The 57671-nt window shown below is 52.4% G+C and carries 50 protein-coding genes, 2 tRNA genes and 2 CRISPR repeat arrays (1 of these 54 running past the window's edge); of the genes, 42 read left to right on the top strand and 10 right to left on the bottom strand.

Annotated features, from left to right (window positions below; translation table 11 throughout):
- Nucleotides 1–26: 26 nt before the first annotated feature.
- Genes pmrB through dacB form a run of 3 tightly spaced genes read right to left on the bottom strand, consistent with a single transcriptional unit; the run spans nt 27 to nt 3196 of the window.
- Nucleotides 27–1091, bottom strand: a complete 1065-nt coding sequence (gene pmrB / locus AC2A1E_RS18555) for a two-component system sensor histidine kinase PmrB (protein ID WP_484384975.1) — start codon at nt 1089–1091, stop codon at nt 27–29.
- A complete protein-coding gene (gene pmrA / locus AC2A1E_RS18560; RefSeq protein ID WP_484384976.1) occupies nt 1088–1750 on the bottom strand; it encodes a two-component system response regulator PmrA in 663 nt (220 codons plus the stop codon). Before pmrA ends, pmrB begins: the two co-directional genes overlap by 4 nt.
- Nucleotides 1751–1762: 12 nt before the next feature.
- Nucleotides 1763–3196 (bottom strand): serine-type D-Ala-D-Ala carboxypeptidase, encoded by a 1434-nt coding sequence (gene dacB / locus AC2A1E_RS18565; protein ID WP_459401018.1) that lies wholly within the window; start codon nt 3194–3196, stop codon nt 1763–1765.
- 257 nt (nt 3197–3453) lie between these two features.
- On the opposite strand from dacB, the gene greA reads away from it, so the two are divergent.
- The gene (greA, locus tag AC2A1E_RS18570; protein WP_459401019.1) at nt 3454–3930 is read left to right on the top strand and encodes a transcription elongation factor GreA; all 477 of its coding nucleotides are present in this window, start codon (nt 3454–3456) and stop codon (nt 3928–3930) included.
- A 116-nt stretch (nt 3931–4046) separates the two neighbouring features.
- On the opposite strand, the gene yhbY is transcribed toward greA, so the two are convergent.
- A complete protein-coding gene (gene yhbY / locus AC2A1E_RS18575) occupies nt 4047–4340 on the bottom strand; it encodes a ribosome assembly RNA-binding protein YhbY (RefSeq protein ID WP_411753768.1) in 294 nt (97 codons plus the stop codon).
- 144 nt (nt 4341–4484) lie between these two features.
- On the opposite strand from yhbY, the gene rlmE reads away from it, so the two are divergent.
- The 20 genes from rlmE to yedF all read left to right on the top strand — a co-directional run bounded on the left by rlmE (nt 4485) and on the right by yedF (nt 25309).
- Nucleotides 4485–5114: a 23S rRNA (uridine(2552)-2'-O)-methyltransferase RlmE gene (gene rlmE / locus AC2A1E_RS18580; protein WP_459401021.1), complete on the top strand. Its 630-nt coding sequence runs from the start codon at nt 4485–4487 to the stop codon at nt 5112–5114.
- Nucleotides 5115–5170: 56 nt separating this feature from the next.
- Nucleotides 5171–7108: an ATP-dependent zinc metalloprotease FtsH gene (ftsH, locus tag AC2A1E_RS18585; RefSeq protein WP_484384977.1), complete on the top strand. Its 1938-nt coding sequence runs from the start codon at nt 5171–5173 to the stop codon at nt 7106–7108.
- Nucleotides 7109–7269: 161 nt separating this feature from the next.
- Entirely contained in the window at nt 7270–8103 is an 834-nt protein-coding gene (gene folP, locus AC2A1E_RS18590; protein ID WP_484384978.1) for a dihydropteroate synthase, read from the top strand.
- Between the two features lie 7 nt (nt 8104–8110).
- Nucleotides 8111–9448: a phosphoglucosamine mutase gene (gene glmM / locus AC2A1E_RS18595; protein ID WP_459401024.1), complete on the top strand. Its 1338-nt coding sequence runs from the start codon at nt 8111–8113 to the stop codon at nt 9446–9448.
- Between the two features lie 247 nt (nt 9449–9695).
- Nucleotides 9696–10031, top strand: a complete 336-nt coding sequence (gene secG, locus AC2A1E_RS18600; protein ID WP_484384979.1) for a preprotein translocase subunit SecG — start codon at nt 9696–9698, stop codon at nt 10029–10031.
- A 69-nt stretch (nt 10032–10100) separates the two neighbouring features.
- Nucleotides 10101–10187, top strand: a tRNA-Leu gene (locus AC2A1E_RS18605).
- A 60-nt stretch (nt 10188–10247) separates the two neighbouring features.
- Nucleotides 10248–10324, top strand: a tRNA-Met gene (locus tag AC2A1E_RS18610).
- Nucleotides 10325–10541: 217 nt separating this feature from the next.
- Nucleotides 10542–10994: a ribosome maturation factor RimP gene (gene rimP / locus AC2A1E_RS18615; RefSeq protein WP_459401026.1), complete on the top strand. Its 453-nt coding sequence runs from the start codon at nt 10542–10544 to the stop codon at nt 10992–10994.
- Between the two features lie 21 nt (nt 10995–11015).
- A complete protein-coding gene (nusA, locus tag AC2A1E_RS18620; RefSeq protein WP_484384980.1) occupies nt 11016–12524 on the top strand; it encodes a transcription termination factor NusA in 1509 nt (502 codons plus the stop codon).
- 24 nt (nt 12525–12548) lie between these two features.
- Nucleotides 12549–15236, top strand: coding sequence for a translation initiation factor IF-2 (gene infB, locus AC2A1E_RS18625; protein WP_484384981.1), 2688 nt, complete (start codon nt 12549–12551; stop codon nt 15234–15236).
- Between the two features lie 69 nt (nt 15237–15305).
- On the top strand, nt 15306–15716 hold the full coding sequence (rbfA, locus tag AC2A1E_RS18630; protein ID WP_484384982.1) for a 30S ribosome-binding factor RbfA: 411 nt from the start codon (nt 15306–15308) through the stop codon (nt 15714–15716).
- Nucleotides 15716–16660 (top strand): tRNA pseudouridine(55) synthase TruB, encoded by a 945-nt coding sequence (gene truB, locus AC2A1E_RS18635; RefSeq protein ID WP_484384983.1) that lies wholly within the window; start codon nt 15716–15718, stop codon nt 16658–16660. Before rbfA ends, truB begins: the two co-directional genes overlap by 1 nt.
- A 134-nt stretch (nt 16661–16794) precedes the next feature.
- Nucleotides 16795–17064 carry a 30S ribosomal protein S15 gene (gene rpsO, locus AC2A1E_RS18640; RefSeq protein WP_012004950.1) on the top strand — a complete coding sequence of 90 codons (270 nt, stop codon included), beginning with the start codon at nt 16795–16797 and terminating at the stop codon, nt 17062–17064.
- Between the two features lie 242 nt (nt 17065–17306).
- Nucleotides 17307–19427, top strand: a complete 2121-nt coding sequence (gene pnp, locus AC2A1E_RS18645) for a polyribonucleotide nucleotidyltransferase (protein ID WP_484384984.1) — start codon at nt 17307–17309, stop codon at nt 19425–19427.
- 128 nt (nt 19428–19555) lie between these two features.
- Complete coding sequence (gene nlpI, locus AC2A1E_RS18650) at nt 19556–20440, top strand: lipoprotein NlpI (protein ID WP_473188837.1); 885 nt, start codon at nt 19556–19558, stop codon at nt 20438–20440.
- A gap of 123 nt (nt 20441–20563) precedes the next feature.
- Nucleotides 20564–20638, top strand: a complete 75-nt coding sequence (gene yrbN, locus AC2A1E_RS18655) for a protein YrbN (protein ID WP_223499600.1) — start codon at nt 20564–20566, stop codon at nt 20636–20638.
- Nucleotides 20628–22571 (top strand): DEAD/DEAH family ATP-dependent RNA helicase, encoded by a 1944-nt coding sequence (locus tag AC2A1E_RS18660; RefSeq protein WP_484384985.1) that lies wholly within the window; start codon nt 20628–20630, stop codon nt 22569–22571. The genes yrbN and AC2A1E_RS18660 overlap by 11 nt, the downstream gene beginning before the upstream one ends.
- Nucleotides 22572–22760: 189 nt before the next feature.
- Entirely contained in the window at nt 22761–23792 is a 1032-nt protein-coding gene (locus tag AC2A1E_RS18665) for an IS630 family transposase (protein WP_484384986.1), read from the top strand.
- Nucleotides 23793–23858: 66 nt separating this feature from the next.
- Entirely contained in the window at nt 23859–25073 is a 1215-nt protein-coding gene (gene yedE / locus AC2A1E_RS18670) for a selenium metabolism membrane protein YedE/FdhT (protein WP_484384987.1), read from the top strand.
- Nucleotides 25070–25309: a sulfurtransferase-like selenium metabolism protein YedF gene (gene yedF / locus AC2A1E_RS18675; protein ID WP_025122890.1), complete on the top strand. Its 240-nt coding sequence runs from the start codon at nt 25070–25072 to the stop codon at nt 25307–25309. Before yedE ends, yedF begins: the two co-directional genes overlap by 4 nt.
- Nucleotides 25310–25503: 194 nt before the next feature.
- On the opposite strand, the gene AC2A1E_RS18680 is transcribed toward yedF, so the two are convergent.
- A complete protein-coding gene (locus tag AC2A1E_RS18680; protein WP_484384988.1) occupies nt 25504–26529 on the bottom strand; it encodes a luciferase-like monooxygenase in 1026 nt (341 codons plus the stop codon).
- Between the two features lie 714 nt (nt 26530–27243).
- Here AC2A1E_RS18680 and AC2A1E_RS18685 point away from each other — a divergent pair.
- The 6 genes from AC2A1E_RS18685 to AC2A1E_RS18710 all read left to right on the top strand — a co-directional run bounded on the left by AC2A1E_RS18685 (nt 27244) and on the right by AC2A1E_RS18710 (nt 33582).
- Nucleotides 27244–27744: a winged helix-turn-helix domain-containing protein gene (locus AC2A1E_RS18685; protein ID WP_484384989.1), complete on the top strand. Its 501-nt coding sequence runs from the start codon at nt 27244–27246 to the stop codon at nt 27742–27744.
- A 69-nt stretch (nt 27745–27813) separates the two neighbouring features.
- Entirely contained in the window at nt 27814–28398 is a 585-nt protein-coding gene (locus AC2A1E_RS18690; protein ID WP_484384990.1) for a fimbrial protein, read from the top strand.
- A gap of 139 nt (nt 28399–28537) precedes the next feature.
- Nucleotides 28538–29272, top strand: a complete 735-nt coding sequence (locus AC2A1E_RS18695; protein ID WP_484384991.1) for a fimbrial biogenesis chaperone — start codon at nt 28538–28540, stop codon at nt 29270–29272.
- Nucleotides 29273–29323: 51 nt separating this feature from the next.
- Nucleotides 29324–31882 (top strand): fimbria/pilus outer membrane usher protein, encoded by a 2559-nt coding sequence (locus tag AC2A1E_RS18700; RefSeq protein ID WP_484384992.1) that lies wholly within the window; start codon nt 29324–29326, stop codon nt 31880–31882.
- 28 nt (nt 31883–31910) lie between these two features.
- Nucleotides 31911–33026, top strand: coding sequence for a fimbrial protein (locus AC2A1E_RS18705; protein WP_484384993.1), 1116 nt, complete (start codon nt 31911–31913; stop codon nt 33024–33026).
- 13 nt (nt 33027–33039) lie between these two features.
- Nucleotides 33040–33582 (top strand): fimbrial protein, encoded by a 543-nt coding sequence (locus AC2A1E_RS18710; RefSeq protein WP_484384994.1) that lies wholly within the window; start codon nt 33040–33042, stop codon nt 33580–33582.
- Between the two features lie 178 nt (nt 33583–33760).
- Here AC2A1E_RS18710 and AC2A1E_RS18715 read toward each other — a convergent pair whose 3' ends face one another.
- Together AC2A1E_RS18715 and ubiU are read right to left on the bottom strand one after the other, a co-directional pair.
- A complete protein-coding gene (locus AC2A1E_RS18715) occupies nt 33761–34639 on the bottom strand; it encodes a U32 family peptidase (protein WP_484384995.1) in 879 nt (292 codons plus the stop codon).
- 11 nt (nt 34640–34650) lie between these two features.
- Nucleotides 34651–35646 carry a ubiquinone anaerobic biosynthesis protein UbiU gene (ubiU, locus tag AC2A1E_RS18720; protein WP_484384996.1) on the bottom strand — a complete coding sequence of 332 codons (996 nt, stop codon included), beginning with the start codon at nt 35644–35646 and terminating at the stop codon, nt 34651–34653.
- A 266-nt stretch (nt 35647–35912) separates the two neighbouring features.
- On the opposite strand from ubiU, the gene ubiT reads away from it, so the two are divergent.
- From ubiT to cas2e, 12 genes are all read left to right on the top strand, one after another.
- Complete coding sequence (gene ubiT, locus AC2A1E_RS18725) at nt 35913–36434, top strand: ubiquinone anaerobic biosynthesis accessory factor UbiT (protein WP_484385028.1); 522 nt, start codon at nt 35913–35915, stop codon at nt 36432–36434.
- Nucleotides 36428–36931 carry a GNAT family N-acetyltransferase gene (locus AC2A1E_RS18730; RefSeq protein WP_484384997.1) on the top strand — a complete coding sequence of 168 codons (504 nt, stop codon included), beginning with the start codon at nt 36428–36430 and terminating at the stop codon, nt 36929–36931. The genes ubiT and AC2A1E_RS18730 overlap by 7 nt, the downstream gene beginning before the upstream one ends.
- A gap of 176 nt (nt 36932–37107) precedes the next feature.
- Nucleotides 37108–37563: a CRISPR direct-repeat array (repeat unit 29 nt; unit sequence GTGTTCCCCGCGCGAGCGGGGATAAACCG).
- Between the two features lie 77 nt (nt 37564–37640).
- Nucleotides 37641–37832 (top strand): type II toxin-antitoxin system RelB family antitoxin, encoded by a 192-nt coding sequence (gene relB / locus AC2A1E_RS18735; RefSeq protein ID WP_484384998.1) that lies wholly within the window; start codon nt 37641–37643, stop codon nt 37830–37832.
- Nucleotides 37832–38107, top strand: a complete 276-nt coding sequence (locus tag AC2A1E_RS18740; protein WP_484384999.1) for a type II toxin-antitoxin system RelE/ParE family toxin — start codon at nt 37832–37834, stop codon at nt 38105–38107. The genes relB and AC2A1E_RS18740 overlap by 1 nt, the downstream gene beginning before the upstream one ends.
- Nucleotides 38108–38228: 121 nt before the next feature.
- The gene (cas3, locus tag AC2A1E_RS18745; protein WP_484385029.1) at nt 38229–40880 is read left to right on the top strand and encodes a CRISPR-associated helicase Cas3'; all 2652 of its coding nucleotides are present in this window, start codon (nt 38229–38231) and stop codon (nt 40878–40880) included.
- Nucleotides 40881–41224: 344 nt separating this feature from the next.
- Nucleotides 41225–42799 carry a type I-E CRISPR-associated protein Cse1/CasA gene (gene casA / locus AC2A1E_RS18750; protein WP_484385000.1) on the top strand — a complete coding sequence of 525 codons (1575 nt, stop codon included), beginning with the start codon at nt 41225–41227 and terminating at the stop codon, nt 42797–42799.
- On the top strand, nt 42792–43382 hold the full coding sequence (gene casB / locus AC2A1E_RS18755) for a type I-E CRISPR-associated protein Cse2/CasB (protein ID WP_484385001.1): 591 nt from the start codon (nt 42792–42794) through the stop codon (nt 43380–43382). Before casA ends, casB begins: the two co-directional genes overlap by 8 nt.
- Nucleotides 43383–43402: 20 nt before the next feature.
- Nucleotides 43403–44461 carry a type I-E CRISPR-associated protein Cas7/Cse4/CasC gene (gene cas7e, locus AC2A1E_RS18760; protein WP_484385030.1) on the top strand — a complete coding sequence of 353 codons (1059 nt, stop codon included), beginning with the start codon at nt 43403–43405 and terminating at the stop codon, nt 44459–44461.
- 9 nt (nt 44462–44470) lie between these two features.
- Complete coding sequence (cas5e, locus tag AC2A1E_RS18765) at nt 44471–45199, top strand: type I-E CRISPR-associated protein Cas5/CasD (RefSeq protein ID WP_484385002.1); 729 nt, start codon at nt 44471–44473, stop codon at nt 45197–45199.
- Nucleotides 45199–45864 (top strand): type I-E CRISPR-associated protein Cas6/Cse3/CasE, encoded by a 666-nt coding sequence (gene cas6e, locus AC2A1E_RS18770; RefSeq protein ID WP_484385003.1) that lies wholly within the window; start codon nt 45199–45201, stop codon nt 45862–45864. Before cas5e ends, cas6e begins: the two co-directional genes overlap by 1 nt.
- 4 nt (nt 45865–45868) lie before the next feature.
- Entirely contained in the window at nt 45869–46789 is a 921-nt protein-coding gene (cas1e, locus tag AC2A1E_RS18775; RefSeq protein ID WP_484385004.1) for a type I-E CRISPR-associated endonuclease Cas1e, read from the top strand.
- Complete coding sequence (cas2e, locus tag AC2A1E_RS18780) at nt 46789–47073, top strand: type I-E CRISPR-associated endoribonuclease Cas2e (RefSeq protein ID WP_484385005.1); 285 nt, start codon at nt 46789–46791, stop codon at nt 47071–47073. Before cas1e ends, cas2e begins: the two co-directional genes overlap by 1 nt.
- A gap of 93 nt (nt 47074–47166) precedes the next feature.
- Nucleotides 47167–49330: direct repeats of the CRISPR family, unit length 29 nt; unit sequence GTGTTCCCCGCGCCAGCGGGGATAAACCG.
- Nucleotides 49331–49478: 148 nt separating this feature from the next.
- Here cas2e and AC2A1E_RS18785 read toward each other — a convergent pair.
- The 3 genes from AC2A1E_RS18785 to exaC all read right to left on the bottom strand — a co-directional run bounded on the left by AC2A1E_RS18785 (nt 49479) and on the right by exaC (nt 53304).
- Complete coding sequence (locus tag AC2A1E_RS18785) at nt 49479–50498, bottom strand: LacI family DNA-binding transcriptional regulator (RefSeq protein ID WP_484385006.1); 1020 nt, start codon at nt 50496–50498, stop codon at nt 49479–49481.
- A gap of 232 nt (nt 50499–50730) precedes the next feature.
- Nucleotides 50731–51756 carry an alcohol dehydrogenase AdhP gene (gene adhP / locus AC2A1E_RS18790; RefSeq protein ID WP_484385007.1) on the bottom strand — a complete coding sequence of 342 codons (1026 nt, stop codon included), beginning with the start codon at nt 51754–51756 and terminating at the stop codon, nt 50731–50733.
- A gap of 27 nt (nt 51757–51783) precedes the next feature.
- Complete coding sequence (gene exaC / locus AC2A1E_RS18795; protein ID WP_484385008.1) at nt 51784–53304, bottom strand: acetaldehyde dehydrogenase ExaC; 1521 nt, start codon at nt 53302–53304, stop codon at nt 51784–51786.
- Nucleotides 53305–53578: 274 nt separating this feature from the next.
- On the opposite strand from exaC, the gene AC2A1E_RS18800 reads away from it, so the two are divergent.
- From AC2A1E_RS18800 to AC2A1E_RS18810, 3 genes are all read left to right on the top strand, one after another.
- On the top strand, nt 53579–55360 hold the full coding sequence (locus tag AC2A1E_RS18800; RefSeq protein ID WP_484385009.1) for a sigma-54-dependent Fis family transcriptional regulator: 1782 nt from the start codon (nt 53579–53581) through the stop codon (nt 55358–55360).
- 168 nt (nt 55361–55528) lie between these two features.
- Nucleotides 55529–56974 (top strand): PTS cellobiose/arbutin/salicin transporter subunit IIBC, encoded by a 1446-nt coding sequence (gene ascF, locus AC2A1E_RS18805; protein WP_484385010.1) that lies wholly within the window; start codon nt 55529–55531, stop codon nt 56972–56974.
- A 13-nt stretch (nt 56975–56987) separates the two neighbouring features.
- On the top strand, nt 56988–57671 hold the beginning of the coding sequence (locus AC2A1E_RS18810; protein ID WP_484385011.1) for a 6-phospho-beta-glucosidase. It continues 747 nt past the right edge of the window; only the first 684 of its 1431 coding nucleotides appear in the window; the start codon lies at nt 56988–56990; its stop codon lies off the right edge, out of view.

The raw sequence follows: 57671 nt of genomic DNA on the forward strand, positions 1-57671 counted from the left end.
AGCATTACAGCGATGCTGGGCCTTTTTCATGGATTCAGCACGTTGTCGGGTATCCAGCACTGTGCGTTCAGACCACTGGCATCGGCCCGGTTTTCAAGCCGCAGCCAGCCGCGATGCAACTGTGCAATACGGATCACAATATTCAGCCCAAGCCCGCTGCCGCCGTAACGTTGATCCATTCGGCGAAATGCCTGCGTCAGCTCTCCCGCCTGCTCTTGCTTAATGCCTGGTCCTTCATCCAGCACCTGCAAGCGCTGCCCGCGATCTTGTGGAGTGAGCTGCACATGAATGGTGCTATTTTCCGGACTATAGCGGTGGGCATTCTCCACCAGATTACGCAGCATCAGGCGCAGCAAGACCGGATCGCCATGGGTCACGGCTTGCACAGGCAACTGCCAGAGCAATATTTGCCCGCGTTGAGCCGCCAGCTCTTCCAACTCTTCCTTTAGCGGTTGGATAACGTGGCTTACCCAGTCAAATTGCTGATAATGACCACTGGCAAAATTCTGCCCGGCGCGCGACAGCATCAGTAATTGCTCAACGACGTGCATCAACTGATCAATGCGGGCAATCAGTATCTTGCTTTCTTTAATCCCTTGCTGCTCCATCAACTCCAGATGCAAACGGATACCGGCCAGCGGCGTGCGCAGCTCATGGGCGGCGTCGGCGGTAAACAGGCGTTCTTGCTGGATGGTATGATCGAGGCGTGAAAACAGTTGATTCAGCGTGCTGGTCACTGCAACCATTTCCAGACTGCTGTTACTCACGGGTAACGGCGTCAGGTTATCTGCGGAGCGCTTTTCCAACCGCTCCTGCAACTGATTAAGCGGGCGGGTAATCCAACTGATGGCCCAGAAAGAGGCCAGCAGAGTCACGATCATCATGATCAGCGACGGGGCAAGCAATGAGGCGATAGCCTCGGTAATTTCGGTATTCACCCGTTCATTGCGCATTTTGGCGGACAGGGTTTCATCCACCAGAAAGCTGATTTGCTCCTGGCTCTCATGCCAGAGCCAGAACGCACTGATAAGCTGGGTGACCAGAAGGATCAGCGCTAGCATCAGCAACAGACGGCGGCGCATACTGATCATGATGCGGGTTCCAGACGGTAGCCAATGCCGCGTACGGTGCGGATGCGATCTTTACCCAGTTTGCGGCGCAGGTTATGGACGTGAACTTCTAGGGTGTTCGATCCCAGATCGTCATTCCAGGTATAGAGATCCTGTTGCAGCAATTCGCGATTGACGGTCTGACCCGCGCGCATCATCAGGCGTGACAGGATGGCAAACTCTTTTGGCGTGATATCGACCGATTGTTGCTGCAAATACACCTGTTGGCTGGAGAGATTCAGCGTCAGATCGTCCTGTTGCAGCAGGTTATCGCTGTGGCCCTGATAACGGCGGAGCAGCGCCCGTACCCTGGCTTGCAGCTCAACCAAGGCAAAGGGTTTGATCAGATAATCATCGGCACCGGCATCCAGGCCGTCAACGCGATCTTCCAGAGCATCGCGCGCGGTCAGAATCAGCACCGGGATGCCGATCTGCAGACGGCGCCACTGGCGCAACAGGCTGGCACCGTCGAGATCCGGCAGACCAAGATCCAGGATCACCATGCTGTACTGACTGGTGACGAGCAGGCTGTTGGCTTCGGCCGCCGTGGCAGCGCAGTCACAGGCATAGCCTTCTTGGGACAACGCCAATGCCAAGCCTTGCTGCAACAATTCATCGTCTTCAACAATCAATAGTTTCATGCTGATTGATCCTCAATTGTTCTGATAAATATCGCGATACAATCTGCTTTCAAAACGGACTAACGGAGCGCGGCGTTGCTTCTGATCTTCCGGTGGCACCGCGTAACCCGATAAGAATTGCACAAAGGCATAACGTTGGCCGCTGGCGGTGGTAATAAAGCCTGCCAGATTATACACCCCTTGCAGAGCACCGGTTTTGGCAGAAACTTTGCCATCGACGCCCGCTTCATGCAGGCCACCGCGATAGCGCAGGGTGCCGTCGTAGCCGGACAGCGGCAGCATCGAGATGAAATTCAACTCATTGTCGTGTTGGGCGATATATTGCAGTGCCTGCATCATGGTAGCCGGTGTCAGCAGATTGTGGCGCGACAGGCCCGACCCATCGACCACAATATTATTGCCTAAATCTACCCCGGCTTTCTGGCGTAACACCTGGCGTACGGCATCAGCACCGGCACGCCAGGTGCCGGGAACGCCGAAACGCTCGTGCCCAATGGTGCGGAATACGCTATCGGCGATCATGTTGTCGGATTTTTTCAGCATGATTTTCAGTAATTCATGCAGCGGTGCAGACTGTGTCTGGGCAATCACCGTACCGGTCATGCCGGGTAGGGTCTGGCGTTTGAGATGGCCACCTATCTTGATCCCCGCCTGCGTCAGTTCATCTTTCAGGATCGCACCGGCGTAACTGGCTCCGTCCTGAATGGCAAAGGCCAGCGGTAGCGGTTCGCTGCGCTGTGTCAGGCATCCGGTCAGCGTAAAGCGGTTCAACTCACCCGGCACCACGTCCAACTCGCAGTATTGTGCGTCCGCAGAACCCTTCGCCAACGTTCTCACTTGGCTGAACATATTAACCGGATAGAAAGAAGCAACGCGGATAAAGGCCATTTCGCCGGGGTTCGGCGCGCTGTAAAGCGATACCGAGAAGCAGTTGCGATCGACAATTGCTGCTGCCGGCGGGGCGCTGAAGCATTGGGTCATATCGTTCCACGGCCAGCCGGGGGCTTTATCGTGGCTGGCAAATACCGATGTATCGACCAGAACATCGCCGCTAATTTCACTCACTCCCTGCTTTTTCAGCACCGCCACCATATTGCGCAGGCTCTGGCGCTTGAAGGTCGGATCCCCACTGAAACGAGCGATAAGGTTACCGCGCAACACGCCATCCGTGATGTTGCCCTGGCTTTCCAAGGTAGTGGTAAAACGGTAGTCAGGCCCGAGCTGTAACAACGCTGCCAGCGCTGTCAGCACTTTCTGAGTACTGGCCGGTAATGCCATTTGCTGTGAGTGATAGTCGATCGTTGGCGCAGAGGCACCAATCTTCTGAACTATCAGGGCAAGGTTGGCCCCATCAGGCAAATATTGTGTGTAATCTTCGACCGGGGCCGCATTTGCATTAAGAACAAATGCACAGGCCAATGCACTGACAATTCGTGAAAAACGCATAATCTCGGGGTAACAGCTGGATAACGTGTTGCCATACTACGGTGCATTCAGGGAGAAAGTAAACGATGACCCTTAAGGAACTCTAGGCTAAAATGCATCTCAAAATGCAAAATCGATCCCGACTTGGGAGAAAATTCCGAGTCAGGTTTCTTTTGTTTATCGCCTGGAGACGGAAGGCGCAACGCCTGCCGTATTTTCATACGAACACGTCAGGATGACGGCTATTTGAACAGGAAAGATTTAGAGGTATTGAAACGATGAAACAGATTCCGATGACTTTATTTGGCGCAGAGCAACTGCGTGAAGAACTTGAATATCTGAAAGGCGTGCGCCGTCCGAAAATCATTTCAGATATCGCGGATGCGCGTGAGCATGGCGATTTGAAAGAAAACGCTGAATACCATGCCGCCCGTGAGCAGCAAGGATTCTGCGAAGGTCGCATCCAGGAAATTGAAGCCAAACTGTCTAACGCACAGGTGATCGACATCACCAAAATGCCGAATACTGGCCGCGTAATTTTTGGCTCTACCGTATCGATAATGAACCTGGAAACTGAAGACGAAGTCACGTACCGTATTGTGGGTGATGATGAGGCTGACTTTAAAAAGAATCTTATTTCAGTCAATTCACCGATGGCGCGCGGTTTGATCGGCAAAGAGCAGGATGACGTTGTCGTCATCAAAACGCCGGGCGGCGATGTCGAATATGAAATTCTGAAGGTTGAATATCTGTAATCCTGAAACAATTGGTCAGATATTCAGCAGTGTTTTGTAAAGAAAGGAAAAAGGCCGCAAGCGGCCTTTTATCTGAACTCGGTGCATGGCACCTTTTCCGTCAAACGGACGGTGGATTAGCGCGGCAAAGTGATCTTGCGCTCTTTCGATGGGCGGTAAAGAATAAGCGTACTGCCGATCACTTGCACATTGCAGGCACCCGTTTCACGCACAATAGCGTCGGCGATCAAGGTTTTAGTCTCGCGATCTTCGGCAGCAATTTTTACTTTGATCAGCTCATGATGCTCCAGGGCCTGTTCAATTTCAGCCAGCACCCCTTCGGTGAGACCGTTATTACCCAGCATGACAACCGGTTTTAACGGATGCGCCAGGCCTTTCAGGTGCTGTTTTTGTTTATTATTCAGATTCATTGTCTTTTTTGCTTAAGTTGGGATTGAAAACGGGTCATTCTACCGCCATCTCATGTATATCACCAAATCGGTCTGCACCGAATGGCGTCTACGTGAGCAGCGAACCTGACATAAGACTCTCTTTTAGGATAGTTGGAAAACGAGATGGCTAATAAAAAGCGTTCGGCTAGCTCCAGTCGCTGGCTACAAGAACACTTTAGCGATAAATATGTACTTCAGGCGCAGAAAAAAGGGCTGCGTTCTCGCGCCTGGTTTAAACTTGATGAAATACAGCAAAGTGACAAACTGTTTAAGCCGGGCATGACGGTAGTCGATTTGGGTGCTGCACCGGGTGGGTGGTCGCAATATGTCGTCACTCAGATTGGTGGTAACGGGCGTGTCATTGCCTGTGATATTTTGCCAATGGATCCTATTGTTGGTGTCGATTTCCTTCAGGGCGACTTTCGTGATGAACTGGTGCTCAAAGCGCTGTTGGAACGTGTAGGTGAAAGTAAGGTTCAGGTTGTCATGTCTGACATGGCGCCGAATATGAGTGGCACCCCGGCGGTCGATATCCCGAAATCGATGTATCTGGTGGAGTTAGCACTGGAAATGTGTCGTGATGTCCTCGCTCCAGGTGGTAGTTTCCTGGTGAAGGTGTTCCAGGGAGATGGTTTTGACGAGTACCTACGGGAAATTCGCTCCCTGTTTACGAAGGTTAAGATTCGTAAGCCAGACGCTTCCCGCGCACGTTCGCGTGAAGTGTACATTGTAGCGACAGGGCGGAAACTGTAGTACCCTAACGCTGTTTGTTAACACAGTTGTAATATGAGGTTAATCCCTTGAGTGACATGGCGAAAAACCTAATTCTCTGGTTAGTCATCGCGGTAGTATTGATGTCTGTATTCCAGAGCTTTGGGCCCAGCGAGTCTAATGGCCGTAGGGTGGATTACACTACCTTCATGTCCGAACTGACCCAAGATCAGATTCGTGAAGCACGAATTAATGGACGTGAAATCAATGTTATTCGTAAAGACAGTAACAAATACACGACCTACATCCCTGTCAACGATCCGAAACTGCTGGATACGTTGTTAACCAAGAATGTCAAAGTTGTCGGTGAACCACCGGAAGAACCGAGTTTGCTGGCTTCGATCTTTATTTCCTGGTTCCCGATGCTGTTGCTGATTGGGGTCTGGATCTTCTTTATGCGGCAAATGCAGGGCGGCGGTGGCAAGGGTGCGATGTCCTTTGGCAAGAGCAAGGCCCGTATGCTGACGGAAGACCAGATTAAAACCACTTTTGCTGATGTCGCGGGTTGTGACGAAGCAAAAGAAGAGGTTAGCGAACTGGTGGATTACCTGCGTGAACCGAGCCGTTTCCAGAAACTGGGCGGTAAGATCCCGAAAGGCGTGCTGATGGTAGGCCCTCCAGGTACCGGTAAAACCCTGCTGGCGAAAGCGATCGCCGGTGAGGCTAAAGTGCCGTTCTTCACCATTTCCGGTTCTGATTTCGTCGAAATGTTCGTCGGCGTGGGGGCTTCCCGCGTACGTGACATGTTCGAGCAGGCTAAAAAAGCGGCACCGTGCATCATCTTTATCGATGAAATCGATGCCGTAGGCCGCCAGCGTGGCGCAGGTCTTGGCGGTGGTCACGATGAACGTGAACAAACGCTGAACCAGATGCTGGTCGAAATGGACGGCTTTGAAGGTAACGAAGGCATTATCGTGATTGCGGCAACTAACCGCCCTGACGTACTTGACCCTGCGTTGCTGCGTCCAGGTCGTTTTGACCGTCAGGTGGTGGTGGGCTTGCCAGACGTACGTGGCCGCGAGCAGATCCTGAAGGTGCATATGCGCCGTGTGCCATTGGCTGCGGATATTGATGCCTCTGTGATTGCGCGTGGTACTCCAGGCTTCTCCGGTGCTGACTTGGCCAACCTGGTTAACGAAGCGGCACTGTTTGCAGCGCGTGGCAGCAAGCGCGTGGTGTCGATGGTTGAGTTCGAAAAAGCCAAAGATAAAATCATGATGGGTGCGGAACGTCGCTCCATGGTGATGACCGAAGCGCAGAAAGAATCCACCGCGTATCACGAAGCGGGCCATGCGATCATTGGTCGTCTGGTGCCTGAGCATGACCCGGTGCATAAAGTCACGATTATTCCTCGTGGCCGTGCGCTCGGTGTGACCTTCTTCCTGCCGGAAGGGGATAGCATCAGCTACAGCCGTCAGAAACTGGAAAGCATGATCTCCGTGGCTTACGGTGGCCGTCTGGCTGAAGAGTTGATCTATGGTGTGGATAACGTCTCCACCGGTGCTTCTCAGGACATCAAACAGGCAACAACCATTGCCCGTAACATGGTGACCCAATGGGGGTTCTCGGAAAAACTGGGGCCGTTGCTTTACGCAGAAGAAGAAGGCGAAGTCTTCTTGGGGCGTTCAGTTTCCAAAACCAAGCACATGTCAGACGAAACCGCGCGGATTATTGACCAGGAAGTTAAGGCATTAATTGAACGTAACTATCAACGCTCCCGGCAGTTGCTGGCCGAAAACATGGACATCATGCATGCCATGAAAGACGCGTTGATGAAGTACGAAACGATTGATGCGCCACAGGTTGATGATTTGATGAACCGCCGTGAAGTACGTCCGCCAGCAGGTTGGGACGATGCTGCGAAGAATAACAGCTCCGACAACGGTGGCGCGCCAAAAGCACCGACGCCGGTTGATGAGCCGCAGACGCCAAACCCAGACAACTCAATGTCTGAACAGCAACAGCTCGACAAATAACGTCGGCTGTGTAATAAAATCGACCCCGGCTAAGTCCGGGGTTTTTTGTACCCGTCATATTTGAAATTGCCGCGTTGTTGCCCGCTGACACAGTAGGGTTGGGCCGTTGCCTGCAACGTTCAACGTAAACTCCCGGCAGGCAACATTAAGGTGAATTAATTATGCAGTTAACCGTGCGCGACCAGATTTTTGATCTCAATCATCCGCAGGTGATGGGGATCCTTAACGTCACTCCAGACTCCTTTTCCGATGGCGGCCGACATAATTCACTGCATGACGCCTTGTTGCATGCTCATGCGCTGATCTCTGCCGGTGCGACGATGATTGACGTGGGCGGTGAATCGACCCGTCCTGGCGCCGCCGACGTTAGCGAAGAGGAAGAGCTTGCCCGTGTGGTGCCAGTGGTAGAAGCACTTGCCCAGCGGTTTGAGGTTTTTATTTCGGTAGATACCTCGAAAGCCGCGGTGATCCGCGAATCTGCCCGCGCCGGTGCGCACCTGATTAACGACGTTCGTTCGCTGCAGGAGCCTGGAGCGCTGGAAGCCGCCGCCGAAAGTGGTCTACCGGTCTGTCTGATGCATATGCAGGGTGAGCCGCGTACCATGCAGCAGGCACCGCATTACGACGATCTGATTGGCGATGTAAATGCGTTTTTCCAGCATCATATTGACCGCTGCATGGCAGGCGGAATAGCAAAACAGAAATTGTTGCTCGACCCGGGCTTCGGTTTCGGTAAGAATTTGGCGCATAATTATCAGCTTCTGGCCCGGCTGTCGGAATTTCATCATTTTGGTTTGCCTTTGTTGGTGGGAATGTCGCGCAAATCGATGATTGGACAACTGTTGAATGTGCCACCCGAACAACGGGTCATTGGCAGCGTTGCCTGTGCGGTGATTGCCGCAATGCAAGGGGCGCAGATTGTCAGAGTGCATGATGTTAAAGAAACCGTCGAGGCGATGCGTGTCGTCGAGGCAACACTTTCAGCTAAGGGATAGTAGAGACATGAGCGAGCGCAAATATTTTGGTACCGATGGTATTCGTGGCAAAGTCGGCGACAGCCCGATCACCCCGGAGTTTGTCCTTAAACTCGGCTGGGCCGCCGGTAAGGTACTGGCACGTCATGGCTCGCGTAAAATTATCATCGGCAAAGACACCCGCATTTCCGGCTATATGCTGGAGTCGGCGCTGGAGGCCGGGCTGGCAGCAGCGGGGCTTTCCGCATCCTTTACCGGCCCGATGCCCACTCCTGCCGTGGCCTATCTGACCCGAACCTTCCGTGCGGAAGCCGGGATCGTGATCTCGGCCTCACATAACCCGTTCTACGATAACGGCATCAAATTCTTCTCTATCGATGGCGCTAAATTGCCGGATGAGGTGGAAGAAGCCATTGAAGCTGAAATGGAAAAACCGCTGACCTGCGTTGAGTCAGCCGAACTGGGTAAAGCCAGCCGCATTGTCGATGCTGCCGGGCGCTATATCGAGTTCTGTAAAGGCACCTTCCCAAGCGAATTGAGCCTGAATGGCCTGAAAATTGTGGTGGATTGCGCAAACGGCGCAACCTACCACATCGCACCAAGCGTACTGCGTGAGCTGGGTGCGACGGTGATTGCCATCGGCTGCGAGCCGGACGGTATGAACATCAACGAAGAGTGTGGTGCTACCGATGTGCGTCAACTGCAGGCGCGGGTGCTGGAAGAGCAGGCACATGTTGGCTTGGCCTTCGATGGTGATGGCGACCGCTTGATGATGGTGGATCACCTGGGTAACAAAGTGGATGGTGACCAGATCCTCTACATCATTGCCCGTGAAGGTTTGCGTCAAGGCCAGTTGCGCGGTGGTGCCGTGGGTACGTTGATGAGCAACATGGGTCTGGAACTGGCGCTGAAGCAGTTGGGTATCCCCTTCGCACGGGCCAAGGTTGGAGATCGCTATGTGCTGGAAAAACTGCAAGAGCTGGGCTGGCGTATTGGTGCGGAAAACTCTGGCCACGTCATTCTGTTGGATAAAACCACCACCGGTGACGGCATTGTGGCCGGCTTGCAGGTATTGACGGCCATGGTGCGCAATAGCATGAGCCTGCACGATCTGTGCAGCGGCATGAAGTTGCTGCCGCAGATTCTGGTTAACGTGCGTTTTGTTGGTGAGCATAACCCACTGGAATCTGAAGCCGTACGCGCAGTGACGGCGCAGGTAGAGGCCGAACTGGCTGGCCATGGCCGCGTTCTGTTGCGCAAATCGGGCACTGAGCCGTTAATCCGCGTCATGGTGGAAGGTGAAGACGAAAAACAGGTTGAAATGCTGGCGCATCGTATTGCCGATGCGGTGAAACTGGCAGGCTAACACGTTGTTTTCACGCAGGCTCCGTTTTAAGGAGCCTGCGTAGCTCACAAATTACGTCGGTTTTTGATGTTTTTTTCTGCAAACGCATCAGTGGCAGCAAATTGCCCTTGCGTGGCCTGACGGCTTTGGTTAGTATTCACACCCGCTTCAGTGGGCTGTTTAATGACACGCCGCGACTTCGTTATAGAAGCATCTGGGGTGAGAAGCATTTGGCACGCGGTGAACCCGCAAGGATACAGGTACAACTATGTACGAAGCTCTTCTGGTAATTTTCTTGCTGATTTCGATCGGGCTAGTGGGTCTGATTATGTTGCAGCAAGGCAAAGGCGCTGATATGGGAGCCTCATTCGGAGCAGGTGCTTCTGGCACATTGTTCGGATCGACTGGTTCAGGCAACTTTATGACCCGCATGACGGCTGTTTTGGCGACCTTGTTTTTCGTCATCAGTCTGATTTTGGGTAACCTGAGCAGCAATAAGAACCAGAAAGGCAACGAGTGGGAAAACCTGGGTCAGCCAGTGAAAACTGAGCAGACTACCTCACCGGCAGAACCAGCCAAGCCGAGCAGCGATATCCCGCGCTAAGCAGTAAAAAGTTTGAAAACGGTTGTTGGTGCTTAAGAGTAAAAACAGCCGTTAGCAGTAAGAATCTGTACCGAGGTGGTGGAATTGGTAGACACGCTACCTTGAGGTGGTAGTGCCCTAACGGGCTTGTGGGTTCGAGTCCCATCCTCGGTACCAAATCCCAGAGATAACTTGCTTTTTTGCGATTATCGGCGTAATATTTGCCACGTTTTCGGACGCGGGGTGGAGCAGCCTGGTAGCTCGTCGGGCTCATAACCCGAAGGTCGTCGGTTCAAATCCGGCCCCCGCAACCACTTTCCTTTAAGTGTTTATTTTCAAATACACTTTTCGATTGAAATCCGCTTTTCTCGAACAACATTTGAAAATGACACTTGTTAGAAAGTTGCACCGAAGCCGCTTTGCGGCAAACAGGGTCCAGTTGCATAAAGCCCCGAATTTTCGGGGTTTTTTGTTATTTGGCAACAGAATCACTGGGCTATTAAGCCCTTTTTTTATGTCTTGGGGGTGGGCTTGTCCACATTAGAGCAAAAGTTAACAGAGATGATTTCCGCACCGGTAGAGGCGTTGGGCTTTGAGCTCGTAGGTATCGAATTTATTCGGGCGCGCCAATCGACGCTACGCATCTATATTGACAGTGAGAATGGAATCAATGTTGATGATTGCGCTGATGTCAGCCACCAGGTCAGCGCTGTATTGGACGTCGAAGATCCGATCACGGTCGCTTACAACTTGGAAGTCTCCTCTCCTGGCCTTGAACGTCCTATGTTCACCGCAGAACACTATCAGCGTTTTATCGGTGAAGAAGTCAGCGTTGTTCTGCGTATGGCGATACAAAACCGCCGCAAATGGCAGGGCATCATCAAATCCGTCGAAGGCGAGATGATCACGGTTACTGTGGAAGGGAAAGATGAAGTGTTCGCGCTGAGCAACATTCAGAAAGCGAACCTGGTACCCCACTTTTAAAGTTTGGATGAGGCAACTAGGATGAACAAAGAGATTCTGGCTGTTGTTGAAGCTGTTTCCAATGAAAAATCCCTTCCGCGTGAGAAGATTTTTGAAGCGCTGGAAACCGCATTAGCCACCGCAACCAAGAAAAAGTATGAGCAGGAAATCGACGTACGTGTCAGCATTGACCGTAAAACCGGCGATTTCGATACCTTCCGCCGTTGGGTCGCCGTTGATGAAGTGACTCAGCCAACGCGTGAAATCACGCTGGAAGCGGCGCAGTATGAAGATCCATCCATGGAATTGGGTGGTTATATCGAAGATCAGATCGAATCCGTCACCTTTGACCGTATCACTACCCAGACCGCGAAGCAGGTTATCGTACAGAAAGTGCGTGAAGCTGAACGTGCGATGGTGGTTGATGCTTTCCGTGAGCACGAAGGTGAGATCGTCACCGGCGTGGTGAAAAAGGTTAACCGTGACAGCATTGCGCTGGATCTGGGCAGCAACGCCGAGGCCGTAATTGGCCGTGAAGACATGCTGCCGCGCGAAAACTTCCGCCCAGGCGACCGTATCCGCGGTGTGCTTTACGCCGTGCGTCCAGAAGCGCGTGGTGCGCAACTGTTCGTCAGCCGTTCCAGCCCGGATATGCTGAAAGAGCTGTTCCGCATCGAAGTGCCGGAAATCGGTGAAGAAGTGATCGAGATTAAAGCGGCAGCCCGCGATCCTGGCTCCCGTGCAAAAATTGCCGTGAAAACCAACGACAAGCGTATCGACCCGGTCGGTGCTTGCGTCGGTATGCGCGGTGCCCGCGTCCAGGCCGTTTCGAGCGAGCTTGGCGGGGAACGTATTGATATCATCCTCTGGGATGATAACCCTGCACAGTTCGTCATTAACGCCATGGCCCCGGCAGATGTTGCCTCGATCGTGGTGGATGAAGACCGGTGCACGATGGATATCGCCGTTGAAGCCAGCAATCTGGCACAGGCGATCGGCCGTAATGGCCAAAACGTGCGTTTAGCCTCCCAGTTGTTGAAACAGCATCGTGATGATGATCGCTGGGAACTGAACGTGATGACGGCGGACGATCTGCAGGCCAAGCATCAGGCCGAGGCTCATGCCGCCATTGATACCTTCACCAAGTATCTTGCTATTGACGAAGATTTCGCCACCGTTTTGGTCGAAGAGGGCTTCTCAACGTTAGAAGAGCTGGCCTATGTACCGATCAAAGAGTTGCTGGAAATTGACGGACTGGATGAAGATACCGTTGAAGCGTTGCGCGATCGCGCCAAAGCTGCATTGACCACGCTGGCTCTGGCTCAGGAAGAAAGCCTGGGCGACCAAAAACCTGCTGATGATTTACTCAACCTTTCAGGGCTTGAGCGCAGCATGGCCTTTAAACTGGCCGCGCGTGGGGTTTGTACGCTGGAAGATCTTGCCGAGCAGGGTGTTGACGATCTGGCTGATATTGAAGGGCTTAGCGATGAGCAGGCCGGCGAGCTGATTATGGCCGCCCGTAATATCTGTTGGTTTGGCGACAACGCGTAATAAACTGTAGCAGGAAGGAACAGCATGACGACAGATGTAACCGTAAAATCGCTGGCAGCAGAGATTCAGACTCCAGTTGATCGCCTGGTACAGCAGTTTGCTGATGCTGGGATCAACAAGTCAGAAACTGACTCTGTCACCCAGCATGAGAAAGAAACCTTGCTGGCGCACTTGAACCGTGAACACGGTAGTGCACCAGGTAAACTCACGTTGCAGCGCAAAACGCGCAGCACCTTGAATATTCCGAGCACCGGCGGTAAAAGTAAATCGGTGCAAATTGAGGTCCGCAAGAAACGCACTTATGTAAATCGCGATACGCAAGAAGCTCAACAGGCTGAAGCGGCAGAGCAGGCACAGCGTGAAGCGGAAGAGCAGGCAGTGCGCGAAGCAGAAGAGTTAGCGAAACGTGAAGCTGAAGCGAAGCGCACAGCCGAAGAGCAAGCCAAACGTGAGGCCGCGGAGATTGCTAAGCGTAATTCAGCGGAAAAAGAAAAAGTGACCAATCAACGTACCGACGAAATGACCAAGCCAGCTCAGGCAGAAAAAGCACGCCGTGAAGCCGAAGCCGCTGAACTGAAACGTAAAGCGGAAGAAGAAGTGCGCCGTAAGGTTGAGGAAGACGCCAAACGCGTAGCGGAAGAAGCGCGCCGTATGGCCGAAGAGAACGGTGAGAAGTGGGCTGAGGCTGAAGCAGCAAGCGCTGCGGTTGAAACAGCCGACTACCACGTGACCACCTCTCAGCACGCTCGTGCAGCCGAAGACGAAAACGACGCTAAAGTTGAAGGCGAGCGCCGCAGCCGTACTCGCGGTGGCAAAGCGACCAAGCAGAAGAAAGGCAACAAGCTCTCCGAGTCTAAAGCAGACCGCGAAGAAGCTCGCGCCGTAACCCGCGGTGGTAAAGGCAAGCGTAAGCCAAGCACCCTGCAGCAGGGCTTTAACAAGCCGGCTCAGGTGGTGAACCGTGACGTTATCATCGGCGAAACCCTTACCGTTGCCGAACTGGCTAACAAGATGGCGGTAAAAGGCTCTCAGGTCATCAAAGCGATGATGAAGCTGGGCGCAATGGCGACCATCAACCAGGTCCTCGACCAGGAAACCGCACAGCTGGTTGCCGAAGAGATGGGCCACAAAGTTATCCTGCGTCGTGAGAACGAGCTGGAAGAAGCGCTGATGAGCGACCGTGACACCGGTGCTGCAGCCGAGTCTCGTGCTCCGGTTGTAACCATCATGGGTCACGTTGACCACGGTAAAACCTCCCTGCTTGACTACATTCGCTCCACCAAGGTGGCAGTGGGCGAAGCTGGCGGTATTACCCAGCACATCGGTGCTTACCACGTAGAAACCGAAAACGGTATGATCACCTTCCTGGATACCCCAGGCCACGCAGCCTTTACTTCTATGCGTGCCCGTGGTGCTCAGGCGACCGATATCGTGGTTCTGGTGGTTGCAGCCGACGACGGCGTGATGCCACAAACCATCGAAGCTATTCAGCATGCTCAGGCAGCGAAAGTGCCATTGGTGGTTGCGGTTAACAAAATCGACAAGCCAGAAGCCGATCCGGATCGCGTTAAGCAAGAGCTGTCTCAGTATGGCGTTATGCCAGAAGAGTGGGGCGGTGAAGCACAGTTCGTTCACGTATCGGCAAAAGCCGGTACCGGTATCGACGAGCTGCTGAACGCTATTCTGCTGCAAGCTGAAGTTCTCGAACTGAAAGCGGTTCGCAGCGGTATGGCGAGCGGCGTGGTGATCGAGTCCTTCCTGGATAAAGGCCGTGGCCCAGTGGCGACCGTGCTGGTTCAGGAAGGTACGCTGAACAAAGGCGATATCGTGCTGTGTGGCTTCGAATATGGCCGTGTGCGTGCGATGCGTGACGAATTGGGCCGCGAAGTGACTTCGGCGGGTCCTTCTATCCCGGTTGAGATCCTGGGTCTGTCCAGCGTTCCTGCCGCAGGTGATGAAGCGACCGTCGTCCGTGACGAGAAGAAAGCGCGTGAAGTGGCGCTGTACCGTCAAGGCAAGTTCCGTGAAGTCAAACTGGCGCGTCAGCAGAAATCTAAACTGGAAAACATGTTTGCCAACATGACCGAAGGTGAAGTTTCTGAACTGAATATCGTGCTGAAAACTGACGTACAGGGGACTTGTGAAGCGATTTCTGATTCGCTGCAGAAACTCTCTACCGACGAAGTGAAGGTGAAGATTGTTGGCTCCGGCGTAGGTGGCATCACCGAAACCGACGCGACTCTGGCCGCCGCTTCCAACGCCATCATCCTGGGCTTCAACGTGCGTGCCGACGCCTCTGCGCGCCGCGTGATCGAATCAGAAAGCTTGGATCTGCGTTACTACTCCGTGATCTATAACCTGATCGACGAAGTGAAGCAGGCGATGAGCGGTATGCTGGCGCCTGAGTACAAACAGCAGATTATCGGTCTGGCTGAAGTGCGTGACGTGTTCAAATCACCTAAGTTTGGCGCTGTTGCAGGCTGTATGGTTACCGAAGGCACGATTAAACGTCACAACCCAATCCGTGTTCTGCGTGACAACGTGGTTATCTACGAAGGCGAGCTGGAATCCTTGCGCCGCTTTAAAGATGACGTTAACGAAGTCCGTAACGGCATGGAATGTGGTATTGGCGTTAAGAACTACAACGACGTGCGCGTTGGCGATATGATCGAAGTGTTCGAAATTATCGAGATCCAGCGCACCATCGCTTAAGCTTCGTATGATGCTTAAATTTGTTCTGGGGGGCCTCATGGCCCCCCGATTTGTCTGGAGGATACTCAAATGGCAAAAGAATTCAGCCGCGGTCAACGCGTGGCACAAGAGATGCAAAAAGAGATCGCGATCATTTTGCAGCGTGAAGTCAAAGATCCGCGTGTCGGTATGGCAACCGTTTCAGGTGTGGAAGTTTCTCGCGATCTGGCGTACGCCAAAGTGTATGTCACCTTCCTGAACGTATTGACCGAAAATCACGATCCGAACCTGGTGACCAACGGCATTAAAGCGTTGCAGGACGCTTCCGGTTATATCCGTACGCTGCTTGGCAAAGCCATGCGCCTGCGTGTGGTGCCGGAACTGACGTTCGCCTACGACAACTCACTGGTTGAAGGTATGCGTATGTCTAACCTGGTGACCAACGTGGTGAAAAGTGATGCTGAACGTCGTTCTGCATCAGGCGATGACGAGGAGGCTTAATGAGTCGCCCGCGCCGCCGTGGCCGTGATATCCACGGCGTACTGTTGCTGGATAAACCGCAGGGCCTGTCATCTAACGACGCCTTGCAGAAAGTGAAACGTCTCTACAACGCCAATCGGGCGGGCCATACCGGTGCGCTCGATCCGCTGGCAACCGGCATGCTGCCGATTTGCCTGGGTGAGGCGACCAAGTTCTCACAGTATCTGCTCGATTCTGACAAGCGTTACCGCGTGATTGCCCGCTTGGGCCAGCGTACCGATACGTCGGATGCGGATGGGCAGGTGGTGCAGGAACGGCTGGTTAACTTCACGCAAGCTCAGCTAGATGCTGCACTGGATACCTTCCGCGGCAACATCCAGCAGATCCCATCGATGTATTCGGCGCTGAAATATCAGGGTAAGAAGCTGTATGAATATGCGCGCCAGGGGATCGAAGTCCCGCGTGAAGCGCGCAACATCACCGTCTACGAACTGCAATTTATCCGCAGGGAAGGGGATGAGTTGGAGCTGGAAATCCACTGTTCGAAAGGTACCTACATCCGCACCATCACCGACGATCTCGGCGAGTTGCTGGGTTGTGGTGCGCATGTGATTTATCTGCGCCGTTTGCAGGTGGCGAAGTATCCGATCGCTCGAATGGTCACATTGGAACAGCTGCATGCCTTGGTGGCACAGGCCGAGGAGCAGGGGATCGCTGCAAGCGAACTGCTCGATCCGCTGTTGATGCCGATGGACAGCCCGGCGGAAGACTTCCCTGAAGTGAATCTGCTACCAGCGGTGGCCGGTTACGTCAAACAGGGGCAGCCGGTACAGGTTGCGGGCGCGCCAGCCTCAGGATTGGTACGCATCACGGAAGGTGCAGAGCGTAAATTTATCGGTATTGGCGAAATTGCTGACGATGGGCGAGTCGCGCCGCGGCGCCTGGTAGTTGAGTATTTCGACTGATCGCCTTGCCCTGCGTACCTCCCCGATCGCTTGAAGGATGGCAGGGATAAGAGTAGAATGGCGCAGCTTATGCATTGGGTTGCTGAATTAGAGATCGGCGCCCGTATTTATTATCTATAATCTGGAGTATGACAATGTCTCTAAGTGTTGAAGCTAAAGCTAAAATCGTAGCTGATTTTGGTCGTGGTACTAACGACAGTGGTTCTAGCGAAGTTCAGGTTGCCCTGCTGACTGCGCAAATCAACCATCTGCAAGGCCACTTCTCAGAGCACAAAAAAGATCACCACAGCCGTCGTGGTCTGCTGCGTATGGTTTCTCAGCGTCGTAAGCTGCTGGACTACCTGAAGCGTAAAGATGTAGCACGTTATACCAGCCTGATCGAGCGTCTGGGTCTGCGTCGCTAATCGAGCAAGTTTCAGTGGAAAGGGGCCTAATTTGGCCCCTTTCTTCTAGGAAGCATAGGTAAATCAGGTTAATGTATTACTAGGACCTTCCGTTACAGAGGTTCGCGCGGCTAATGAGAGGCTTTATCTCAGGCTGAGATAAGGGTTGTCATTAGTCGCGAGGATGTAATGTGAAGGCAAGTTGAGTCACTGGCGTGTCGAGTCGTCATTACGATTGCGCGCCGTCAATTAAGGATTAAATTTTGCTGACACCGATCATTCGCAAATTCCAGTATGGCCAACATACCGTCACTATTGAGACCGGTATGATGGCACGTCAGGCCACTGCCGCCGTTATGGTGAGCATGGATGACACCGCAGTATTCGTGACTGTTGTAGGCCAGAAAAAAGCCAAACCCGGCCAGAGCTTCTTCCCGCTGACCGTTAACTATCAGGAGCGTACTTACGCTGCTGGCCGTATCCCAGGCAGCTTCTTCCGCCGTGAAGGCCGTCCGAGCGAAGGCGAAACCCTGACCTCCCGTCTGATTGACCGCCCGATCCGCCCACTGTTCCCAGACAGCTTCCTGAACGAAGTGCAAGTGATCGCCACCGTGGTGTCCGTTAACCCGCAGGTTAACCCAGACATCGTTGCGATGATCGGCGCTTCCGCAGCCCTGAGCCTGTCCGGTATTCCGTTCAATGGCCCAATTGGTTCCGCGCGCGTGGGTTACATCAACGATCAGTATGTGCTGAACCCAACCACTGACGAGCTGAAAGAAAGCCGTCTGGATCTGGTGGTTGCCGGTACTGCCGGTGCCGTGCTGATGGTGGAATCTGAAGCTGACGTGTTGAGCGAAGATCAGATGCTGGGTGCAGTGGTGTTTGGTCATGACCAGCAGCAAGTGGTTATCGAAAACATCAACGCTCTGGTGGCTGAAGCGGGCAAACCGAAGTGGGATTGGCAGGCGCCTGCGGTCAACGAAGTGCTGCATGCGCGCGTGGCTGAACTGGCAGAAGGCCGTCTGGGTGATGCTTACCACATCACCGAGAAACAAGAGCGTTATGCTCAGGTTGACGCGATCAAAGACAGCGTAGTGGAAACTCTGCTGGCACAAGACGAAACGCTGGATGCCTCAGAGATTCAAGACATCCTGGGTAACGTTGAGAAAAACGTGGTACGTAGCCGCGTGCTGCGTGGCGAGCCGCGTATCGATGGCCGTGAAAAAGACATGATCCGTGGTCTGGATGTGCGCACCGGCGTGCTGCCGCGTACTCATGGTTCAGCCCTGTTCACCCGTGGTGAAACTCAGGCGCTGGTTACCGCCACTCTGGGTACTGCGCGTGACGCACAGAACATCGATGAACTGATGGGCGAGAAGACCGATAACTTCCTGTTCCACTACAACTTCCCTCCGTACTCCGTGGGTGAAACCGGTATGGTAGGTTCACCTAAGCGTCGCGAAATCGGTCACGGCCGCCTGGCGAAACGCGGTGTCTTGGCGATGATGCCTAAACCAGAAGATTTCCCGTACACCGTGCGTGTGGTGTCTGAAATCACTGAATCCAATGGTTCTTCTTCCATGGCTTCGGTTTGTGGGGCTTCTCTGGCGCTGATGGATGCTGGTGTGCCAATCAAGGCTGCGGTTGCGGGTATCGCGATGGGCCTGGTGAAAGAGCAAGACAACTTTGTGGTGCTGTCTGACATTCTGGGTGACGAAGATCACCTGGGTGACATGGACTTCAAAGTGGCCGGTAGCCGTGCAGGTATCACCGCGCTGCAGATGGATATCAAAATTGAAGGTATCACCCGCGAAATCATGCAGGTGGCTCTGAACCAGGCCAAGGGTGCGCGCTTGCACATTCTGGGCGTGATGGAACAGGCAATCAGCACACCGCGTGGCGATATCTCTGAGTTTGCACCGCGTATCCATACCATCCGTATCAATCCAGACAAGATCAAAGATGTGATTGGTAAAGGCGGTTCTGTCATTCGTGCGTTGACCGAAGAGACCGGCACTACCATTGAAATTGAAGATGATGGTACAGTGAAAATTGCTGCTACCGACAACGAGAAAGCGAAATTTGCTATTCGTCGCATCGAAGAGATCACCGCTGAGATCGAAGTTGGCCGTGTGTATCAGGGTAAAGTGACCCGTATCGTTGATTTCGGTGCCTTCGTGGCCATCGGCGGCGGTAAAGAAGGTCTGGTACATATCTCTCAAATCGCTGACAAGCGCGTTGAGAAAGTGACCGACTATCTGCAGATGGGCCAGGAAGTGCCGGTTAAGGTACTGGAAGTTGATCGCCAGGGCCGTGTGCGCCTGAGCATCAAAGAAGCGACAGCGCCAGAAACCGCTGCCGCACCGGTTCCTGAAGCAGAGTAACTGTATCATAAGTTTTACAGCTCCCCGCCGTGGGGTTGGGAGCTGTTCTTATCACGTGGGTAGGATGTCCGCGTATTAGCAAGCGGAGGACAGGACGTTCATCCAATGTTTGTCTTCGGGAGTGGGAAATGAAGCCTTTCTTGCGCTGGTGTTATGTTGCGACAGCACTCATGCTGGCAGGATGCAGCAACCATGATTGGCGTAAAGACGAAGTTCTGGCTATCCCGTTGCAGCCAACACTGCAGCAGGAAGTGATCCTGGCGCGCATGGAACAAATACTTGCCAGCCGGGCACTGACGGACGATGAGCGTGCGCAGCTTTTATATGAGCGCGGTGTACTGTATGATAGCCTCGGGCTACGTGCACTGGCGCGCAATGATTTCTCGCAAGCGTTAGCGATACGTCCTGATATGCCGGAAGTTTTCAACTACCTGGGCATTTACTTTACGCAGGCAGGCAATTTTGATGCTGCCTATGAAGCGTTTGATTCTGTACTAGAGCTTGATCCAACTTACAATTACGCGCGTTTAAACCGGGGCATTGCACTGTATTATGGTGGTCGCTTCCCGTTAGCGCAGGATGATCTGCAGGCGTTTTATCAAGACGATCCAAATGATCCCTTCCGTTCGTTGTGGCTTTATCTGGTGGAAAGAGAAATCGATCCCAAGACAGCTACCGTAGCGCTCCAGCAGCGTTATGACAAAGCGAACCGAGGGCAATGGGGATGGAATATTGTCGAATTCTACCTGGGCAAAATCAGCGAAAAAACGCTGATGGAACGCCTCAAGGCAGATGCAACGGATAACACTTCGCTCGCTGAGCATCTCAGTGAAACTGACTTCTATTTAGGTAAGCATTACCTAAGTCTGGGGGACAAGGACACCGCTTCGGCGCTGTTCAAACTGACGGTAGCTAACAACGTTCATAACTTTGTTGAGCACCGCTATGCATTGTTGGAATTGGCGATGTTGAGCCAAGAACAAGACGACCTATCGGAATCGGACCAGCAATAGCTGACGGACACTTATCAGCCTGAATTACATTGGTTTTTTAACCAGAGTAATCGCCTTAACGGGCGAGGGCTTTTTTGTCTGTTTTACAATCTAATTTGAGCCGGTTCACACTTTTCAATGAAAATGACTGAAAATTTTCTCGACGAGTTATGTAGACTGGCTGCCATTATTAATGAGGCACGTGTACATGACTACTGAGTTTGAAACCTCTTTTGCTGACCTGGGGCTGTCTGCTCCAATCATCGCCGCCCTGACCGATCTGGGCTACGAAAAACCATCACCGATCCAGGCAGAGTGTATTCCTCACCTGTTGAACGGTCGCGACGTGCTGGGCATGGCGCAGACCGGGAGCGGTAAAACGGCAGCGTTCTCGTTGCCACTGCTGCACAACCTTGATGCAGCCCTGAAAGCACCACAAATCCTGGTGCTGGCACCGACCCGCGAACTGGCGGTTCAGGTTGCTGAAGCAATGACCGATTTCTCCAAGCACATGCATGGCGTGAACGTGGTGGCACTGTACGGTGGCCAGCGTTATGACGTGCAACTGCGCGCTCTGCGCCAGGGCCCACAGATCGTGGTAGGGACTCCGGGCCGTCTGCTGGATCACCTGAAGCGCGGCACCCTGAACCTCTCCAGCCTGAAAGGCCTGGTGTTGGACGAAGCCGACGAAATGCTGCGCATGGGCTTTATCGAAGACGTAGAAACCATCATGGCGGAGATCCCGGCTGAGCATCAGACCGCGCTGTTCTCTGCCACCATGCCAGAAGCGATTCGCCGTATTACCCGTCGCTTTATGAAAGATCCGCAGGAAGTGCGCATTCAGTCAAGTGTGACTACCCGTCCGGACATCAGCCAGAGCTACTGGACGGTGCACGGCATGCGTAAAAACGAAGCGCTGGTGCGTTTCCTGGAATCAGAAGATTTTGACGCTGCGATCATCTTCGTGCGTACTAAAAATGCCACTCTGGAAGTGGCCGAAGCGCTGGAGCGTAGCGGTTATAACAGTGCTGCACTGAACGGTGACATGAATCAGGCTCTGCGTGAGCAGACTCTGGAGCGCCTGAAAGATGGCCGCCTGGATATTCTGATCGCCACCGACGTGGCGGCCCGTGGTCTGGACGTTGAGCGTATCAGCCTGGTCGTGAACTATGACATCCCTATGGATTCAGAGTCTTACGTTCACCGTATCGGCCGTACTGGCCGTGCTGGCCGTGCTGGCCGCGCGCTGCTGTTCGTGGAAAACCGCGAACGCCGCCTGCTGCGCAACATCGAACGCATCATGAAGCTGACCATTCCAGAAGTTGAGCTGCCAAACGCAGATCTGCTGGGTGAGCGCCGTCTGGCCAAGTTTGCCGCTAAAGTGCAGCAGCAACTGGAAAGCAGCGATCTGGATATGTACCGCGCATTGCTGGCTAAACTGCAACCGGCAGAAGATCTGGATATGGAAACCTTGGCCGCAGCTCTGCTGAAAATGGCCCAGGGCGAACGTCCTCTGATCCTGCCACCGGATCCGGTATTCAAGCCGCGTCAACGCCGTGAGTTCAACGACCGTGACGAGCGTGGCGGCGAGCGTCGTCGTGACGCACGTCCAGACGGTGCACGTTCAGAGAGCCGTGATGGTGCTGAACGTCCACGTCGCGAACGTCGTGACGTTGGTGAAATGCAACTGTACCGCATTGAAGTGGGCCGGGATGATGGTGTAGAAGTTCGTCATATCGTTGGCGCTATCGCTAATGAAGGCGATATCAGCAGCCGTTACATCGGTAACATCAAGCTGTTTGCTTCCCACTCCACCATCGAGCTGCCGAAAGGCATGCCGGGCGAGATCCTGAATCACTTCACTCGCACCCGCATCCTGAACAAGCCGATGAACATGCAACTGCTGGGTGATGCATTGCCACATGAACGCCGTGAGCGTCCTGCTGGTGGTAACGGCGGTGAGCGTCGTGGTGGTGGTGCTCGTCCATTCAATGGCGAGCGCCGTGAAGGGGCTGCTGCTCCGCGTCGTTCTTTCGGTGAGCGTCGCGAAGGTGGTAATGCTGCCAGTGGCGAACGTCGTGGCGGTAAGCCAGCACCGCGCCGTGACGATGCGGCACCTGCTGCACCACGTCGCCGTTTCGGTGATGCATAATTGCTGATTTAACCGCTCGCGGTTAGTCACATCTGAAACCAGCCTTCGGGCTGGTTTTTTTATGCTTGAAATTGCAGTTTATGCCGCTAAATAGCTGTTCCAAATAGTAGATCACCACGAGGGAACTCAGTCCGATTTAAGCGATCTGATCAATCGCTGAATATCCCAAACCACCAACCGGACTGAGTTATGCCGATCATAGCACCAATATCCGATGCCGAAAGGTCTCTGATGCAAAAAACCATACAAAAAACAGACGATAAGAACCATGCTCGAAGACTCACGGCTATGCTGATGCTTCACCGTGGCGACACGCTCAGTGATGTTGCCAAAACGCTTTGCTGCGCGCGCTCATCGTTGGGACGCTGGGTTAATTGGTTCACGCTTTACGGTCTGGAAGGGTTGCAATCCTTATCTCCAGGGCGTGGACGACGCTGGCCATTTGAGCATATCTGTGCGCTGTTACGTCAACTGATTAAGCATTCACCAAGCGATTTCGGTTATCAGCGTTCTCGCTGGAGCACTGAGCTGTTAACAATAAAAATCAATGAGATAACAGGCTGCAGCTTGCATGCTTCGACGGTTCGTCGTTGGCTTCCCTCTGCTGGATTGGTCTGGCGAAGAGCGGCACCAACACTGCGTATTCGCGATCCACATAAAGAAGAAAAAATGGCTGTTATCGTCGAGGCTCTTGCCCAGTGTAGCGCTGAACATCCCGTATTTTACGAGGATGAAGTGGATATCCACCTCAACCCCAAAATAGGTGCTGACTGGCAACTTCGTGGTCAACAAAAACGCGTTGTTACGCCGGGGCAAAACGAAAAATATTATCTGGCCGGTGCATTACACAGCAACACGGGAAAAGTCAGTTACGTCGGCGGCAGCAGCAAAAACTCGGGGTTATTTATCGACTTGTTGAAACACCTCAAGGGGACGTATCGGCGGGCAAAAAGCATCACCCTGATCGTTGATAATTACATCATCCATAAAAGTCGAGAAACGCTTCAGTGGCTGAAGAAGAACCCTAAATTTACTGTTATTTATCAACCTGTCTACTCGCCATGGGTGAACCACGTAGAACGGTTATGGCAGGCATTACATGACACGATAACCCGGAATCATAGCTGCCGTTCGATGTGGCAATTATTGAAAAAGGTACGCCACTTTATGAAAACGGTCAGCCCATTCCCTGGTAGGAAGCACGGTCAGGCAAAAGTGTAGCGGTATTAGGATCAGCTATTTAGATGACGTATGATTCGCAAGGTTTATTTTACGGATGGAGATGCCATGAGCTGGCAGCAATTCAAATCTCAGTACCTGGTGCGCTTTTGGGCGCCTTTACCTGCAGTGATGGCTGCCGGGATCCTTTCTACCTATTATTTTGGTATGACGGGCACGTTCTGGGCGGTAACCGGTGAATTCACCCGCTGGGGCGGCCATGTGCTGCAAGGGTTGGGGTTCCACCCCGAGCAGTGGGGCTATTTTAAAGTGATAGGCCTGCAAGGTTCACCGCTCGAGCGTATCGATGGCCGGATGATTATCGGCATGTTTGCCGGTTGTATCGCCGCCGCGCTGTGGGCGAATAACGTCAAGCTACGCATGCCACAACACCGTATCCGTATTGCACAGGCGCTCTTGGGCGGCATTATTGCTGGTTTTGGCGCACGCTTGGCGATGGGGTGTAACCTGGCAGCTTTCTTCACCGGGATCCCACAGTTTTCGTTGCACGCCTGGTTTTTTGCACTGGCGACGGCCGCAGGTTCTTACTTCGGCGCGAAATTCACCCTGTTGCCGATGTTCCGCATCCCGGTCAAGCTGCAAAAGGTCAGTGCTGCCGCACCGTTGACGCAGAAGCCGGAGCAAGCACGCCGCCGTTTCCGTTTGGGGATGGTGATTTTTTGCCTGACCGTGGCCTGGTCATTATGGACTCTGTTCGATGCACCGAAGCTTGGCATCGCCATGCTGTTTGGCATCGGCTTTGGCCTGCTGATTGAACGCGCGCAGATCTGCTTCACTTCGGCGTTCCGCGATCTGTGGATCACCGGCCGCACCCATATGGCTAAAGCGATCATTCTCGGTATGGCGGTGAGCGCGATTGGCATCTTCAGCTATGTGCAACTGGGCGTCGCGCCAAAAATCATGTGGGCGGGCCCGAATGCGGTCATCGGCGGATTGCTGTTTGGCTTTGGGATTGTGCTGGCCGGCGGCTGTGAAACCGGTTGGATGTACCGTGCGGTAGAAGGGCAGATCCACTACTGGTGGGTGGGCTTGGGGAATATCATCGGTGCAACGCTGTTGGCGTATTACTGGGATGATTTGTCCCCTGCATTAGCCACTAATTACGACAAGATTAACCTGCTGGATACCTTCGGGCCAATCGGTGGGCTGCTAGTGACCTACCTGCTGCTGGCAATCGCTTTTGCCGCCATGTTGTGGTGGGAGAAACGTTTTTTCCGCGCAAAAGCTGATGCGCAGGTAGCTGACTTAAGGAGTGCATCATGAAACAGGCTGAGATAGTGCCGGATTATCGCTTGGATATGGTGGGTGAACCTTGTCCTTATCCGGCAGTGGCCACGCTGGAGGCGATGCCGCAGCTTAAACCGGGTGAAATACTGGAAGTGATCAGCGACTGCCCGCAGTCGATCAACAACATCCCGCTGGATGCGCGTAATCACGGCTATAAAGTACTGGATATTCAGCAGGATGGCCCAACCATTCGCTACCTGATCCAACGCTGAGCCCCTCACCCCAACCCTCTCCCGAAGGGAGAGGGAGCTGATAGCCCCTGCTCGTTTGGCAGTAAAGAGATAATTCCAGCAAACTCGATCGCTTTCTCCTCCAAGGTGAATCACTATAATTTCAAACATACTCGATCGGTTCCCTCTCCTTGTGGGAGAGGGCTAGGGTGAGGGGCATCACCGATACGTAACCCTTATCCTTTCATTAAATAGCCTTTCACCCCGGCCACGATTTCAAACGATCGCAAACGCGCCTGATGATCAAAAATCTGGCCGTTAACCATAATCTCGTCAGCATCGGTTTCACGCAGCAACGTTTGCAGCCCTTGGCGCACCGTGTTTTCGCCGCCGACGATCGACATCCGCAGTGCCTGATCCACTCCATATTGTTCACCCGCAGTCCACAGGGCGTGGATATTGTCTACCGGCGGTGGCAGTGGCCCTGGCGAACCCCGACGCAGATTGATGAACTGCTGCTGCATGGAGGTAAACAGGAAACTGGCGTCGTGATCGCTGTCGGCCGCAATTACGTTCACACACACCATGGCATGCGGCTGTTGGCACTGCTCGGAAGGGGTAAAATTGTCGCGATACAGGTTCAACGCCTGGAACAGCATCTCTGGTGCGAAGTGAGAGGCAAAGGCAAACGGCAAGCCGAGCTTCGCTGCCAGTTGCGCGCTGTACAGGCTGGAACCCAGCAGCCAGATGGGCACATACAACCCCTGGCCCGGCACGGCCTGCACCGCTTGTTCTGGCTGCACTTCACCGAAGTAGCGTTGCAGTTCCTGCACGTCACGCGGGAAGTTGTCCACATCACCGGAGAGATGGCGGCGTAGTGCCATCATGGTGCGCTGATCGGTACCCGGCGCACGCCCAAGCCCCAGGTCGATCCGCCCTGGATAGAGCGACTCCAGCGTACCGAACTGCTCGGCAATCACCAGTGGCGCATGGTTGGGCAGCATCACGCCACCTGAACCGAGGCGAATACGTTGGGTGCCCGCCGCCAGGTAGCCCAGCAGCACCGACGTTGCAGCACTGCCAATGCCGGTCATATTGTGGTGTTCCGCCAACCAGTAACGCTGGTATCCCCATTTTTCGGCATGTTGCGCCAAATCCAATGAGGAATGGAACGCATCGCGCGCTTTGGCTCCCAAAGGGATTGGGGATAAATCCAGTACCGAAAGCGGCACCTGTGTGTTTTCAGTCATGTCATCGTCCATTGTGCTTAAAGCCGTTTCCTGCCATTGCGGGGCACGGCCTATAGGTTTATCGCTTAAAGGGCGAGTGCAGGGATCTGCAAGCTATGAAAGCATAATCCAATTCACGATGAGAAAAGAGGATATCTGTGCTTGAGTCTCTCTAAATGACCTCAAATTTTTTGGGTATATATCAGGACCTAGGCGAGCAAATCATTACTAATTTATATAAATTAAATAAATTCATCATTAAAATTAATTATTATTCTATTTTATTTATCCAGAACAATCGGCAGTCTTTACTCGCAGCGCTATTAATCAACGAGAGTAGAGAATTAAGAAAGGAGTTCATGTAAAAACACCTAAATGGCTAGGGGTATAAGAAATAATTAGTGATTTTTGATGCTAGTCAATAAGATTTGAGCCTAAAAATAGCGAAATAGCTATCTAAATAAATGGCAAAAAAAGAATTTCATGCTTATGCATTAATTTATCTGTATGAATGGAATTTTCATCTAAAAATATAAAAAATGTAGTCATATAATCTATTTTCGATGTGATATTTAATTAATAAAGTTTTTAATTCTTTTTTAAGCGTGATTTTTTTTGCCTTTATGAATTGACATTATAATCCTAGCCCATAATATAGACCGGGCCGATAATATATGTATGCGCTGAGTTTTTAATCGATAAAATAGAATATCTAGGTGGTTACAGCAGTGATGCTACGGAGTGATAATGGATACCACAAGCCAAAAAAGAGATGCAGAGAAATCAATAATCAGAGTTGATGCAAAAAAATTGCAGCTTTTTGGCTATGTTGTTAATGATGAATTCCAAGTCGATATAAAGTCAGGCTCAGTAATAAAACTATATAATACTATAGAATATAGTAGTTATCTTGACTATCGCTTTAGCAATTATTTTAAATTGCGTGAGACGATGATGAGATTGTTACTTTATTTATTGGCGAATGCAAGTTTTGGCTATGTCTCTAATCAAGAGATTTTGGTCAATGTTTGGGAGAATTATAATTTGTCTTCCTCCTCCACTAGACTAACGCAAGTAATTACTGAACTTAAGGCGCGGTTGGCAACTATAGGTATAGATGACGGTTTTATTAAAGCCTCTCGCGGAAAGGGATATACATTGCAAGGAGCATTGATTGTACCTTTGTATAGCTTTTTAGGTGCAACTAATACTAATAGGGAGACAGGATTTCACTATAAAGTGAAATAATGGCTCTGAACCTAAGGTTTACCCAAAGATTCAGAGTGTTTAAGGACAATTAACAGGATAATTATTTAAATGAAAAGAAATACTCTCTTAATGACGCTTGCCTGTGTCATGGGTGGCCTGACTGCAACTTCTGCGCTGGCTGTTGATGGTAACATCAACTTTACGGGTGAAGTTATTGATACAACTTGCAAGATCAATGATCAAACTCCGAATGGTGCTATTGATGTGAACGTTAATTTGAAACAGGTTCAGGTCAGTGCGCTGAGTACCGAAGGTGCCGTAGCAAACGCTACGCCGTTTAAGATCACACTGGGTGGCGCTGGGGATATAAATTGCACCAATGGGAAAGTTGCTCAAGTATACTTCGAACCGACCAGCCCTGCGATCGACAGAACAACTGGTTGGTTGAAAAATACCAGTACAAGTGCTAGCGGCGTGGCGCAACGTGTTGAGGTACAAATTCTGAACGCCACTACCAATAACCCGATAAACTTGTTGAGCAACGTGAATAACTATGCACCGACAACTATTGCCGATAATACAGCTGTGTACTCGTATTATGGTCAATATATTGCAGTAGGTGTTACCCCTACTACGCCAGTTACCGCTGGTCAGGTGGCTTCAGCGGTTAAATATAGTATTGTCTATCAATAAACTATAGCAGTAGTGAGTAGTGACAGGGGCCTGCTCAAACAGGGCCCTGTTTAATAGCGATGCCCAGAGCCTTTTAATTTTCGGTCAGCTAATAATTCCGCAGCTTAAAGGGTGATGGGTATATACTTACAGGGCGGTTATGTTTTTCATGGAAAGATATTGGTTGTCATCATTGGTGTTTGTCGCCGGGTTATTTTCTTCATGCCTGCATGCGGGCATTGTTATTTCTGGTACTCGCGTTATCTACCCATCGAATGAAAGAGAAGTGACGCTAAAGCTGGAAAATAAAAGCCATGTTCCTTTATTGGTGCAGTCCTGGATTGACGGGGGAGATCCTAATTCGCTTCCCGAAGACAGTGATGTGCCTTTTACTATTATGCCACCGGTTTCGCGTATTGAACCAACCAAGGCGCAAACGTTACGTATTACTGCGACACCTATGGCACGCCAGGTAACCGATCGCGAAACGCTTTACTGGATCAACGTACTTGAAGTGCCCCCTCAGTCGAAAGACGATAAAAATTACCTCTCCATCGCTTATCGCAATCGTCTGAAGGTGTTTTACCGCCCCGTAGCGTTAAAAGGCTTGTCCCCTGAAGTCATCGGGCAGGTGAGTTGGCGTTTGCAAGGGGAGAAACTCATCGGAAAAAACCCCACCCCTTATTACATCAGTTACGCCTCTTTACGGCTATCTGGCATGGGGAAAGCAGCAATGGCGGGAAGTGACGGTGGCATGATTGCCCCTTTCTCTGAGCAGGCTTTTCAGGTCAAGCGCAGTGGTAACGCCGCTGGCGGGCTGCCAAACACCGTAACGGCTAATGCGATCAATGACTATGGGGCTTTTGTTGAAAAAACGTACCCGCTAACTCGTTAGCCTTCGCTGTTTTTTCAGGATTATTGGCTTATCTGAGTCGTCAAGGATGCTATGACTACGCATAAACCAGCAAGAAAAACGGGACTGAAATGGATCCTGTCTTATGCCATGATTTCGGCCACGTCTGTCTATGCCGCAGAGTCACCGGAAGAGGTGAAGTTTGATCCGAGCTTTTTTCCTGGCGGCAAAGCTGGGAAGTTCGATCCTACCCAATTCAACCGCGGCAACATCGTGGTTCCCGGTGTTTATAGAGCGGAAATTGAACTCAATGGGCAACCGATAGGCAACGAAGAAATTCATTTTAAACCACTGTCTGGCAGCCAATATGCCACCACCCCTTGCTACAGCGGCAGCTTCTTTTCTCTGCTTAATCTGAGCGAAAAGAAACTGCTGGAGCAAACGCCGCCGCTGCGGCTTAGCCAGTTGGAAGCCGAAGGATATTGCGGTTCGCTCAGCGCGCTCCTGCCCGGAGCCTCAGCCAGTTTTGATCCCGGCGAACAAAAGCTGACGGTGTCGATACCGCAGTTGCTGTTGAGCAGAGCGCCACGTGGTTATGTTAACCCCAAGCTGTGGGAAGATGGCTTGACCGCCCTGATGGTCAACTATAACGCCAACGTCTATCAGTCTCAGCAGCGCGAAAATACCAACACCTATGGTTATCTCGGGCTGCGCAATGGTTTGAACGTCGGCCCTTGGCGCGTGCGTAACAATGGGGCAATCAACTGGGTTTCAGATGGTGATGGCGGTGGCTATAAGAGTGCCTCCACCTATATTGGCCGTGATATTCCGGTGTTGAAATCCCAATTGATCATCGGCGATGCTTTTACCAGTGGTGAGCTGTTTGACGGCATCCGTTTCCGTGGCGTCAGGATGTATTCCGATGACCGCATGCTGCCAGACTCCCTGCGTGGCTATGCTCCCGTGGTGCGTGGCGTGGCCAATACCAACGCCAGAGTCACGATCGTACAGAATGGTTTTACCATTTATACCACCACCGTTTCTCCGGGGCCGTTTGAGATCAACGATCTCTATCCCACCAGCTATGGTGGCGAACTGACGGTGCGCGTCGAAGAAGCCAACGGTCAGGTCCGATCTTTTGCGGTGCCTTATGCCTCGGTCACGCAGATGCTGCGGCCCGGTATCAGCCGTTACGAGGTGGCAGCAGGTAAGATCAATACCACGGGGTTGGTCGATAAGCCCGATTTTGGCAGCCTGACCTACCAGCTTGGCCTGAGCAACTTGGTGACGGGTTATACCGGCGTTGTTGGCAGTGAAAGCTATTTCTCTGCGCTGCTGGGCGGTGCCCTGAACACGCCGATTGGCGCGCTTTCTCTTGATATCACCCAGTCGATAGCCCGCCTGCCTGAGCAGGATCAACGTTCAGGACAAAGCTATCGTATCGGGTTCAGCCAGGTCTATGCAGAAACACAAACCAGTTTCTCGGTGATGGCCTATCGCTATTCAACCGATAATTTCCTCAGCCTGAATGATGCCGTGCAGTTGCGCGATCTGGCGCTGCGTAATGAAAATATCGATACCTATGGGCGGCAGCGCAGCATGTTCACGCTTTCAGTGAGCCAGCCGCTGGGCGAGCGTTGGGGCAGCCTGTATGCCACCGGTAATCACATTACTTACTGGAACCAGAATGGCTCACAGCAGAGTATGCAACTGGGCTACAGCAATTTCTGGCATAACCTCAGCTACACCCTTTCGGTCAGTCGGACGTTGAGCGGTCAGTTCTCGGGGGTGCAGCAGGACAGTACGCTGGATCGGCGTGAAACCCAGTACTCTCTGAGCCTTTCACTGCCGCTGGGTTCGAGTATTCATGCTCCAACGCTGAATATGACCGGCACCACCGACAGCAAGGGCAGCAATGGTCTGGTCGGGCTGTCGGGGAATGCGGGCGAGCAGAACCAATTTAACTATGTCGTCAGTACCAGCCGTGATACTGCATCCAATGGCAACTTCTTCAACAGTGGCGTGGGCTACCGCGCTCCGCAGGCGAATATGAACGCCAGCTACAGCTATGGTCAAGGCAACCGACAATTGTCGTCCAGCATTGATGGTGCCATCGTCGCCCACCGGGGCGGCATCACGTTGGGGCAATCGCTGGGGGAAACCAGCGGCCTGGTTCGCGCTCCGGGTGCAAAAGGGGCGATGGTGACCAGCGCTTCCGGCGTGGAGGTCGATCGCTTCGGCTATGCAATTGTGCCTTATCTGCGGCCTTACTACCTCAATCAGGTGGACATCGATCCTAAGGGCACTTCACAGGATGTTGAGTTGCTGTCCAGCAGAAGTACCGTGGTTCCTCGTTCAGGGGCCTTGGTGCTGCTCGATTATGAAACCAAGCGCAGCAAGGTGACCTATATCAAGGCGAAGCGTAAGGATGGCACGCCACTGCCTTTTGCCGCCAACGTTTATGATGCGCAGAACAACGCCATCGGCATTGTAGGGCAGGCGAGCTTGGTGGTCGCACATGACCTTGCCGAAGCGGGAGTCCTGCAGGTGAGATGGGGGGATGCGCAGGCAGAACACTGCAGTATCCATTATTCGCTGCCATCGTCTTCGCCTGACGAGAGCAGGCCTGTTATTCAGGGTGTCTGCCAATAACAGAGCGCCAAGGTTAATGAGAAAACAGATGAAAACAAGAATCGCGTCAGGAGTGGTGGTATCGTTGATACTCTGTGCAGGCTTATATGCACAAAGTGCGTTAGCGGCGAGCCCAGGTTGTGAATGGGATAGCAGTTCCGCTATTTCTTTACCACTCGATACCCGCTTGACTATCGGTGGCTCGGTGACCGTAGGGGAAGATTTACCGATCGGTAGCGTGATCTATTCCCAGCGGATCCAAACCAGTGGTAACGGCGCCAAATTGCTGTGCCAGGCGGGGATCTATGATCTGGTCAGTAACTTCACCAGCACGCCTTATGGTCAATCCAGCTACAGTGACTCCACGTTTCCGTTCGTGTTCAATACCAATATTCCCGGCATTGGGGTGGCGCTGTGGCAGGGCACCCCCGACGGTGGCAGCGCACGTTTGCTGATCCCAGGCAGCCTCCCTGCCTATTTCTCCACCAGCAGCGCCAGCATTTTCAACTTCACCAGCCAGAGTGATGCCTCGGTCAGCTTTAATATTGAATTTATCAAAACCGCCAACAACGTCGGCAGTGGCATTATCGGTAGAAGTAATTTGCCCACCTTTGAGACGGCACTGAATGGCAATGGTGAGAGTTTTGTCTATCAGAAAACGTCGATCAGCGGCAGTCTGACGGTGATCCCGGCCACCTGTAACGTGGGCAGTAACTATTACCTGCCGCTTGGTGAACACTACCCGGATGAGTTCAATGGCGTCGGCAGCACGGCCGGTAGCGCCGAGACACAGATTGTCCTTTCGGGCTGTCCTGCCTTCTATGGTCGGACCTCCTACAGCGTATTCAAGCCCAATATCGTCAGCATCAAACTGACGCCACGCAATGGCTTCGAAAATGCAGAACAGGGAATTTCGAAGCTGAATGTTGAAGCAGGTGATGCTGCGGCGGGTGTTGGAGTGCAACTGAGCTTCAAACAGGAAAACGGTAATTATCAGGTAGCCAAATTCAATCAGGATATCGATCTGGCCAACTATATAACCTTCCTTGAAGATCGCGGCAGTGATTACAGTTTGGGGGTTAAGGCCACGTATATTCAGACCGCCGCCCCGATCCGGGCGGGCAAGGCTGATGCTCAAATCGAGTTTATGATCACCTATCAGTGATCGGGAGCGTGAAATGCATATAGCGAATACGTTGAGGCTCTTCTCTCTATTGGTGCTGTTCTGCTGCGCCGCGAGCGTGCAGGCTTCTTCCACCGGTGTGCTGAATGTGACGGGTTCGATCAAGCTCGCCACCTGTTATTTCGACAGCATAGAAGGGCAAGAGCACAAAACCTACGATTGGCTGTTGCCGCAGGTGTATATGGGGAACCTGAATAGCCCAGGGATGACCCATGGTCGTACCCAAGGCAGTATCCATTTGGGCGGGGCGCGCTGTACTAACGGTTATACCCCGTATATCACGCTGAACAATGGCGGCACCGTCAGTGCGGAGACCGGTAATCTGGTCAATACCCTGACTGGCGAAGCCCAGAACGTCGAAATCAGGCTGTTGATGAATGACACGCCGCTGGATCTGCGCACCAGCCCGCGCGTTGGTTGCGCAGTCATTGTCAATAACCAGAGCCAGTGTGATATTGCCTATGAGTATTACGCCACCGGGCAAGCCACGCCTGGTAAAGTGAAAAGCACCATACAGTTCAATATCTCCTACGATTGAGCCGCGTGCTTTTCAAGATCAGGGGAAAAAAGCCTCTTGCCAGTTAGAGCTAACCAGCCCTCTCTCCTTTGGGGAAAGGGCTAGGGTGAGGTGAGTATCACCGCATTAAAACCCCTCATCCCGGCCTACTCCCGCAGGAAGAGGGGCACCACCTTTGGCATTTAGGTCATTCCAAAGGCTATTGCACCAGCTCCAACCCGGCCACCCGCCGCCAGTAACCGTTGCACTCCGCATGATCGGTTAGCGCCAGCGGCTGGGTTCCCTGCTGGTTGGCGCGGAAGCGATCGAGCATCGTCAGCGTCTCTGCCCCCTGCGGCGACAGGCGCACAATATCTACCAACCCCTGCATCCCGACCAACTCATTACCCAGGTTGTAGCAGTAACCGCTCATGGTTTGAATGCCGTTCAGCACGAATACCTGCTGATTTTCCTGCGAATTGACCATTCGCCCCTGCGGATATTTGATACAGCAGGTTTCGCATTCGTCCTTGCCGCGGTTTTCTGAGCGAGCGGTAAAGCAACGCGCGGAGTAAGCCAACGGCAGATGGCCGTAGCCCAGCACTTCCACTTCAAATTGCTGGCGGAACCCTAGCTCTTCGCATTGGTTTAGCAGGTTCACCAACCAATCGCGGGAAAGCTCCACCGGCATACACCAACGCGTCATGCCCTGTTTATGCAACAGGCGCAGCGTGTAGGCGTTGTAGCAATTAAGGGCATGCCCGGCGACAAACGGCAAACCGCGCTCGGCGGCCATATTCACCGTGCCGAGATCGTTGGCTTCGATCAGGAACTCGCCGTTTTCCACATAGCGCTTCAGTTCGTTCAGTTCTGAAGGCGCTTGCAGCAGCGCCAGGGTGGAGATCACCACCTGCTTGCCGGATTTTGCGATCTCTTGCGCCAGCGTCAGCCAGTCACCCACTTTCATCTCGCGCCGTTTGGTGCAGACGCTCTCGCCAAGATATATAATATCGGCGCTGCTGCTGGCGGCCTGCTGATAAAAAGTCTCGATATCGTTTTTGGGCCAGTAGTAGAGCACCGGGCCTAAGGCGTATTTCATGGTTCCTCCTGCTACTGCCATTTGCGGTGATACGCGCCGAGCGTGGTTTGAGTGCCTTCGGACATTGCACCGAGGGTTTCCATCCAGGCGGCATCGGCCTGATAGGTGGCCGGGTTGGCTTTACAGCGATCGATCGCCTGCCGCCAGACGCGCGCCACCTGGCTGACATACGCCGGGCTGCGCTGGCGGCCTTCGATCTTCACCGAGGCAATATTGGCGGCAAACAGCTCCGGTAACAGTTCCAGCGTATTCAGGCTGGTGGGTTCTTCCAACGGGTGATAGAGCACGTTATCCACCCGGTAGCGGCCTTTGCACAACGTTGGGTAACCGGCGTTTTCGCCATCCTGATAACGGTCGATCAGCACGTCATTGAGGCGTGATTCCATCCCCTGTGGCGTCTGTTGCCAGCGCACAAAGCGCGCGGGAGAGCAGGCCCCCACGGTATTGGGCGACTCACCGGTCAGGTAGGAAGAGAGATAACAGCGCCCTTCGGCCATGATGCACAGGCTGCCAAACGCGAACACTTCCAGCGGCACCGGGCTGGTACGCGAAAGCTGTTTGACCTGATGCATCGACAGCACCCGTGGCAGCACCACGCGTGCCACATCGAAGTGGCGTTGATAAAAACGGATGGCTTCTTCATTGGTGGCGGAAGCCTGCACCGAAACGTGGCGCTCGACCTGTGGATAGCGCTGCGCGGCGTATTCCAGCATCGCCAGGTCGGCCAGGATCAGCGCATCGGCCCCCAGTTGCGCCGCCATATCCACGGCGCGCTGCCAGCGGGCGTAGCCATCGGGGTGGGCAAAGGTGTTGATGGCAATATGCAGTTTGCGCCCATGCCGATGCACGTAATCGGCCGCTTCTTGCAGCTTCTTCTCGGTAAAATTCAGCCCGGCGAAGTGGCGTGCGTTGGTATCGTCTTTCAAGCCGATGTAAACGGCATCTGCGCCATTATCCACCGCAGCTTTCAAGGCCGGCAGATTACCGGCAGGGCAAAGCAGCTCCATAGATTTAATCCTGATTCAGCCGTATGCCAGGCCAGGCATACGCTGCGATAATGGTTGCCGGGCAATTTCTCGCTTGGCAATGATGTCAACGGGGGGATAATTTTAGTCAACCTGCCGCCAACAGGTTTTGATTTGAGGCAGTTTCTGGCGTATTGATAGAAAGGTGGCTGCGAATGTTAATTGCACTATTTGTTGATATAGACCGGTTACGCAGTGCATCAATGTGGCAAAATAGGCTCAGATTGAGTTGAAAGGAGTGAATGACAGTGTTGGAAAAACTACGGGCACGCATTGTGCGTCAGGGGCCGTCGCTGCTGCGCGTGCCACTAAAATTCACGCCGTTTGCTCTACAGCGCCAGCTTCTGGAACAGGTGCTGGGTTGGCAGTTTCGTCAGGCGCTGGCGGACGGAGATTTAGAGTTTCTCGAGTCGCGTTGGCTGAAAATCGAAGTGCGCGATCTGGCGCTGCAATGGTTTATGACGGTTGATAACGGCAGGCTGGTGGTAAGCCAACAGGCGGAAGCGGATGTCAGCTTTAGCGGCGATGCCAACGATCTGGTGTTGATTGCAGCGCGTAAGCAAGATCCCGATACGCTGTTTTTCCAGCGTCGGCTGCGGATTGAAGGAGATACCGAATTGGGCCTGTATGTAAAAAATCTGATGGACGCCATCGATCTGGATGCCATGCCTGCGCCGCTGCGCGTTGGCCTGCTGCAACTGGCGGCTTTTATTGAAGCAGGTTTGCAGGAGGGCACGGTGCAATCCTCCCGTGTGCCGCAGCCATGTTGATCCGCGTTGAGATCCCGGTGGATGCAGCGGGCATTGATGCCTTGCTGCGCAGGGCTTTCGGGCGTGATGACGAAGCCGATCTCGTGCAGCAACTGCGTGAAGATGGCCTGCTGACGCTGGGCATTGTCGCCACCGACGATGAAGGCGGTGTGGTTGGCTATGCGGCCTTTAGCCCGGTTGATGTTGCGGGCGTTGATCGCCAGTGGGTAGGGCTTGCGCCGCTGGTGGTTGATGAAAGCCTGCGCCGCCAGGGTTTGGGTGAAAAACTGATATACGAAGGGCTGGATGCGCTGAACGAGTTCAGCTATGCCGCAGTCGTGGTGCTGGGCGATCCGGCCTACTACGGGCGTTTCGGTTTCAAAACTGCCGCCCAGTATGATCTGCACTGCCGTTGGCCTGGTACGGAAGAGGCATTTCAGGTTTACCCGCTGGCAGAAGACGCCCTGAATGATGTTAATGGGCTGGTGGCGTATTCGGCACCCTTTGATCGGTTTTAATATCATGCTATTACCACGGAGAGGGTTCCTCTCTGTGGTTAATTCTTACATCTCTCCTCGTTAGTTTTTACCTTCATTATTTTTTATCCTGCTAATGCTCTTTAAAATATCGCTGAAAATTTGGTTAATTTTCACATTGAAATAAACTTCATGAAATTCAAATGTATATTTTTAGAGTGTTCCCCGCGCGAGCGGGGATAAACCGCGATTGCACTGGTTTTTGCTGCTGTTATTGGGGTGTTCCCCGCGCGAGCGGGGATAAACCGGTGGCAGCAGTAACCCTAGCACTCCGACTGAAGTGTTCCCCGCGCGAGCGGGGATAAACCGCCATGAATGGAATGTTATGCACTGGCTACCGTGTGTTCCCCGCGCGAGCGGGGATAAACCGTGTTTCACCGTCGATTAGCCGATAGCCTTCAGGTGTTCCCCGCGCGAGCGGGGATAAACCGTTCTTCACCTCCCGGGGGATTGCCGTGGACGAGTGTTCCCCGCGCGAGCGGGGATAAACCGTTATCTATCCTCAGTGCTGTCCAGCGCAAAACGTGTTCCCCGCGCGAGCGGGGATAAACCGCACTACGGCGGCAACTATACCGGCGCAGGCCTGTGTTCCCCGCGTCAGCGGGGATTAACCAGACTTCTCATGGCTTGGTCTGCATAGCAGAACAGGCTATACTGGTCAAAAGGTCAGCAGGATACAGAGTAAGACACTATGACAACAAAACTGTCCCCTATCGTGTCAGAGTTTGAAACGCAGGAACAGGCAGACAGCTATGATCGCTGGTTCCGTGCCAAAGTTGAAGCTGCGATGAACAGCACCAAACCCAGAATCCCTCATGATGAAGTGATGGCGGGTGCATGGAAAATTGTCGAAGAGGCTAAAGCAAAAAGGAAACAGGCCTAATGCTGCCGGTCAAATGGACTGACGATGCTAAAACCGCGCTCTACGCATTAATCAGATTTATTGCCGAACAAAACGCTTTCGCTGCAGAGTCTTTACTGCATCGCATTGAAGACTCAATTCTCCCGGCAACAGACCATCCCTATATTTTTCGCCCGGGCAGAGTTCTTGGTACACGAGAAATTTTCGCTCACCCTAACTATATCGTTGTATACCGAGTACTGGCCGATTGTATTGAAGTACTTGATGTCTTGCACGCCCGTCAGGAATATCCTTAATTTCTACAAATAATAGATATTAACTTCATACATGGAGAAAGATGGAAATGGAAATTTCGCTATCATCAAGTAATAAACGATAAAGGGAGTTATCGTGAGGCCAAGCGATAGTGCTACATATATGCGATATTGGGGAAAGGCTCGTAAACCCGATAGTGACTCTGGTGATGATTACCACCTGTTAGTGTATCACTGTCTTGATGTTGCAGCCTGTGGCTATCAGTTAGTCATGGAGAATAGATATCATTCCGCTGATATCTTAAGAGCGTTAGGGTTTTCACGCCAGGATGCTGCCAGTTGGTTTGCCTATTTTTTAACGATGCATGATATCGGTAAATTTGCTCGCGGCTTCCAGCAACTTTACCAACACCCTGCTTTAGTTCCACCCGCTGGCAAGAATTATACAGCACGTCATGACTCTTTGGGATTCTGGCTGTGGAACGAACATATACAGAAGCGTTGGTTGGAGGATGACATCTCGCTGTTTCCTGGGGCAGAAAATAAAAAACAGTGGAGAAATAGCCTGCATATTTGGCTGCAAATTGTCACTGGTCATCACGGTATTCCGCCTGATGCTTCAGTGAGAGGATCTCTAGCATTTACCCCTGAAGACTTACAAGCGGCAGAACTGTATTTGCATGATGTACGAGAAATATTCCAATGGACTACATTCCCTCAACAATTTTCCGATAAAGAATGGCGTAAGAATTTAAAAAAACAGAGCTGGGCTCTAGCAGGGTTATCAGTACTATCTGACTGGCTGGGTTCTAACCAACATTATTTCCCTTTTACTGCTGCCGTAATGCCATTACCAGAATATTGGTTACATGCGCAGCAGAGAGCGCAAACCGCTATTGCGGCTTTACCTGTATCTGCTGTTGTCAGCAATTTCAATGGGCATAAAGATCTGTTTCCGTTTATTCATCAACTGACACCACTGCAGCAACTTGCCTGTGATTTGGAAATTGATGTTGCTGGTGCCCAGTTGATGATTTTGGAGGATGTCACCGGTGCCGGGAAAACGGAAGCTGCACTGATTTTAGCACACCGTTTAATGGCTCAGACGCAGGCTGATGGTCTTTATGTTGGGCTCCCCACAATGGCGACCGCTAATGCCATGTATCAGCGCCTTGCTGATGCTTATCGCGCTCTGTTTCAACCACAAACGCGTCCTTCATTGGTATTGGCTCATGGTGCTAGCAAAATGTCGGAGGCATTCAACCAATCGGTCTGGCAGGCTGACAATGAGGGGCAGGGGCATTATGGGCAAACAGAATCGAGTGCCAGTAGTGAATGCAATATCTGGTTTGCTGACTCGCGTAAGAAAGCGTTATTAGCGGAAGTTGGCGTGGGGACATTAGATCAACTGCTGATGGCCGTAATGCCGTTTCGTTACCAGTCGCTACGATTGGTTGGGATATTTAACAAAGTCCTGATACTTGATGAAGTGCATGCCTACGACAGTTACATGGTGCGGTTGCTGGAAGGGCTATTGTCTTGCCATGCAGCACAAGGTGGGAGCGCTATTATTTTAAGTGCAACCCTGCCTCTTGATCTCCGGGAAAAGTTGCTAAGAGCATTCGCCAGAGGTGCTGAACGTGAAGTACCAGTATTAGATCCGCAAGCGGGTTACCCCTGGTTTTCTTATTTAGGCAGCAGTGGTTTGAATGAAATGCCGGTAGCAACCCGTGAAGAAGTAAAACGTTGTGTGCAAGTAAACTGGCTGACACAGTTGGATGAAGCCATTGTCATGATTGAACAAGCGGTAAAAGAGCAGCGCTGTATATGTTGGATACGTAACAGCGTTGATGACGCCATTCTGGTTTTTCGTCAATTGCAAGAGCGTGGCAATATCCCATCAGAAAACCTGCTGTTATTTCATAGTCGTTTCGCTTTTATCGATCGAATGCAGATTGAGCAGAATGCGTTGAACTGGTTTGGTAAACATGCGCAACCTGATTTACGGCGTGGCAAAGTATTAATTGCCACCCAAGTAATTGAACAAAGCTTGGATATCGATCTGGATATTATGCTCACCGATTTGGCTCCTATAGATTTGCTTATTCAGCGTGCGGGGCGTTTGCAGCGCCATATTCGTGACAGTGGTGGCCAATGTAAATCAGCATTACCTGATGAGCGGCCAGCCCCCGTATTATCAATTCTGGCTCCCGAATGGCAACCCGAGGCCACTGCGGGCTGGTTGGGCGACACCTTGCGTAATACCGGTTATGTTTATGCCGATCATGCCTGCTTATGGCGTACTCAGGCGGTATTGCGCGAGTTGGGTGCCATTATCATGCCCGAACAGGCCAGGACGATGGTAGAAAGCGTCTACGCCGAGGTGCTGGATGCACCCACAGAACTGGTGGATATCTCAAATAAAGTATTGGGTAAATTGATGAGCAACCGGGCGGCTGCCGGGCAAAGTCTTTTATCTTTGGATAAAGGGTACGATCGCCGGGCTAGCGATACGCTCTGGAGCGATGCTGTCGATATATCCACTCGCCTGAGTGAGCCTTCTCTTGATATCTATCTTGCTTACCGCAAAGGCGGTGAGATCGTACCTTATGCCGATGTTGATGACTTCCCATGGGAAAAAAGCCGCCTTCAGGTGCGTGAAAGCTGGTGGCGTCAGCATTGTAAAGCATTGCCGCAGCTAGCAGAGGATGAACTGGAGCGTTTTAAAACGCAGAACCATGTATTTGCAGGAATAGTGCTATTACTGGAGCGTGAGGCCAGTTATTACAGTAAAACGCAGGGGCTTTTGGGTTAATCCCCGCTGACGCGGGGAACGGTTTTTTTTGAATCAGCAATAGGTTTATCCCCGCTGACGCGGGGAGCGCATGTTTTAGCGCCGACAGGCTAGTGTATTGATAAAATCCTGACAAGAATAAAATAAATTATGGTTTATTCTAAATCTGCAATCTTGTAATTATTTTACACCATGTATTGTGTGGTTATAGCAGGGATACTGAAATGGACCCCGTTAATACAGGTTACGAGAATTGGTCGATAAAGGTCAGGTCAGAACACCCTGTAAAAAAGCGACTATCACTCTGAAAGGTAAGAAAAACTAGCATACGGCCCCAGGGAAGGGGCAACAATATGGAGGTTGTGATGTTTTCACTTGTGAAAGAACCTTGGTTACCGGTCATTAACAAAGCCGGGCAGCATCAGAAGATTTCTCCACTGCAGTTAGCCGATGATGACATCATCGATCTTGCTTATCCCCGTGCTGATTTTCAGGGGGCAGCCTATCAGTTCTTGATTGGCTTGTTACAGACCACCTATGCGCCAGAAGATGAAGAGGATTGGGAAGAGATTTGGGAGCATGGATTTGACACCCAATTATGGCCACAGGCATTAGCGATGGTGGAATGCGCCATGCAGTTCGGCCCAGAGAAACCGGCCTTTTTGCAGGACTTCACCACGTTGGAAACCGACCACTCGCCAATTTCTGGCCTGTTCATTGATTCCCCTGGCGGTAATACGCTCAAACTCAACAAAGATCATTTCGTTAAACGCAGTTATTACCAACATATCTGCCCCCACTGTGCCGCAATGGCCCTGTTCACGGTGCAAACCAATTCTCCGGCGGCTGGCGCGGGGTTTCGTACCAGCATGCGCGGTGGCGGGCCGATGACCACGCTGATGATGCCGCAAAACGCCAATCGCCCGTTGTGGCAAAAGCTCTGGCTTAACGTAATCCCGCAGGAAAAACGGCCAACAGCGGCAGATTTACCGCTAATTTTCCCTTGGCTTGTGGCAACCCGTTCCAGTGAAAAGGCTGGCAATAGCGTAACGCCGGAAAACTCCCATCCGCTACAGGCTTATTGGGGGATGCCACGGCGTGTTGAGATCGACTTTAGCCAAATTGAACCAGGTTATTGCGATATTTGTGGCGAGGAAAATGCTGCCTTGCTGACGCAAATACGCAATAAAAATTATGGCGTACAGTATGACGGATGGATACATCCGTTATCCCCCTACCGTCAGGCTTTGAAGGATGGCTCTCCGCTGCTGGCATTAAAAGGGCAGCCGGGTGGCTTAGCTTACAAGGATTGGCTCGGTTTGGTGTTAGGCGGCGAGGATAAATTCAACCGGACTCTACCGGCTAAAGTGGTGCAGGAACAAATCATCACCGGGCGCAGGGTTAGAGAGAAAACCGGTCTCTGGTGCTTTGGTTATGATATGGACAATGCGAAGGCGCGTTGCTGGTATCAGCATCGTTTGCCGCTGCTGGTGGCGACCACAACAGATGCCCCTGTTTTGGTAGAGACGATCGAGTTAGTGATTAGCTTGGCTTCTGGTGGTTTATCGTTATTACGCATGGCACTGAAAGAAGCCTGGTTTAATACGCCAAAAGAGGCTAAAGGAGATTTCAGCGCCGTTGATATTGCCTATTGGCAGGAAACCGAGGGTTATTTCCGCACTCTATTACCCTATTTAGTGCAGGATCCCCATCGGCAGTTACCGCAGACCTGTGACGCGTTGCTGAGTTGGAGCACGGCGTTATATCAGCATATCTTCGGCATGTTTGATACCAAAACCCTTGCCAACCCTGATTCTGCACCAGAACTCCTGCGTGTTCTCAGCGCACGACGTCGGCTGGATAAAGAGTACAACAAACAAAAAGTGTTGAAGGAACTCAAATCGTTGATGGTGATCAGCAAGGAGGTACAAGATGCTTGATAGCAATACAAGTCAGGAATTGGTCATTTACAGCCAGGCCGCTAAAGATATCGTGAATGGGTGGTTTAATGACTTACAGCAGCGTGACCATAGTAAACCTTTTAATGGGCGCGTTTGGCGTGCCGAATTACGGCGTGCGAAAAGTATTTATCAGGTTATTACCACTCAAGGCTACCGTGCTTTACTCAATAAACTGGAGAAGGTGCTGGAAGTTAAGCAGAGCGATATTTTAGCTCTGGCGATCTTTGCATCAGTAGCAGCACATGCACGGCGCATCAACAATCAGCGGAGCTTTGCGGCACAATTGGGGGCGGATTTAAAAGGGAAACCCTGCCTTTCATCATTACGTTTTAATCGCTTACTACAGGCTAGGCAGCCTGAAGAGTTATGCGCACAATTAATCCGGGCAGTAAAGCTGCGTGGTGATGAAGGGGTAAATATCACCTCTTTAGCCGATGGTATTCTCCTTTGGATGCAAGAGTGGCACGCTCGCCAAGGGCATCAGGCTTTAGAAATCAACCCGTTTAAACGTAATGATGTTCGTTGGTCGAGCGAATATTTAATGGCCGCGGAAAAAAATTAGCTATCAATAAGGATATTAAAATGACGACATTTATTCAGATCCATTTATTAACTGCCTATGCACCGGCTAATTTAAACCGTGACGATACTGGGCGCCCGAAAACAGCGATTATGGGTGGGATGGAGCGCCTGCGTGTCTCTTCTCAAAGCCTGAAACGCGCGTGGCGTATTTCTGAAAAATTTGAACAGGCATTAAGTGGCAATATCGGTGTGCGCACTCGCCGTTTAGGCCGAGAGGTTTATCAAAAGCTGCTGGATAAAGCAGTGGCTGAGAAATTAGCGTTGGCTATTGCAACTAAAATAGCAGGGCAGTTCGGTAAGCTTAAAAATGAAAAAGATCCCAAAGATAAACTGGTCAATCTGGATATTGAGCAACTGGTGCATATCAGCCCGGATGAGCAGCAACAGATCAATCAGTTGGTCGCGCTGTTAGCAGAGGAAGGCAGAGAGCCGCAGGAAGATGAATTAAAACTGTTACGGGCGCAGGCCAGCGGTGTTGACATCGCGCTATTCGGTAGAATGCTGGCGTCAACGCCGGGTTTTAATGTTGAAGCCGCCTGCCAGGTAGCTCACGCTATAGGTGTGAGTGCTGTCACCATTGAGGAGGATTTCTTTACTGCGGTGGATGATTTAAACCGCAAAGAAGAGGACGCCGGTTCGGCACATATGGGGGAGCAGGGCTTTGCTTCCGCGTTGTTTTACAGCTATATCTGCATCAGCCGCGATCTGCTATTAAAAAATCTCAATGGCGATGAAGAATTGGTTAAACGTACGCTAAGGGCGTTGGCCGAAACGGCCATCACGGTATCGCCCACGGGCAAACAAAACAGTTTTGCTTCACGTGCTTATGCTTCTTATGTGTTGGCTGAGATTGGGGCACAACAGCCGCGCTCTCTTGCGGTAGCATTTTTTAATCCGGTGCGCAGTGATAATCAGGTTGCTGAGGCCATTCACTGCTTAGCAGAACAATATAAGAAATTCGATCATGCCTATGGTGCATGTGCAGATCGCCGCTACGTGATAAATGTGGAGTCTGGAGAAGGGTCATTATCGGAACTGTTGGATTTTATCGGCCAATAAGGAGATTGTATGTCCCGTTATCTATTATTCCAGCTGTACGCACCCTTGGCATCCTGGGGGGCGGCGGCAGTTGGCGAGGTCAGACATACCGAGGTGATTCCAACGCGCTCGGCGTTGTTAGGATTACTGGCGGCGGCTTTAGGGATCACCAGAGAGCAGGAAGAGCGCCTGAATCAATTTAATCAGCATTATCATCTCGCCGTGTTGCCGCTGTCCTCACGGGAACAGTGGTTGCGTGATTACCATACGATTGATGTTCCGAGGGAAAATAAAAAGCGTATTTATTACACCCGGCGTGATGAGTTAACTATCATGCCCGACGATATAGGGACAATGCTTTCATCCCGAGAATATCGTTGTGACGCTTATTATTTGATTGCGGTAAGTCAAACGCTAAATGCACCGGAAACGTTGGAAATCTTGGCTCAGGCATTAGCGAGGCCCATATTTCCTTTATATTTGGGGCGAAAGTCTTGCCCTTTGGCGTTGCCATTGTCGCCGAAGATCGTCGAAGGGAATTTGGTGGAGGTATTTCGTGAGGCTGAAGAGCATTTAGAAGAGGATTTAGCATTACTCTTCCATGAAAAAAACTCAGCGGCTATTTGTTACTGGGAAGGGGATGAGGAACAAATGGAACTTATTGAGTCACATCAGCGTTATGATCAACCTATTAGCCGCAAGCGTTGGCAATTCGCCACAAGAATACAGCATTGTGGTAAATATGGGAGGAACGAGTAATGTTTCTTTCACGCGTTACGTTAGATTTGCGCAGGCTAAATGCTGCGATGATGCAAAAGTGGTTAAGTGCTGAGCAGCCCTATGCCTGTCATCAGTGGTTGTGGCAATTATTCCCGCAAGACCAGCAGAGAAATTACCTCTTCCGTCAGGAGTATTCTGCGGCACAAGGGTTATTTTACGTGTTGTCTAAAAATAAACCGCGACAAGACCATAATCTACTGAACGTTGAAACCAAACCTTTTTCTCCACAGATAAATGAAGGAATGCACCTGAGTTTTTGTTTACGGGCTAATCCGGTGGTTACCCGTAATAATAAACGCAGTGATGTATTGATGGATGCTAAGTTTCACGCCAAAAAACAGGGTGTTCCAGCAGAAAAATGGTGGGAGTTGCAAGAGCAAGCGGCTCAGGAATGGTTAGTGAAGCAAGGGGTACAACGAGGATTTGGCCTTGTTCCCAATATGAATAATTTATCCAATGTTGTTGCCCATCAGCAGCAAAGGTTTATTCGCCATGAAGGGCAAAACCCCATCACTTTTAGTTGGGTAGATTATTCTGGCTTTTTGAAGGTTACTGAGCCTGAGACATTTTTGAACATGCTTTGCAGTGGATTAGGGAAAAGTAAGTCACTCGGCTGCGGTTTATTCATGATCAAGCGAGGATAAGTCAATGAGCTATGTACCTCTGAATCCTATCCCGCTGAAAGACCGCACTTCAATGATATTTCTGCAATATGGCCAGATAGATGTCGTTGATGGTGCGTTCGTTCTGATAGATAAAACCGGTATTCGTACCCATATTCCGTTGGGGTCTATTGCTTGTATTATGCTTGAGCCGGGTACTCGAGTTTCACATGCTGCGGTGAGGCTTGCTGCAGTAACCGGAACATTGCTCGTTTGGGTGGGGGAAGCAGGGGTACGGATGTATGCCAGCGGGCAACCCGGCGGAGCGCGTTCCGATCGCTTGTTATATCAGGCAAAGTTGGCACTGGATGAAGAATTGCGCCTGAAAGTGGTACGTAAAATGTTTGAATTACGTTTTGGTGAGCCTGCACCGAGTCGACGTTCAGTAGAACAGTTACGTGGTATTGAAGGTGCTCGTGTCAAACAAACTTACGTGTTGTTGGCTCAGCGTTATGGGGTGAAATGGAACGGGCGACGTTACGATCCAAAAGATTGGGAAAAGGGAGATATTGTTAATCGGTGTATTAGTGCAGCAACTTCTTGCTTATATGGCATCACCGAAGCAGCGGTATTGGCAGCAGGTTATGCCCCAGCCATTGGTTTTGTTCATACCGGTAAACCATTGTCATTTGTCTATGATATTGCAGATATTATTAAGTTCGAAGGTGTCGTCCCTAAAGCTTTTGAAATCGCAGCTCAGCATCCTATCACTCCTGATAAAACAGTCCGTTTAGCTTGTCGGGACATTTTCCGCAGCCAGAAAACGTTGGCGCGGCTGATCCCTCTCATTGAGGAGGTACTTTCTGCTGGCGAGATTGAGGTGCCAAAACCCTACGAAGATGCACAACCCCCAGCGATACCAGAGCCTGCGTCTTTAGGAGATATTGGTCACAGGAGTCACAGCTAATGGGAATGTTAGTCGTGGTAACTGAAAATGTACCACCGCGTTTGCGCGGGCGGCTTGCTGTATGGTTATTGGAAATCAGAGCAGGTGTCTATGTTGGCGATACTTCGCGAAAAGTGAGAGAAATGATCTGGCAACAGATCACCTTGTTGGCTGATGCAGGTAACGTCGTAATGGCTTGGGCTGCAAATAGTGAGTCTGGTTTCGATTTTCAAACTTGGGGGGAAAACCGACGTATGCCGGTAGAACTGGATGGATTAAGATTGGTGTCTTTTTTACCATCGTAAAATCAATGAGTTAACGTTCTTTAAAAAATGAGGAAAGTTGGTAGATTTTAATGTGTCTAAAAAAGTATTATAAAACAGTAATATAGTTTTAGAGTGTTCCCCGCGCCAGCGGGGATAAACCGTCAGAGGCACTATATGGGTTAAGAACACGCCAGTGTTCCCCGCGCCAGCGGGGATAAACCGCGCTGACCGTCTTTCGTGCCACGGACAACACCGTGTTCCCCGCGCCAGCGGGGATAAACCGCTTTTAACGTGCGGATATCAGGCTTCGGTAGAGTGTTCCCCGCGCCAGCGGGGATAAACCGACTCAAATTCATCTTCTGTCATTACAAATTTTGTGTTCCCCGCGCCAGCGGGGATAAACCGGCATTGCTGCACATCAAATGTGCCATCTATCAGTGTTCCCCGCGCCAGCGGGGATAAACCGGCCGCCACCAAGATAGCCGGATGTCACCATATGTGTTCCCCGCGCCAGCGGGGATAAACCGATTAACGGGGTGACGGGTTACCGGTTTAATCCGTGTTCCCCGCGCCAGCGGGGATAAACCGCTGGTGCTTACCGTCTTCGCTCAGTGCGTCAAGTGTTCCCCGCGCCAGCGGGGATAAACCGGATAAATCGGGCCAGTCGTCCAGTACCACCAAGTGTTCCCCGCGCCAGCGGGGATAAACCGTTTTGCAAAAATCTAGCGAGTAGATCAAAAAAGTGTTCCCCGCGCCAGCGGGGATAAACCGTACAGGCGAACATGTAGTTCGTCACTGCCGAAGTGTTCCCCGCGCCAGCGGGGATAAACCGCCTGTTCACCTGGACAGGTAGCCAGACTATCAGTGTTCCCCGCGCCAGCGGGGATAAACCGCCTGATACTGATGTCAGAATGTACCCAGTGCCGTGTTCCCCGCGCCAGCGGGGATAAACCGAAAATGGACTGGATCGGCAATGAGCAGTTCGCGTGTTCCCCGCGCCAGCGGGGATAAACCGCACATGCTCTTCATCGCGAATGTCCGCGAATAGTGTTCCCCGCGCCAGCGGGGATAAACCGCAGTTCCGCGATCTGTACACCAAAAAACGCATGTGTTCCCCGCGCCAGCGGGGATAAACCGCCACCGTTTCGCGCTGAATCGGCCAGGCGGCAGTGTTCCCCGCGCCAGCGGGGATAAACCGGTATTTGCTAAAAACAACCTTTCCGCATTTATGTGTTCCCCGCGCCAGCGGGGATAAACCGGCCCAGGGTGACATTAAGGAAGGGGTAACCATGTGTTCCCCGCGCCAGCGGGGATAAACCGCGGAGACATGATCCGCGAGAATGTCGAGCGCTGTGTTCCCCGCGCCAGCGGGGATAAACCGGGCTCGGCATGGTATGCATCAAACTTTTTACCGTGTTCCCCGCGCCAGCGGGGATAAACCGGGCTCGGCATGGTATGCATCAAACTTTTTACCGTGTTCCCCGCGCCAGCGGGGATAAACCGCGCACGCGTGTATTCATCGCGTGGTATGTCGTGTGTTCCCCGCGCCAGCGGGGATAAACCGGGCCAGTTCATCGCTGGCCCATGATTTGAAGGGTGTTCCCCGCGCCAGCGGGGATAAACCGGTGACGTTTTTCACCAATTTCATGCTCTACCCGTGTTCCCCGCGCCAGCGGGGATAAACCGCGTTCCTGCGACGCTGCTAAAACTGACTATTAGTGTTCCCCGCGCCAGCGGGGATAAACCGCCCGTGCGCGTGGCATTCCTACGATGGGCACCGTGTTCCCCGCGCCAGCGGGGATAAACCGGCGATGGCAGATATCTACGCCGCCCGGTCAGGGTGTTCCCCGCGCCAGCGGGGATAAACCGCAGAAAAAATACATCACCCCGGAAGAGGCATTGTGTTCCCCGCGCCAGCGGGGATAAACCGTTTCATATTGCTTACACCGTCTGCCGCGAGTGGTGTTCCCCGCGCCAGCGGGGATAAACCGGATGGACATGCGAAACAAAAAAGATTTGGTCAGTGTTCCCCGCGCCAGCGGGGATAAACCGGAACCATAAACCCAGGCGACGATGTTTTTGTCGTGTTCCCCGCGCCAGCGGGGATAAACCGCCATGCAAATGGAGGGGGTAACCATGCCTGCTGTGTTCCCCGCGCCAGCGGGGATAAACCGGTTGTGCCCCCAGGTTCTACGCCTCAATCTACGTGTTCCCCGCGCCAGCGGGGATAAACCGTTTAAACATCGTGGAATATGCGATAAACCCGTGTGTTCCCCGCGCTAGTGGGGATAAACCGGTACCACGCAGAACGCCAAAAAACGTACCAGCGGGAATAATCTCTATGCTGCCGCACAGGCAGTTTATAAAAAGGCCGGTTACCAAGCCTTGTAAAGAGCATATTTATCGCCACAGATCCCAAACTATAATCAGGTGCGCAATAAGTATTACTCCCCCCAAAAAGGCCCATTTTCCACCGAATCCCGGACCAGCAACTCCGAGGTGAACATGTTGTCTTTGGACAAATACCCGCCGTCGAGCATGGAAACCAGCCGGTCGATCACTTCATTCATCATCGCGCTGACCGGGTCCTTAACGCTGGAAAGTGCCGGGATCAGGTACGGTGCGGTAGGGATATTATCGAAACCGATCACCGAGACTTGATGGGGCACGGCAATCGCCGCCTGGTTTAATTGCTTGATAACACCAACGGCCATATCGTCATTACTGGCGAGCACCGCACTAAAGGTTATTTTATCGTTCAGCAAAGATTCTACCGCTGCGGCACCGCTGGCTGGCGTCCACTTCCCTTTGATGATCAGGTTATCCTGCATAGCAATAGCATGTTGATTTAACGCTTCTTTATAACCAGAAAGCCGCTCAATGGCGGTGGGTGAATCCAGTGAGCCGGTGATAAAAGCGATATCGCGGTGGCCCCGTTCAATCAGGTATCGAGTCGCGTTAAAGCTGGCACCTTTATGGTCGCAGCAAATACAGTGGCTTTGGTGTTTCCTCAGCCTTCTGTTCACCACCATAATCGGCTGTTTATGCTGCTCGATGATGTCGTCCATCACATCGATGGTTAAGAAGCGTGGGTAGATGATGATGGCATCGCAGCGCAAATCGAGCAGGAATTGAATCGCTGCCTGTTCTTCTTCGGCGCTGTGTTTGCCATCCACCAGAATCAGCTGGCGACCATTGTCTTCCAGTTTTTGCGCCGCCTGGGAAAGCAGCTCGCTGAAATAACTGCCGTTGTAGAGCGTATTGGTCACTACCAGGCCAATACATTGCGATTTATTGGTGGCCAGATTTCTCGCCAGCAGATTGGGGCGATACCCCGCTTCTTCGATGGCTTTGTATACCTGATCTTTCGTTGCTTCGCTGACGTATCCTTTGCCGGAAAGAACACGTGAAACAGTGGCTTTAGAGACGCCTGCTTTCTTGGCCACTTCCTGCATGGTAGACATAGGTATTTCCTGGCTTTTTGACAATGACGTACATTCTATACTCTAAATAATTCAAGTTGCATGTAGGCGGCCAGTCCGAGAGTCGCTAGGAGCATAGATAACTATGCGACTGGTGCGAACGGACGCAGCCAACACCCATGCGACTTGAAGTATGACGAGTATATACCCAAAAAAAAGCAGGTACAGCCAAAGGCGATACCTGCTTGATTATCTGCCGGATGATCTCGGTGCTTTATAACGCCAAATCGACCACGATACGTCCTTCTATTTTACCAGCGTGCATGCGGGCAAAAATATCGTTGATGTTGCTCAGGGGCTCAACGCTGATATTTGCCGCCACTTTATTCCGCCCGGCAAAATCGAGGGCTTCCTGTAGATCTTTGCGGGTGCCGACAATTGAACCGCGCACGGTAATGCCGTCCAGCACCATATTGAAAATCGACAGGTCAAAGGTGCCCGGAGGCAGCCCGTTCAACACCATGGTGCCGCCGCGGCGTAGGGTGCCGATGGCCTGCTCGAAGGCTTTTGGCGAGACGGCTGTTACCAGCACGCCGTGTGCGCCGCCGAAGCTTTCATGGAATACCTTGGCCGGATCGACCTGCTTGGCATTCGCCACCACGCTGGCCCCTAAACGCTTGGCAAACGCCAGTTTGTCATCGTCGATGTCCACCGCCGCCACGTTCAGCCCCATGGCAACCGCATACTGAATCGCCATATGGCCGAGCCCGCCAATACCCGAAACCACCACCCAGTCACCCGGTTTGGTTTCGGTCATTTTCAGGCCTTTATAGACCGTGACGCCAGCGCAGAGAATTGGCGCGATCTCGTGGTATTCAACGTTATCTGGCAGGATGCCGACATAGTTAGCGTCCGCAAGGCAATATTCCGCGAAGCTGCCATTCACCGAATAACCGGCATTTTGCTGCGAGTGGCACAGGGTTTCCCAACTGTCCAGGCAGTGTTCGCAGTGGCCACAGGCGGAGTACAGCCAGGGTACTCCTACCCGATCCCCTTCCTTGATATGCTTTACGCCTTCGCCCACCGCCACCACATAGCCCACGCCTTCATGGCCGGGAATGAACGGTGGCTGTGGCTTGACCGGCCAGTCACCTTCGGCGGCGTGCAAGTCGGTATGGCAAACGCCGGTGGCAACAATCTTCACTAACAGCTGGCCCGGCCCGGCTTTCGGGATCGGCACCTGTTCAATCACCAACGGTTCTCCAAACGCTTTAACCACCGCGGCTTTCATTGTATTCATCTTTCAATCCTTAAAAGTAGAATGGGCTTAGAACAAACCTAAGGGGGCTGTGCTATAGCTGACCAGCAGGTTTTTAGTTTGTTGGTACTGGTTTAACGCCATCTTGTGCGTTTCACGGCCAACGCCCGATTGCTTATAACCACCAAATGCCGCATGGGCCGGATAGACGTGATAACAGTTGGTCCAGACGCGGCCCGCTTTGATGCTGCGCCCCATGCGGTAAGCCAGGTTGGTATCACGGGTCCAGACGCCGGCACCCAAGCCGAATTGGGTTTCGTTGGCGATAGCCAGCGCTTCTGCTTCGTCTTTGAAGGTGGTGATGCCGATTACCGGGCCAAAAATCTCTTCCTGGAAACAACGCATCTGGTTGCTCCCTTTGATCAGCGTGGGTTGAATATAGAAGCCGTTATCCAGCGCAGGCGTGATGCTGGCTTTCCCGCCGCCGGTCAGGATTTGCCCCCCTTCATTACGGGCGATATCGATATAGGAGAGGATTTTGTCAAACTGCTGCTGAGAAGCCTGTGCGCCGATCATGGTGTCGGTATCCAGCGGATCGCCACGGCGGATGTTTTTAACTTTTGCCATCACGCGCTCCATAAAGGGGGCGTAAATGGACTCATGGATCAGGGCGCGCGACGGGCAGGTACAGACTTCACCCTGGTTAAAGAAGCCGAGCACCAGGCCTTCAACCGCTTTCTCGATAAACTCCGGTTCGGCGTCCATCACATCGGCAAAATAGATGTTCGGTGATTTACCGCCCAGCTCGACGGTACAAGGAATAATATTCTCCGCCGCACAGGCCATAATGTGGCGGCCAACCGGCGTTGAACCGGTGAAGGCAATTTTGGCGATACGTTTGCTGGTCGCCAGCGCTTCACCCGCCTCGCGGCCGTAGCCCTGCACCACGTTGAGCACGCCTGCGGGGAACAGATCGCCGATCAGCTCCATCAGCAGCGTAATGGCCAGCGGCGTCTGCTCCGCTGGTTTCAGCACCACGCAGTTGCCCGCCGCCAAGGCCGGAGCCAGCTTCCACGCTGCCATTAACAGAGGGAAGTTCCAAGGGATAATCTGGCCTACCACACCCAAGGGTTCATGGAAGTGATAGGCAACGGTATGTTCATCGATCTCGGCCGCGCTACCTTCCTGTGCTCGCAGGCAACCGGCAAAATAACGGAAGTGATCGATCGCCAGCGGCAGGTCGGCGTTCAGGGTTTCACGAATCGGTTTCCCGTTATCCCAGCTTTCTGCAACCGCGAGATATTCCAGATTGGCTTCAATACGATCGGCCACCCGCAACAGCAGCGTGGAACGATGCTGCACGCTGGTTTTTCCCCAGGCGTCAGCGGCCAGGTGTGCGGCATCCAATGCAGCATTAATATCCTGGGCATCGGAGCGAGGGAACTGCGCAATGTCACTGCCATTCACAGGCGAAGTGTTCATAAAATATTGGCCACCGAGCGGTTCTACGAATTTGCCACCAATGTAGTTGCCGTAAGCCGCTTTGAAAGAAACCAATGAATCCGGCGTGCCGGGATGTGCGTAACGCATCGCAAACTCCTTATGTAGGGTATCGCTATCAGAGTGTGGCAACCGCTACGGGCATATTGCGGTTGCGCTATGACTATTGCAGCCGCCGTGCCATTCTTTTCATGATGGCCGTTTAAAGTGAAATTTTATTTAAAATCAGTAAATTAAAATCAACTGACTTGCTAGGGCTACGTAGCAAAAGGGAAGAATCTGCCATTTGTGTTGCAAATCGCAACACCGATAGAACGTAATGGATACAATATTGCAACACTTCTAGGCAGAGATGAGGTCACCAATGCGGGGAAATTCGTCAGCCATCAGCACAGCCATCACCGTCGATACGCCGTTGCTTAATGACTCCTGGTTGCGCAGCGAACTCTATGGCTTAAGCCGTATTGCCGATGATTTCCCGCGTCTTCGTCAGGCAGAACTGGCTGACGTGCTGGCGAGTAACGCCGCGTTGCAGCAATTTGCCCATCCCACGGTTAAAGCCTTGGCAGAAAAAATCGCCGATAAGCAATCCGTCGTGGTTCTTTCCGACGCCAGCGGCCTGATACTGAACACCTTCGGTGATATGCGGGCACTGCAAAAGGCCCAACGCTTTGCGCTGGCACCCGGCAACCTGTGGAGCGAATGTGGCCGTGGCACCAATGCCATCGGCACGGCGCTGGCGATTGATGATGGCTGTGAAATTTTTGCCCATCAGCACTATCTCACCTGCAATCAGGGGTTGTACTGCGCCGCCATGACGCTGCAAGCGCCCAATGGGCAGATTGCTGGCGTGCTGGATATTTCCGGGCCAGCGCATTATCCCCACCCCTATACGCTGGCCTGGATCAAAGAAGCCGCGCAGCAGATTGAATCGCTGTGGGTGAAGCAGAGTCTGCAACCGGATCAGTGGCTGATGAGCCTGCATCCACAGGTGCAGGGGATTGATAGCGCTGCGGAGATGCTGCTGGTTTTCTCAGGCAACGTGCTGATGGCGGCGAACCGTTTGGCTATGCGTGAGCTGCAACTGAGCGCCGATCGTTTTGGCTCACTCACCTTCCAGCAGCTTTTTCCTTATGGCGAGCAGCAAGCCAACAGCGTTCCGCAGCCGATCCTCACTCATCACCAGCAGCGCTATTTTTGCCGCCTGCGCGCACCGGCCCGCACCCACGTTGCGGTAGCCTCGGTTGCCGCGCCCGATGTTTCACTTTCCCTGCCTGATAACACTCATAAACTGGTACGGCTGTTGAATGCGGGGGTGTCTCTGTGTATTCACGGTGAAACGGGCAGCGGCAAAGAGTACGTCAGCCGGGCGCTGCATCAGCAAAGCCAGTGGCGAGAGGGGAAATTTGTGGCTATTAACTGCGCGGCGATCCCAGAACCGCTGATTGAGTCGGAGCTGTTTGGCTATCAGCCGGGGGCGTTTACCGGGGCTAACAAGAACGGCTATATCGGCAAGATCCGCGAAGCGGACGGCGGCGTGCTGTTTCTGGATGAAATTGGCGATATGCCATTAGCGCTGCAAACCCGCCTGCTGCGGGTGTTGCAGGAAAAAGAGGTGGCACCGCTGGGTTCCAGCCGCAGTTGGCCGGTCAACTTTACGGTTATCTCTGCCACTCACCGGGATCTCAATCAACGGGTAGCCGAAGGCGAGTTCCGCGAAGATCTGCTCTACCGGTTACAGGAGTTTTCCCTGACGCTGCCCCCGCTGCGTGAATGGCCCTCTTTACCGGTTTTTATCACGCAACTGTGGCAGGAGCTGGGCGGTGTGGAGCGCGGTATCCAACTCGCCCCTGCACTGCTGCAAACGTTGGCAAATTACGATTGGCCGGGCAACGTGCGTGAACTAAGAAGCGTGCTCAAGGTGCTGCTCGCTCTGGCGGATGACCATGAGGTGCTGAACTGCGAAGCTTTGCCAGAAAAATACCGGCCTAAACAGGTTCCGCCCCAGGTTGCCCTGCATCAGCATGATGACCGGGTGATTGCAGCAACCCTTGAACGCTATAACGGTAACGTCAGTAAAGCGGCTCAGGCGCTAGGTATCGCCCGCAGCACGCTGTATCGACGCGCCGCCCGAGAAAAGCGCTAACCTTCTTCGGCCCCGCTCACGCCGTTGAGCGGGGTACCCACCTTGCATCACCGCTTCAATTAGATCACCTTCACAAAACAGACAATAAAAAAAATTATAAATTGATATTTAACCGCAATGTTTTCACTCTTATGTGGAACCGGTTACCTATCTATGAGAGTAGTCCTCATGTCAAAGAATTATGCGGCGGTATCAAGATCGATAGTGGATGCAGTTGGGGGGGCGAGTAACGTCGCGGTGGTGACGCATTGCATGACGCGCTTACGCTTTGTGCTTAACGACGATAGCGTGGTTGATAGCGCAAAACTCAAGGCCATCAGCGGTGTGTTGGGCGTGGTGAGAAGCGAAAACCAGTGCCAGGTGATCATTGGCAATACGGTTTCACAAGCCTATGCCGAAGTGCTGAAACTGCTGCCAGAAGGGGCGGTAGCCCAGCGGCCTGCGCCAGAAAAAAACAAAATCACTCTGAAACGCATTGGGGCAGGGATCCTGGACGCGCTGATCGGCACCATGTCGCCGCTGATCCCGGCGATCATCGGCGGATCGATGGTGAAATTGCTCGCCATGATCCTGAATATGACCGGCGTCTTCGGCAAAGACTCCTCAACGCTGATTATTCTCAACGTGATCGGCGATGGCGCATTCTTCTTCCTGCCGGTGATGGTGGCCGCTTCCGCCGCCATAAAATTCAAAACCAACCTGTCGCTGGCGATCGCCATTGCCGGGGTGCTGGTGCATCCGACCTTTATCGATCTGATGGCCAAAGCCGCGCAGGGCCAGCAGGTTGAATTTATCGGCCTACCGGTCACCGCGGTGAAGTACACCTACACGGTGATCCCGGCATTGTTCATGACCTGGCTGCTCTCTTACATTGAAAAATGGATCGATCGCATCACGCCAGCCGTGACCAAAAACTTCCTCAAACCGATGCTGATTGTGCTGGTTTCGGCACCGATCGCCATCCTGCTGGTTGGGCCGTTGGGCATCTGGATCGGTAGCGGGATTTCGGCGCTGGTCTACACCATTCATAGCTATCTGGGCTGGTTATCCGTCGCCATTATGGGCGGGCTGTGGCCGTTGCTGGTGATGACCGGGATGCACCGCGTGTTCACCCCAACCATTATTCAGACCATTGCGGAAACCGGCAAAGAGGGCATGGTCATGCCGTCAGAAATTGGTGCCAATCTTTCACTGGGCGGCTCATCGCTGGCGGTGGCCTGGCGTACCAAAAACCCGGAACTGCGCCAGACGGCGCTGGCCGCAGCGGCATCCGCCATTGTTGCCGGTATTTCTGAACCGGCGCTTTACGGCGTGGCAATACGCTTGAAACGCCCGCTGATCGCGGCGTTGATCAGCGGCTTTGTCTGCGGCGGCGTGGCCGGAGTAGCAGGATTGGCAAGCCACTCGATGGCCTCGCCAGGTCTGTTCACCAGCGTGCAGTTTTTCGATCCGGCCAACCCGATGACTATCGTCTGGGTATTTGGCGTGATGATCCTGGCGATCGTACTTTCCTTCGTCCTCACGCTGCTGATGGGGTTTGAAGACATTCCCGTCACCGAAGAGGCGGAAAGCGAAAAAGCCAAACCTGCATCCGAGTTGTCTGTAACTAATTAACAAGAGGTATCTTATGTCAGCATCTGTTTTCCCCGCAGATTTTTTATGGGGTGGTGCTCTCGCTGCCAACCAGGCCGAAGGCGCTTATCTTGCAGGCGGCAAAGGGCTGACCACGGTGGATATGATCCCTCACGGTAAAGATCGGCTGGCGGTCAAACTGGGCCAGGAAAAACGCTTTGCCCTGCGTGAAGATGAGTTCTACCCGAGCCACCAGGGCATCGATTTTTATCATCGTTATAAAGACGATATCGCCCTAATGGCGGAAATGGGCTTCAGCGTATTTCGTACCTCGATCGCCTGGAGCCGTATTTTCCCCAACGGCGATGAAACCGTGCCGAATGCCGAGGGCATTGCCTTCTACCGCGATGTGTTCGCCGAATGCAAAAAACACGGCATTGAACCGCTGGTGACGCTGTGCCATTTCGATGTGCCGATGCATTTGGTGCGCGAATACGGCTCGTGGCGCAACCGGCAAATGGTGGGTTTTTTCACCCATTACGCCCGCACCTGCTTTGAAGCGTTCGATGGGCTGGTGAAATACTGGCTGACGTTCAATGAAATCAACATCCTGCTGCACAGCCCGTTCTCCGGCGCGGGCCTGGTATTCGAACCGGGCGATAATCAAGAGCAAGTGAAATATCAGGCCGCGCACCACGAACTGTTGGCGAGCGCGTTGGTAACGAAAATTGCTCACGAG

The sequence above is a fragment of the Serratia sp. HNCC26DJ206 genome (assembly GCF_057180605.1).

Bases quoted from the DNA above. Each gene is read 5' to 3' on its own strand.
- pmrB (WP_484384975.1), bottom strand. From the start codon at position 1,091: ATGATCAGTATGCGCCGCCGTCTGTTGCTGATGCTAGCGCTGATCCTT.
- pmrA (WP_484384976.1), bottom strand. From the start codon at position 1,750: ATGAAACTATTGATTGTTGAAGACGATGAATTGTTGCAGCAAGGCTTG.
- dacB (WP_459401018.1), bottom strand. From the start codon at position 3,196: ATGCGTTTTTCACGAATTGTCAGTGCATTGGCCTGTGCATTTGTTCTT.
- greA (WP_459401019.1), top strand. From the start codon at position 3,454: ATGAAACAGATTCCGATGACTTTATTTGGCGCAGAGCAACTGCGTGAA.
- yhbY (WP_411753768.1), bottom strand. From the start codon at position 4,340: ATGAATCTGAATAATAAACAAAAACAGCACCTGAAAGGCCTGGCGCAT.
- rlmE (WP_459401021.1), top strand. From the start codon at position 4,485: ATGGCTAATAAAAAGCGTTCGGCTAGCTCCAGTCGCTGGCTACAAGAA.
- ftsH (WP_484384977.1), top strand. From the start codon at position 5,171: ATGGCGAAAAACCTAATTCTCTGGTTAGTCATCGCGGTAGTATTGATG.
- folP (WP_484384978.1), top strand. From the start codon at position 7,270: ATGCAGTTAACCGTGCGCGACCAGATTTTTGATCTCAATCATCCGCAG.
- glmM (WP_459401024.1), top strand. From the start codon at position 8,111: ATGAGCGAGCGCAAATATTTTGGTACCGATGGTATTCGTGGCAAAGTC.
- secG (WP_484384979.1), top strand. From the start codon at position 9,696: ATGTACGAAGCTCTTCTGGTAATTTTCTTGCTGATTTCGATCGGGCTA.
- nusA (WP_484384980.1), top strand. From the start codon at position 11,016: ATGAACAAAGAGATTCTGGCTGTTGTTGAAGCTGTTTCCAATGAAAAA.
- infB (WP_484384981.1), top strand. From the start codon at position 12,549: ATGACGACAGATGTAACCGTAAAATCGCTGGCAGCAGAGATTCAGACT.
- rbfA (WP_484384982.1), top strand. From the start codon at position 15,306: ATGGCAAAAGAATTCAGCCGCGGTCAACGCGTGGCACAAGAGATGCAA.
- truB (WP_484384983.1), top strand. From the start codon at position 15,716: ATGAGTCGCCCGCGCCGCCGTGGCCGTGATATCCACGGCGTACTGTTG.
- rpsO (WP_012004950.1), top strand. From the start codon at position 16,795: ATGTCTCTAAGTGTTGAAGCTAAAGCTAAAATCGTAGCTGATTTTGGT.
- nlpI (WP_473188837.1), top strand. From the start codon at position 19,556: ATGAAGCCTTTCTTGCGCTGGTGTTATGTTGCGACAGCACTCATGCTG.
- AC2A1E_RS18660 (WP_484384985.1), top strand. From the start codon at position 20,628: ATGACTACTGAGTTTGAAACCTCTTTTGCTGACCTGGGGCTGTCTGCT.
- AC2A1E_RS18665 (WP_484384986.1), top strand. From the start codon at position 22,761: ATGCCGATCATAGCACCAATATCCGATGCCGAAAGGTCTCTGATGCAA.
- yedE (WP_484384987.1), top strand. From the start codon at position 23,859: ATGAGCTGGCAGCAATTCAAATCTCAGTACCTGGTGCGCTTTTGGGCG.
- yedF (WP_025122890.1), top strand. From the start codon at position 25,070: ATGAAACAGGCTGAGATAGTGCCGGATTATCGCTTGGATATGGTGGGT.
- AC2A1E_RS18680 (WP_484384988.1), bottom strand. From the start codon at position 26,529: ATGGACGATGACATGACTGAAAACACACAGGTGCCGCTTTCGGTACTG.
- AC2A1E_RS18685 (WP_484384989.1), top strand. From the start codon at position 27,244: ATGGATACCACAAGCCAAAAAAGAGATGCAGAGAAATCAATAATCAGA.
- AC2A1E_RS18690 (WP_484384990.1), top strand. From the start codon at position 27,814: ATGAAAAGAAATACTCTCTTAATGACGCTTGCCTGTGTCATGGGTGGC.
- AC2A1E_RS18695 (WP_484384991.1), top strand. From the start codon at position 28,538: ATGTTTTTCATGGAAAGATATTGGTTGTCATCATTGGTGTTTGTCGCC.
- AC2A1E_RS18700 (WP_484384992.1), top strand. From the start codon at position 29,324: ATGACTACGCATAAACCAGCAAGAAAAACGGGACTGAAATGGATCCTG.
- AC2A1E_RS18705 (WP_484384993.1), top strand. From the start codon at position 31,911: ATGAAAACAAGAATCGCGTCAGGAGTGGTGGTATCGTTGATACTCTGT.
- AC2A1E_RS18710 (WP_484384994.1), top strand. From the start codon at position 33,040: ATGCATATAGCGAATACGTTGAGGCTCTTCTCTCTATTGGTGCTGTTC.
- AC2A1E_RS18715 (WP_484384995.1), bottom strand. From the start codon at position 34,639: ATGAAATACGCCTTAGGCCCGGTGCTCTACTACTGGCCCAAAAACGAT.
- ubiU (WP_484384996.1), bottom strand. From the start codon at position 35,646: ATGGAGCTGCTTTGCCCTGCCGGTAATCTGCCGGCCTTGAAAGCTGCG.
- AC2A1E_RS18730 (WP_484384997.1), top strand. From the start codon at position 36,428: ATGTTGATCCGCGTTGAGATCCCGGTGGATGCAGCGGGCATTGATGCC.
- relB (WP_484384998.1), top strand. From the start codon at position 37,641: ATGACAACAAAACTGTCCCCTATCGTGTCAGAGTTTGAAACGCAGGAA.
- AC2A1E_RS18740 (WP_484384999.1), top strand. From the start codon at position 37,832: ATGCTGCCGGTCAAATGGACTGACGATGCTAAAACCGCGCTCTACGCA.
- cas3 (WP_484385029.1), top strand. From the start codon at position 38,229: ATGCGATATTGGGGAAAGGCTCGTAAACCCGATAGTGACTCTGGTGAT.
- casA (WP_484385000.1), top strand. From the start codon at position 41,225: ATGTTTTCACTTGTGAAAGAACCTTGGTTACCGGTCATTAACAAAGCC.
- casB (WP_484385001.1), top strand. From the start codon at position 42,792: ATGCTTGATAGCAATACAAGTCAGGAATTGGTCATTTACAGCCAGGCC.
- cas7e (WP_484385030.1), top strand. From the start codon at position 43,403: ATGACGACATTTATTCAGATCCATTTATTAACTGCCTATGCACCGGCT.
- cas5e (WP_484385002.1), top strand. From the start codon at position 44,471: ATGTCCCGTTATCTATTATTCCAGCTGTACGCACCCTTGGCATCCTGG.
- cas6e (WP_484385003.1), top strand. From the start codon at position 45,199: ATGTTTCTTTCACGCGTTACGTTAGATTTGCGCAGGCTAAATGCTGCG.
- cas1e (WP_484385004.1), top strand. From the start codon at position 45,869: ATGAGCTATGTACCTCTGAATCCTATCCCGCTGAAAGACCGCACTTCA.
- cas2e (WP_484385005.1), top strand. From the start codon at position 46,789: ATGGGAATGTTAGTCGTGGTAACTGAAAATGTACCACCGCGTTTGCGC.
- AC2A1E_RS18785 (WP_484385006.1), bottom strand. From the start codon at position 50,498: ATGTCTACCATGCAGGAAGTGGCCAAGAAAGCAGGCGTCTCTAAAGCC.
- adhP (WP_484385007.1), bottom strand. From the start codon at position 51,756: ATGAATACAATGAAAGCCGCGGTGGTTAAAGCGTTTGGAGAACCGTTG.
- exaC (WP_484385008.1), bottom strand. From the start codon at position 53,304: ATGCGTTACGCACATCCCGGCACGCCGGATTCATTGGTTTCTTTCAAA.
- AC2A1E_RS18800 (WP_484385009.1), top strand. From the start codon at position 53,579: ATGCGGGGAAATTCGTCAGCCATCAGCACAGCCATCACCGTCGATACG.
- ascF (WP_484385010.1), top strand. From the start codon at position 55,529: ATGTCAAAGAATTATGCGGCGGTATCAAGATCGATAGTGGATGCAGTT.